This is a genomic window from Streptomyces sp. NPDC050842 (assembly GCF_044456565.1).
Classification (GTDB): Bacteria; Actinomycetota; Actinomycetes; order Streptomycetales; family Streptomycetaceae; genus Streptomyces.
This window is the reverse complement of the sequence record NZ_JBITGA010000004.1, coordinates 705900-761735: the sequence shown is the minus strand read 5'-3', so window position 1 is coordinate 761735 and position 55836 is coordinate 705900. Positions and strand designations below refer to the sequence as shown.

The following is a 55836-nucleotide window of genomic DNA, read 5'->3' as shown; positions in this document are numbered from 1 at the left end:
CGCGACGCACTCGCCGACCGGCTCGGGGTGCCTCCCTACCGCCCGATGGCGGCCGGTCCGACCACGGCCGAGCTGCGCAGAGACGCTCGACGGCTGCCCCGCGACCGCCGGATCGCGGTCCTGGGCGGCAACGGCATCGCGCGTTACGGGCGGGCGGCGCTGGCGGAGGACGCCGCCGGTGTGGAGGACGCTCTCGGACTCGTGCGTGAGGCGTACGAGCTGGCCGACGAAGGCAGCGAGAGCCGGGTGCGCTACGCGGCCTCCCTGGGTACCGGACTCTGCGGACTGGCCCAGACGCGATCCGACGCCGTCTCCCGGGCTCGCGACCTGGCCGAGGGGATCGCCCTGCTGGAGGCGGCGTTCCGGGGCACGGGCGGGCCCACGAGCCGGCTGTACGCCACCATGGGTGCCATCCTCGCGTCGGCCTACCGGCTGCGGGGCGACGCCCTCCGCGGCGACCGGGAGAACAGCCGGCGCACCGGGCTCGACGCCCTGCGCGGGCACGCCTGGGCGGCCCTCCAGCAGTCGGGCACCGATCACGCCATGGTCGCCGCGCTCGACGCGACCTCGACCGCGCTGGAGGTCGGAGCGTGGTGTCTGAGCGACGGCGCGCTGGACGAAGCCGTCCAGGCACTCGACTCCTGCCGTGGCCTCGTCCTGCACGCTGCCGTGACGTCCCGGCAGGTTCCCGAGCGCCTGGCCGCCGCGGGGCACGCGGATCTGGCCGAGGAATGGCGTCACGCCGGCATGGGCGCCGAGCCGGAGACGGACTTGCTGTCGGCCACGGGTTTCACGGCCACGGGCTCCACGGGGACGGGCTCCACGGCCACGGGTTCCACGGGGTCGGTTCCGAGTAGTCTGCGCCGTCGCGTGCTCGCGGCGCTCCGCTCTTCGGGCGACGGCCAGGACCGGCTGCTCGAACCGCCGGTCGTCGACGAGATCGCCGCGGCGCTGCGCTCCCTGCGCAAGGACGCACTCGTCTACCTGGTCCCCGCCTCCGAGGACATCGGGGGCACCGCGCTCGTCGTCACCGACCGCGGTTCCACCCACGTGGTGCCGCTACCGAGGCTGACCGAGGACGCGACCGCGCTGCGGGACTACCTGCCCGCGGCGCACCAGGCGAGGGACCCGGGCGCCGAGGCCGGAGGGGCCGACGGGGGCGGCGACGAGCCGAGGGACCTCGGCCCGGTGACCGGAGGGCCCGTCGGGGGCGGCGACGACGCGACCATGCGGCGTCGGCTCGATCGGCTGTGCGGCTGGGCCTGGTACGCCGCGATCCGGCCGCTCCTCGACGCCTTCGGCGAGCCACCTGTGGCCGGGCGCGTCCCGAGGCTCGTCCTCGTCCCGATGGGAGGGCTCGGCCTCGTCCCCTGGCACGCGGCCTGGGAGCAGAACGCGGACGGCGGCCGCCAGTACGCGGTGGAGAAGGCCGAGATCTCGTACGCGGCCTCCGCGCGGCTGCTGTGCGAGGTGGCCTCGAGGGACGCCACCGCCCACGACGGCGCGGCCCTGCTCGTCGGCGATCCCACGGGAGACCTGCGGTACGCGGGAGAGGAGGCCGACGCGGTGCACCGTGCCTTCTATCCGGCCGGCCGCTACCTCGGCCGTCGGCGGGACGGCGTGGTGGGCAGCGCGGTCGACGGTGCGGGCACCCCGGAGGAGGTGGTGACGTGGCTGGCCGAAGGCGCCGGCGGGGGCAGAGTGCTGCATCTCGCCTGCCACGCCTCGATCGCCCGGGACATCGATCGGACGTCGTATCTCTCACTGTACGGAGGCGAGTTGGCGGCCGAGGAGATCACCGAGGCCGTCGGGTCCCGGGGCGGGATCGGTCTCGTGCTGCTCGCAGCCTGCCGGAGCCATGTCTCGGGGCGCGGGCACAACGAGGCGTACAGCCTCGCCACGGCCTTCCTGGTCGCGGGTGCCCGCTCGGTCGTCGGATCGCTCTGGCCGGTGCCGGACGACTCCACGTCGGTGCTCATGTTCATGACGCACCACTTCCTGCGGGTCGAGGGCGAGCCGCCGGCCAGGGCGCTGCGCCGCGCCCAGCTCTGGATGCTCGACCCGGACCGCCTTGCCCCCGACACCCTGCCGCCTCACCTGTCCGAGCGCGCCCGGCGCCTCGACCCGGCCGACCTCCGCTCCTGGGCGGGCTTCACCCACCTCGGACAGTAGGGACGACGGTGCGGAGAGCCAGGGTGCGCGTGGTCCACCGGGTGGCGGGAGCGGTCACCCGGCCTGCCACGCGCGCCCCGGAGCCACGGGGGTCCCAGGCGTTCAGTTCGTAGGGAACGAGGCTGAACTCGCTCTCGCACACGATCAGTTTCAGCCAGTCCCGGGCGGCCGCGCCCGGAGCCGCGGGGCGTGTCGGCGGCAGCGACAGCTGGACGGGCTCACCGTCGAGGGCGTGACCCACGCGCCCGGGGCCGATGAAGTGCCCGGGGTAGAGCAGCGAGTGGCACGCGTAGCTGTCGGTGAGGTCGAGCAGCACGCACCAGAGCGCCTTGTCGCGGGACCGGTTGTGTAGCCGGATGGACACGAAGGGCGCGACCGGTGCCCCGCTCGGCCCCGTATAGGCGCAGACGATCTCACCGCCGCCGTCCGGGGTGAGAAGGGGGCCGTCCTCCGCGCCCCAGGGCGTGATCTCGACCCGTACCAGGCCGTCCAGCGTGGACGGGCCCGCGGACAGGCCGCGGATGCGGTGCCAGCGGGTCAGGTGCTCCAGACAGTCCCGTACTCGGTGCGCGTCGTCGGGCGCGGACAACCGGAGTGCTTCGGTGAACGGCGTTCCGTCGCGCCGCAGCACCCGGGCGACGTCTTCCTCGACGGAGACCTGGAAGTGGAGATCGGCCGCCTCGTCCATGCCGTCGATCACCCGCAGCTGCGGGGAGGGGCGGAGGGCCGTTCGCAGTACTTCCGTCCAGGCGGCAGCGGGCGGCAGCGCGTCGAGCGTGACCGTGGCCGACGGTACCGGGAGCGAGGAGACGGCGACGGGGTAGACCCGCGTCGGGACCGGCGCCCAGCCGACGGGTTCGACGAGGGTGTGTGTCGCCCGGACCTCGCGGGTGTGCAGCAGCGTGCCGGGGCCGTCCTCCGGCCGGGGCGAGGTCACCCCGAACGTGGGGCCCGGTGCACCGGCCTGCGTTGCGACCCCGTGCACGGCGCCGCAGTCCACCTCCCATCCGTGCGCGCCGAAGCGCAGCAGATGGGGGCTGGGCGCGCGCGTCGCGGTTCCCGCCAGGAACGCCGTGTCGGCGATTCCTCCGGGTGTCGCAGGGTGGAGCACCGGCCGCTGCCGTCCGCCGGACAGCTGCATCCGGGCGTCGGCGGCGGCCAGCAGTTCCCGGTACGTGAGGTCACCACCGGCCTCTTTCGCCGCTCCGAGCAGTGCGTAGGTGAAGGCTCCGTGGCGTCGGCCGCCGAAACTCCCTTCGTACGACGGCTGGTTGATGCGGGAGGCGGCGAGGAGGACGTGCGGGGCGGCGGGGCCGTCGGCGGGGAGAGCGGCGCCGTCTCTGGGCCGCCCCGCGCCGATCGGGGGCTCCGGCAGGAAATCGTCCGGCCGCCACCCGGCCGCCATGGGGGCGAAGCGGGACGTGACCTCACGGTCGAGGGCTGTGCCTCCCGCGGCCTTCCGGTCGCGGGTGGCGCCGCCAGCGAAGCAGCAGTCGAGTACGGCGGCGACGTGCGCGCCGTTCGCGGCCACCTCGTGCAGCAGCCGGCCGAGCCGCTTGTCCGGCAGGAGCGCGTCCACGCAGACCAGGGCCTGGTTGCGGCCCGTCGCCTCGATTCTCGCGTCGGCCCCCGTGGCGAGGGTCTCGGTGCCGTGCCCGGAGAACCAGAACAGCGCGATGTCGCCCTCGCGGGCCCGGCCCAGGTGTTCGCGTACGGCGTCCTCGACCGCCTCCCGGGTCGCCTCGCCGTCCAGCAGCGTCCTGACGGACAGCTCGCCCGTCAGCCGGTCGCGGAGGAAGCGGTGTGCCTCGGTGACGTCGTTGACGCATCCGGTGAGGGATGTCGCCGTGCCGGCCGGATAGTTGTCGATGCCCACGAGGAGGGCCCGGAGCGCTGTCATGCGAGCGATCCTGCCAGCCGCCACCGGGCGCCCTTAGGGCGAACCTGGTCGAAATGAGGGCTTACTCCGGGCGAATTGAGGTAATCGACGTCACAACTGATCGCCCGTGAACCATTATTGACGTGACATCAGTCGCATGGCCTATCGGCGCATCAGCGACGTCCCGTGAGGCAACCGGGGGAGAAGTGGCGAGTACGGAAGGCCCTCGCCGCCTTGTGCGAGGCGGATCGACGGACGGGCAGGAGACGACCCGGGGCGGTCGAACGGACCGGCGACTCGTCATCGGTCCCGACCGGGCAACAGGGTCGGCGGTCGGGGCCGCGACGGGAGGCGCGCTGTCCCGCGACTTCCTCGCACCACGCGCCCCTGATCTTCGAGGGGCGATCGAAAGGCTCGACGCCGAACTGGACGACACCGCCCGCGCCGAACTGGCCGCCTGGATCCGAGAGGCGTACGAGCGGTCGCACGGCGACGTGCCTATGGGCTTCGTGGCCCGTTGCTTCCTCGGGCCGCCGTTTGTCGACCACACCCTCGACCTCATGGGAGTGATCACACGGCACTTCGCCCCCTTCGACCCGATGCCCGAACCCTTCGCCCGCGCCAGGATGCTGGCCCGCTCCGGGGGCTACGCCTACATCGAGGTCTACGCCACCGGCCTGGTCATCCCCGTCCTGCCCGACGGCCGGGCCGTACGCCCCTGAGCCGGCCGTCGAGGGCGGGGCGTCCGGCCGCGCACCTCACCCACCTCTGCCCCGCGACCGGACGTGCTCGGATCGGAGAACCGTCATGAACTACGTGGACTACGGGCTGCACCAGAAGGTGCGGGAGGTCGGCCAACTGGTGGGCCGGCTCGGTGAACAGCTGGGATCGGTGTCCGGCCAGGTGGCCGGCGTCGACGCCCGCCAGCAGCAGACCACGCGCGAACTAGGGGAACTCCTCGCGGAGTTCCGTGCCTTCGCCGGTCGCACTGAGCGCGTCGCCAACGTGCAGCGGGCCGAGACGCGCATCGGCAGGGTCCAGGACGAGATCGATCACGAGTTCGGCCACTACAAAGAGGTCCGCAGAACCGCCGTGGGCATGCTCCAGGCGTTCGACACCGGGCTCGTCGCCGAGGAGACCATCCGCACCGTCGGTGAGCAGCTGATGCTGCGGACCCCCCGCTACTGGCTGGCACCCGCCCTCGTCGCGCTCGCCTCCTGGGCCTCGGACGACCGGGTGCTGTGCGAGCGCGCCGTGGAGGAGGCCTTCCGTCGTTCACCGGCACGGACCTCGCTGTTCTTCGCCCTCGTCCTCCGGAGACAGGAGCGGCTGCAGAGCTCGCACCGCTGGCTCCGTCATTACCTCCTCGCCCAGGACCCGGTGCGCCTGGGCAGGGAATTCGCGGTCATCCTGGAATCGATCGCCCAGGGAGCGTTCGGCCTCGCCGGCCGGGAGATGCTCGCCATGTCACTCCGGGAGTGGCGGGACCGACTGGCGCACGACACCGCGGCACGGGACCGGCAGGTCCGGCGCTGGCGGCACGAGATCGACTCCCTCGCGGCTCCTTCCGCCGCGGCCGACTACCCGCTGCTCGCTGCGCTCTCTCCGGAGTGGCCCGCGCTCGACCGGGCCCTTTCCCTTGCACGCGCGCAGCAGCGGCTCCTCGACAAGTACCAGGCCGTCCTCGACCGTGAGCCCGGGCCGTCCGAGCGGCTGGAGGACGCCGTCGACGACATCCTCGACCGTCTCGTCGGTGCGTACGACGACGAGGAGCTGCCGCTCCGATGGGACCTGGCTCTGAGCAAGAACGTCGTGCGGCACGCCGGCGACATGGACAGGGCACGCAAGGCCACGGAGTCCGAGGCCGCTCTGTACGAGGAGACGCTCGACTATCTGACGGTGCAGAGCGCGGCAGCTCTCACCCCCGCGGCGATCGGTACGTCCGCCGCCACCCAGCGGCTGGCGATCGCCGCGTGCGACGAGTGGTTCGCGGAGGCCCACGCGGGCTACACCCGCGACTGCCGGGCGGCCGTGCCCCAGGATGTGCAGATCCGCCTCGACGAGACACACACGGTCGAATCGCGGATCTTCCGGTTGCCGCCGTGGCGGGGTTCTCTCAATGAGCCGATGGCGACCCTGGAGACCCGCCTCGCCGAGCACTGGAGCAATCACACCGACTCCTTCCTGAACGGGCTCGCCTACCCCCTGGCGGCCAGGGTCGCCCCCCTGGTCGTCGTCCTGCTCGCCATCCTTGCCCTCGTCGGCCAGGCCGGGGTGGTGGCGGCGCTCCTGCTCGCGCTGTGCACCGGAGCCGTCTGGGGCTTCGTCATTCACCGCGCGGCCCGCGATGCGGCGGCCACCCACTCGCGGGTCCGCGAGGCGCTCGACCGGGCGAAGCGGGCTTCGCTGCACCGACTGCGCGGCGCGTCGGCCGAGCGCACCGACTGGGAGGCGCGCTTCAAGGAAGCCGACGCCGTCGAAAGCCGGTGCCGGGACGTGATCTCCGCGTACGGCCTCCTCCACCAGGAGGGATCGCCGTTCGAGGGCCGGACCGTACGCAAGGAGGACGACCGATGACACACGAGCCGCAGGCGGACGGACGACAGGACGACGATCAGCAGCCCGACCCGCCTCCCGGCCCCGTACGGAGGTCAGGGAGCGAGGTGCCGTGGGCGGCCCAGGGCGCCGGCCCGGTCGACCGGTCGACCGGCCGCCACCGGCACGTCGTCGAAGGGCTCCCGGACTGGGAGCCGCTTCCTCCCGGGGAGACGCTCGTCCGCAGACCCGGAACCCCGCGGTGAACGGCCTCTGGGGGCATGGCGGCCTGTACGAGACATGGGTGGCGTTCCTCCGCCGGTGGGCAGCCTTCGAGCCCACCGACCCGTCTCTGCTGCCGCCGCTCACGGACGAGGACTTCGACGGCCCGACCGTGCAGCGCCTCGCCCGGCACCTGACGCAGGCGCTCGGGACGCGGCTGCAGACCTGGGCCGACACGCTGGTGCGCGCGGTGAGCGCCGAACCGGACGAGTTCTCCGTGGGGCGGGAGCTGGCCCAGGCCCGGCACGGTCTCGTGGCGATCCGGGAGATGGCGGGTCACAGGGGTCTGCCACCGGCCCTGCGGGAGCGGCTCACGCGGCTGGTGGACGAACGCGTCCACCAGCTCCAGGAGCAGCTGGAAGAGCAGTTGGAGACGGCAAGGCGCGAGGATCCCCTGGCGGAGTGGATCGAGGAACGCCGCCGCACCTTGCGCGACAACCCTCTGACGGCGGTGTCGACCCGGCCACCGTCCACGGAGCCACCCGGGGACCCCTGGGCCTACGACCCGACCACCGTGCCCCGCCGCAAGGTCGGACGGGACTGACGCGCGGGTGTACGACCCCGCCGGCGGGCGGGACTCCTGCCGCCTCCATGGCGGCCTTCCCACCGACTCCGACCCGAAGGTCCGCATGTCGAACTACGCCGACAGCCTGCACCACCTCGAAAGCTACATCGCCGCCCGCGTACCGGTCATCGGCATGCGCACCGTCGAGCAGCAGCGTGCCCTGCGCCTGCTGCGCGAAGCGGCCGGGCAGCCGCGCCGCAGCAGCATGCCCTTCTGGATCTACACCAGGGCGACCGGCCTGCGCGACCTACGGACCAATTCCACCGTGATCGACGACCGGTCCTTCGTCGGAGCCATGGATTTCGCCGCCGCCCAGTTCACGAGCCGGGCCAACGCCACCGTCGTCTTCGTCGACCCCACGGACCTCGAAGGGGACAACCAGATGTCCCGGCACATGGCGGAGCTGGCACGGCTCGCCGACACCAACATGGGCAGCGTCGTCGTCATCACCGACAGTCCGATCTGGAGCGGGCTCCAGCGGCTCGGGATGAGCATCCAGCTCGACCTTCCGGAGCCGGACGAGATGTACGCGATCCTCGGGCGCTTCCTGGGCGACCACCGTGGCCATATTCCGGTCGAATGGGACGAGAGCGACACACGCCGTGCCGCCGAGTTCCTGCGTGGTGTCACCGAGGCCGAGGCGGTCAACCTGATGGCCACATTCGCCGCCAAGGGCTCCGTCCTGAAGCCGGACGTGCTGGGCCTCGCTCAGGCAAAGGATCGCATCTTCAGCGATCTCGCCGGCCTGGAGCGGATCCCGCTCAAGGCCGGGAGCTACGCCGTCGGAGGACTGACCAATCTCCGGGAGTGGTTGGGGCGCAAGCACCGCCTCATGCACGAGGACCTGAGGGGCACGCACCTGCGTCCGCCGCGAGGAGTCCTGCTGGTGGGAGTGCCGGGCTGCGGCAAGTCGCTGTCCGCCAAGGCGATCGCGCACGAGTGGCAACTGCCGCTCTACCGACTCGACATGGGCAGCATCCACGGCAAGTACCTGGGCGAGTCGGAGAGCCGGTTCCGGGAGGCGCTGGCCATGGCCGACCGGGTGGCCCCGTGCATCCTGTGGATCGACGAGATCGAGAAGGGGCTGTCCGGCCGGCACGACACCACCGGCGTCCCCGCCCGTGTCGTCGGGCACTTCCTCTTCTGGCTGCAGGAGTCCGACTCCCGTGCGTTCGTGGTGGCCACCGCCAACGACGTCCGGAGCCTCCCGCCCGAGTTGATGCGCAAGGGAAGGTTCGACGAGCTGTTCTTCGTGGACCTCCCCGACGCGGAGGACCGCAGGGAGATCATCCAGCTGTACTACCGCCTGTACCTGGGACAGGAGCCGGACCCGGTCCAGATGGACCGCCTGGTCGATCTGTCCGACGGGTTCGCCGGCTCCGACATCGCCGCGGCCCTGCACGACGTGGGCACCGAGGCCCGGCTGAGCGGAGGGACGGGGCACCTGCGTCCGGCGTTCGTCCTGGACACGTTCGCCAACACCGTTCCGCTGAGCAAGGTGCATCCGGAGCAGATCCAGGAGATCCGGGCCTGGGGCCTGCAGCGGGCCGTGCCGGCGGGCCGCTCGCCCATGCCGTCCGGTCCGGTGGGCGGTGGCGGGCCCCGGCGGATCCTGTTCACGGGGGACTGAGACGGAACACGCGAGGGAGGGCGCGGCGCGGTACCTTCGTACCACGAGGCGCCCCCCACCGTTCAGCGGGTTAGGGCAGGTTGTGGACGTGCGGGCCCACCGCGTTCGACCAGGCGTTGCCGGCCGTCGCGTCCCAGTTGGTCGACCAGGTCATCGCGCCGCGCAGCGTCGGCCAGGCCTGGGCCGGCTTGTAGGTGCCGCAGCCGGTCAGCTTGGTCAGGCAGTCGAGCGCGTTCTTCACGATCTGCGGGTCGACGTAGCCGCTGCCCGCGCCCCGCGTGGAGGCGGGGACGCCCAGGCCGACCTGGGACGGGGCGAGGCCGCCCTGGATCTGGATGCAGGCGAGCGCGGTGAGGAAGTCCACCGAGCCCTGGCTGTACACCTTGCCGTCGCAGCCCAGCATCGAACCGCTGTTGTAGTACTGCATGTTGACGACCGTGAGGATGTCCTTCACGGCGAGCGCCGTCTTGAAGTACTCGGTGCCGGTGTTCTGCATGTCGATGGTCTGCGGGGCCATCGTCAGGACCATCGACGAACCGGCCTTGGCGGAGAGCTGGCGCAGCGCCTTGGTCAGGTACGTGGAGTTGATGCCGTGCTCCAGGTCGATGTCGACCCCGTTGAAGCCGTACTCCTGCATCAGGGCGTACGCGCTGTTCGCGAAGGCGGTCGCGCTCGCGTCACTGTTGATCGTGACGTTGCCCTTCTCGCCGCCGACCGAGATGATCACGGACTTGCCGGCCGCCTTCTTGGCCGCGATGTCGGCCTTGAAGTCGGCGGTGGAGGCGTAGCCGACGGCCGGGTCGAGGTTGAAGACGATCTGGCCGGCCGTGGTGGTCGAGTCGGCGAAGGAGACGGCGATGATGTCGTACTGCGACTGGACGTCCCGCAGCTTCTGGACGGTCGCGCCGTTGTTGAAGTTCTGCCAGTAGCCGGTCAGCGCGTGCTTGGGCACGGCCGGGCCGGGGCCCGGGTCGGTGACCTTGGCGGTCCGGGCCGACACGGCCGTTGACTTGGCGGACTCGCCCGCGGAGTTCGTCGCGGCGACCTGGAACTGGTAGGCGGTGTCGGCGGTGAGGCCGGTCACGGTGGTGGCCGTGCCGGTCACCGTCTGGGGGTTGGCGCCGTCGCGGTAGACCTTGTAGCCGGTGGCGCCCGAGACCGCGCCCCAGCTGAGGGCGACGGAGTTCGACGTGACCGTGCCGGCGGCGAGGCCGGCGGGGGTGGCCGGGATGACCGGGTCGGGGTCCTGGCCGCCGCCCCCGTCGGGGCCGAAGACGCTCACGTCGTCGACCAGGTAGGGGGACGTGCCGTACCAGCCGTGGGTGTAGACCTCGACGGAGGTGGTGCTCGCGCCGGTGGTGAAGGTGGTGGTGAGCTGCTTCCAGGCGGCGCTGTCGGGCGTCCAGGTGGAGACGCTGCCCGTGCCGGTCCCGGTGCCGCTCGCGCCGAGGTAGGCGTATCCGCCCTGGACCCAGGCGCTCAGCGTGTACGTGGAGTTGGGCTTGACGGCCACGGTCTGCACGCACTTGGCGTTGTCGAGGCCGGCCGGGGTGGCCTTCAGGGCGCCGGCCCCGGTGCGTACGGGCGAGGAGACGGCGGCGCCGCCCCCGGCGGAACAGGCCCAGTTGGCGAGGCCGTTCTCGAACCCGGCGTTCTTGGCGACGTTGACGTCGGCCGCCTGGGCGGTGCCGGCTCCGCCGACGAGGACGAGCCCGGAGCCGACGGCGATCGCGAGGGCTCCGCCGAGCCATCGACGTGCGTGCGGGCGGGTGGTGGTGCGGTCCACGTGCATCCTCCGGTGGGGGAGTTGGGGATGTGGAGGTGCCGTACGTCGTCGTACGGAGGGGCTCGTACGGGGGTACGAGGCTGATGCGGGGGTGCGGACGGTGGCCACCGTTGTCGCACAAGCTGGTCCAGACCAATCGCGTTGTCAAGACCTCTGGCGGCAAGCGGCGTTCGGTGGAGGCGGGGCCGCGGTGAGAGTCGCGGTGAACGTCGTGGTGAAAAGGGCCGGTGGGCCTGCTGCAAGGCCCAAAGAAAGTGGGGAGAGCTTGGCGGATTGTGTGTTCACCACCCCGGGTGGCGTGGATAAAGTGCAGAGGCGGCGGCGCCCTGCGGTGACGCCCCGAACGCGGTAGGTGATCTGCGGCTCCCGGGACCCCGGAGGCCGGAGGGGACGGGGGTCTGACGTGCCGACAGCGATCGCGGTCACCAGCGCCGACCTGGTGCTGCCGCCGACCGACCCGCAGACGCCGGACGCCGCCGTGCTCCCGGCCCCCGAGACGCGGTCTCTCGACGCCTCCGTCGCCGACATGCAGCAGCTCCTCGCGCGGTACGGAAGCGTGGTCGTCGTCTGCCCCACCTCCGCCCCCGCCGCCGTCGAGCGGCGCCTGCACGCCGTCCGCGGGCTCCTCGAAAGCGACCGGATCGCGCTGGTCAGAACCGACCTGCCGCCCCTCGGCGCGGCCGTGCTCGTCCGGCAGTTACGGCAGCTGGCGGCCTGCGACTTCAGCCCCGGCGTGCTCGCCTCCGCCGCCAGGCTGCTCGCCCATTACATCTACGCGGGGGCCGTACTGGGCTCGGTGTCCCGCCTCGACCGTGTCCCCGTCAGCCTCTCCTCCCACCTCAAGGGCTGGCTGCCCGGGGCGCACTTCGCCGTGCTCGCCGGGCCCACGCCGCAGATCGTCCGGCTCGGCGGTGCGGGCGACCAGCGCCTCGCGGGGCCGGAGTTCGCCACGCAGCTCCTCGTCGCGCGCGGCCAGCTCCAGACCGACTGGCCCGCCACCGCCCTCATCCCCGCGTGGCAGATCCAGAGCCCCGTCCAAGAGGCCGTACTTCCCGAGACCTCGCCCGGCTGGTGGGGTACCGGCAAGCTCGTGGAGTTCGTCGCGTACCTGCCCGACCTGCCCGTTCTCTACCAACTCGTCTCCTCCGTACGGCGCGAGACCTGCCACTGGTGCGGGATGGAGCTCATCGGCGACCGCTGCGGCTTCTGCGCGGCGCCGCTGACGGCGGCGGCCCCGCCGACGGCGGTCGCGGGCGCGGCGTCCGGGGCGGCTCAGGTCCGGGGGACGACCCAGGCGGCGATCGGGGCGCCCCGTGGCGCGACGCAGGCTCTCAGTGCGGCTCCGGTGCGAGGCGGGGCTCCCGCCCTCGACCCGGTGCCGGCCCGGGGCACCACCCGGGCCCTCGGAGCCGTACAGGCACCCGCCCCGGCACCCGCCACCGGCCGGCCCGCCACGTCCGGCGCCGCGCCTGGCTCGGTACCGGGCGCCGCGCCTGGCTCCGTACCGGGCCCCGCGCATGGCTCCGTACCCGGCCCCGCGTCCGGCTCCGTACCCGGCCCCGCGCATGGCCCCGCATCCGGCCCCGCGTCCGGCCCCGCGTCCGGCTCCGTACCCGGCCCCGCGATCGACCCCCGCACGGTCCCGTGAGCGCCGCCGCGTACGACGACCACCCCCGCCCGCCCCGACCCACGTCTCCGATCGAGGAAGTCCGGCCATGAACTCCCGCCAGCGCCGCGGCGTGATCCTGCTGCTGCTCTCCGTCCTGTGCGCCCTCGGCGCCTTCGCCGGCGTCCTCACGGTCATCAGCGACGTGAACGCGAAGGTCGGCCCGGAAGTCACCGCGTACCGGCTCAGCAAGAACGTGGCCCCCTACGCCGCCCTGAACGCGAGCCAGTTCGAGAAGATCTCCATGCCCAAGCGCTGGCTCTCCGCCACCGCCGTCACCGATCTCCGCCAGATCGAGGGCAGGATCGCCGTCACCGAGCTCAGGAAGGGCTCCCTCCTCCAGAGCGACATGATCGTCCAGAAACCCGAGCTCAAGCCCGGCGAGCAGGAGATCGCGATCATGATCGACGCCGCCACCGGCGTCGCGGGGAAGATCAACGCCGGCGCCACCGTCAACATCTACGCCACCTTCGCCGGCGAGAAGAAGGACGACCCGTCCCAGTCACGGATGATCGTCGCCGGCGCCCGCGTCCTCTCCGTCGGCAAGCTCACCCCCATCAGTGACAGCAGCGAGCGCACGAGCCGCGGCGCCACCTCGGCCGTCCCCATCAGCTTCGCGCTCTCCACCCTCGACACCCAGCGCGTCGCGTACGCCGAGTCGTTCGCCGAGCACGTACGCCTCGCCCTCGTCGCCCCGGCCACCGGCGGCGCCCCCGCCGACCAGGGCGACCGCACCTACACGCTCGAAAAAGACAAGTGAGGCCGGTATGACCACCAGGATCCTGCCGGCCGTCGGGGACCCCGACGCCGCCCGCTCCGTCGTCACCCTGCTCAGCCAGCTCCCCGACGCCGAACCCGCCGCGCCCGTCACCGACTCCACCCAGCTCGTCGACACCCTCGCCCGGCTCGCCGCCGAGTCCCTCGACGAACTCCCCGAGGTCGTCCTCGTCCACGAGCGCATCGGGCCCGTCCCCGCGCTCGACGTCGTCCGCGAGGTCGCCCTCCGCTTCCCGGCCGTCGGCGTCGTCCTCATCACCGCCGACGCCAGCCCCGTCCTCTTCTCCGCCGCCATGGACTCCGGAGCGCGCGGGCTCGTCACCCTCCCCCTCGGCTACGAGGAGCTCGCCAGCCGCGTCCAGGCCGCCGCCCAGTGGTCCGCCGGGGTACGCCGCCACCTCGGCGCCGGAGCCGAACTCGCCACCGGCCCCGGCGGCACCGTCGTCACCGTCAGCGGCGCCAAGGGCGGCGTCGGCACCACCGTCACCGCCGTCCACCTCGCCCTCGCCGCCCGCGCCTCCGGCCGGACCGTCGCCCTCCTCGACCTGGACCTCCAGGGCGGCGACATCGCCTCCTACCTCGACGTCCAGTTCCGGCGGTCGGCCGCCGACCTCGCGGCGATCGCCGACATCTCGCCCCGGGTCCTCCAGGACGCCGTCTACGTCCACGAGACCGGCCTCGCGCTGCTCCTCGCCCCGGCGGAGGGGGAGCGCGGCGAGGAGGTCACCGACCGCGCCGCCCGCCAGATCGTCAGCGCCCTGCGCGCCCGGCACGAGGTGGTGGTCGTCGACTGCGGCTCCCAGCTCACCGGCGCCAACGCCGCGGCGATCGAGATGTCCGACACCGCGCTGCTCGTCACCACCCCGGACGTGATCGCGGTACGGGCGGCCAAGCGGACCGTACGGATGTGGGAACGCCTCCAGGTACGGAAGGCCGAGGAGACCGTCACCCTGGTCAACCGGCACCAACGGTCCGCGGAGATCCAGCCACCCCTCGTCCAGAAGATCACCGGCACGCGGACGGCGGGCGTCTCCGTCCCCGCCAACTTCAAGGAACTCCAAGCCGTCGTCGACGCGGGCCGGCTCCACGACCTCGACGCCCGCTCGACGGTCAAGCAGGCCCTGTGGTCCCTCGCGGGGGAACTGGGCCTGGTCCAGGCGACCCCCGCACCCGGCCGACAGGGCAGGCCCGGCAAGGAGCTCGCCCGGGCGGGCGACCGGGGTTCGCTGGGCCTGCGCCGCCGCACCGGAGGCCGCTGAGCCATGCGGAGCTACCGGGACGACGACAGAGGACAGGTGGCGATCGAGTTCCTCGGCATGGTGCCGCTGATCCTGCTCACGCTGGCGTTGCTCTGGCAGGTCGTCCTGGTCGGCTACACGTACACGCTGGCGGCGAATGCGGCGGACGAGGGGGCGCGGGCGGAGGCCGTCGGCGGTGACTGCGCGGGCGCCGCGGTGCGCCACCTGGACGGGGCTTGGGCGGGCAGCGCCGAGCCGCGCTGCTCCACGAACGGCGGCATGGCGACCGCGGTGGTGAGCGTCGAGGTTCCCGTCCTCTTCCCGGGAGTGGGCGGCCTCTTCCGCGTGGACGCCACCGCGGGCGCGGTATCGGAGGTCCCCACACCATGAGCAAGCAACCGACTTCGAGGACCCGTGACCGAGGCCAGGCCGCCATCGAGTACCTCGGCTTCCTCCCCATCCTGCTCATCGTCGGCCTCGCGGGCCTACAGCTCGGCATCGCCGCGTACGCCGCCCAGCAGGCGGGTACGGCGGCCCGGGCTGCCGCCCGGGCGGCGACCACCGACGAAGAGAACGCGCCGGACTGCGCGACGGCGGGTCGCGCGGCCGTGAGCGGCTGGGTCGACCCCGAGATCGGGGGTTGCGGGGAGGGAGACGAGGCGGCCGTGATCACCGTCCGCGTCGAGATCCCCCGCGTCCTCCCCTTCTGGGACTTCGACCCGGTCGAGAAGACCGCCACCATGCCCCGCACCCCGCCCACCGAGGACGACGAATGAGAAGGAGGGACGACAAGTCATGAGTCTGCGTGCCCGGATCAACGCCCCCGAGGACAAAGGCGCCGGAGGAGGCAGGGAGGACAGTCACCTCGTCGCCGCCTTCCGGGCCAAGCTCCTGGAGGAGATCGACCTCACCGAGATGTCCGCGCTCGCGGCCGCCGAGCGGCGCGCCCGCCTGGAGCGCGTCCTCGGCCACATCATCAGCCGCGAGGGACCGGTCCTCTCCACGGCCGAGCGGGCCCAGCTGATCCGCCGTGTCGTCGACGAGGCGCTCGGTCTCGGCGTACTCGAACCGCTCCTCGAAGACGCCTCGATCACCGAGATCATGGTCAACGGCCCCGACCAGATCTTCATCGAGCGCGCCGGCCGCGTCGAGCTGCTGCCGCTCCGCTTCGCGTCGCACGACCAGCTGATGCAGACCATCGAGCGGATCGTCTCGACCGTGAACCGCCGTGTCGACGAGTCGAACCCGATGGTCGACGCCCGCCTGCCCTCCGGCGAGCGCGTCAACGTCATCATCCCGCCGCTGTCGCTCACCGGGGCGACGCTCACCATCCGCCGCTTCCCCCGCGCGTACACGCTCCACGAGATGATCGGCCTCGGCTCGCTCGACGAGCAGATGCTGCTCCTGCTCTCCGGGCTCGTACAGGCCAAGTTCAACCTGATCGTCTCCGGCGCCACCGGCACCGGCAAGACGACCCTCCTCAACGCCCTCTCCGGTCTCGTCCCGGAGGGCGAGCGGATCATCACCATCGAGGACTCGGCGGAGCTCCAGCTCCAGCAGGCCCACGTCATCCGCCTCGAAGCCCGCCCGCCGAACATCGAGGGCCGGGGCCAGATCTCCATCCGCGATCTCGTCCGCAACTCCCTGCGCATGCGCCCCGACCGCATCATCGTGGGCGAGGTCCGCGGCGGCGAGACCCTCGACATGCTCCAGGCGATGTCCACCGGCCACGACGGTTCGCTCGCCACCGTCCACGCCAACTCGGCCGAGGACGCCCTGATGCGGCTCCAGACGCTCGCCTCGATGTCCGAGGTGAAGGTGCCCTTCGAGGCGCTCCGCGACCAGATCAACAGCGCGGTGGACGTCCTCGTCCAGCTGACCCGGCACCCGGACGGCACCCGCCGGATCACCGAGATCGCCGTCCTCGCCTCCCACGGGCGCGAGCGTTTCCTCCTCGCCACGATCTGCCGCTTCCAGGCGCAGCCGGTCGCGGCCGACGGCCGGGTGTACGGACAGTTCACGTACCACCCGCTGCCCCGGCGGGTCGCCGAGCGGCTGTACATGGCCGGTCAGCCCATCCCGCAGGCCTTCGGCGTGGCCGCGACCGACGCCGGACTGGCCACCCGAGAAGCGAACTAGGAGCAGACGTCCATGACCGCGATCGATCCCGTGTGGCTGACGCTCGGCGTGGCGCTGATCTGCTGCGTCCTCGGCGTGACGGGCGTCCAGGTGTACGCGAGCGGGGCCCGCCGCCACGCGGCGCTCGTCGCCCGGCTCGACGAGACGAACGAGCCCGAGACGGCCGGCCGCCGCAGGCGCCGCTTCCGGGGCATCGACCGACGCGTACGCCGGACGTCCCTCGGCCGGAAGCTGGAACTGCGGATCGCGGCGACGGGACTCGACGTCACGCCCGGCGAGTTCACGGTCGGCCTCGCGGTGACGGTCGCCGTCCTCTGGGTGGTCGGACAGTCCGCGCTCTCCCCGTTCTTCGGCCCGATCTGCGGACTCCTCGGCGTGTGGGTGGCGTTGGGCTTCCTCAACTGGCAGCGGCAGAAGCGCATCGAGAAGTTCATCAACCAACTCCCCGAACTCTCCCGCATCCTGGCCAACGCCACTCAGGCGGGCCTCGCCCTGCGCATGGCGCTCAGCCTCGCCGCCGACGAGCTGGAGTCCCCGGCCGGAGACGAACTGGAGAAGGTGGCGCAGCAGTTGGCCGTCGGCACGTCCCTGGACGACGCCCTGGGCGAGCTGGCCGAACGCCTCCCCTCCCGCGAACTCGTCGTCCTGGTCACCACCCTCGTCCTCGCCAACCGGGCGGGCGGCACGGTCGTCTCCTCCCTTCGGAACCTCACGGAGACGCTGGAGGAGCGCAAGGAGACCCGGCGCGAGGTCCGCACCCAGCTGTCCCAGGTGAGCATGACCGCGTACTCCGTCCCCGTCATCGGCGTCGGCTCCCTCCTGCTCATCGACAACATGCAGCCCGGCGCCCTCGACCGCATGACCGGCTCGACCCTCGGACAGTTCGCGGTGGTCGCCGCCTGCGCCCTGTACGTGGTCGGCTTCGCCGCCATCCGCCGCTTCTCCAAGATCGACGTATAGGACGGGCGCGCGCCATGGACCTCCTTCTCGCCCTGCTCGCCGGCCTGGCCGTCGCCGGCATCGCCTACGGCCTGCGCCTCTACCGCGCCGACGCCCGCCTCCCCGACGACCTCAAGCTCGCCCTGGAGGTCGGCGCCACCCGTACCGGCGCGGTGGACTCCGCCGTCGACCGCCTCGGCATGCGCTGGTCACCCGCCGTCCTGCGCCTCATGGGACCGAAGCGGGTCAACGCCGTACGCCGCCGTATCGACCTCGCGGGCAATCCCGGCGGACTCACGATCGACCGGTACGGGGCGAGGCGGGCGGTCTACGGCTTCCTGGGCGTCCTGGGCGGACTGCTCATGCTGGGCAGGGGTTCGGTTCTCGTAGCGCTCCTCCTCTTCGCGTTCGGCGTGTTCTGGACGGAGGTCGGCATCTGGTCGGCGGTCCGCATCCGCAAGGACCAGATCGAGCGCACCCTCCCCGACTTCCTGGACGTCCTCGCCGTAGTCGTCTCGGCCGGCCTCGGCTTCCGTCAGGCCCTGGAACGGGTCGCGGAGCAGTACGCGGGCCCCTGGTCCGACGAACTCCGCATCACCCTGCGCCAGATGGACATGGGCGTCAGCCGCCGCCAGGCCTTCGACGAACTGCGCCGCCGCAACGACTCGGAGCAGGTGGCGCAGTTCGTGACGGCGCTCCAGCAGGGCGAGGAGCTGGGCGCCCCCATCGTGGACACGCTCATACAGATCGCCAACGACATGCGGCGGACGGACGCCCAGAACGCCCGCCGCAAGGCGGCGAAGGCGGTCCCGAAGGCGACGATGGTCATCACGACCCTGATGGTCCCGGCGACGATGATCCTCCTCGGCGCGGGCCTCTTCCTGGGCACGGGGACGGACTTCGGCTCGGTCACGGGCGGCGAGTAAGCCCGCGCGGCAGGCGAACGGGATCAGGTCGTGGGGTGCGCGCTCAGAGTCCGCCACCGCCCCGTCGCCGGTCCCGGTCGTGGAACAGGTCGAGCACGTCCGGCACGGGCGGGTAGTGCGGCGCGCACTCCGGGCAGGCGTAGACGTTGAATCCGGGCCCGGAGCTCTGGTGCACCTCGGAGACGACGACCGGGTCTGCCGTGATCACGCAGCAGCGCACGCACATCCGTACGGGCTGCCGAACCGCCCGGTGCGCGCCCTCGTGCCCGGCGGGGAGCGCGCACGGCGATCGGTGACGGCCGGGACGGTCCCCACCGGGCCACAGAGCGCCGCAGGCCTCGGGGTCCGGGACGGCCGAGGTCGCCATCACGCCACCCCCAGCCCGTGCAGGTCTCGGGTATCGAGATCAATACCGAAGTCCGCCGCGAGGACGAGGGCGAGCCGCCGCTGGCGCTGCCGAGCCCGTTCCTGCCGTTGGTCGTACGCGAGCAGGTAGGGACGGACGAGGGCTGACTCGTCCCCGTTCAGCGGCCCGTCGAGCCCGTACGGGGAACGCGGTCCGGGGAGCCGCACGGCCCCTGTTGCGGTGGGCACCGGGCACGGCGACGGGTCGGCTGTCCACAGCGCGGTACGGGCACGGTGTCGGCCGCTTCTCCTGGACCCGAACACCAGCCTCGCCCACAGAACGAGGGCGCGGATAAGGTCTGTCATGTTGACCTGCTTTCCACAGGTTGGCCACGCCCCGGGAGTGTTCGCGCACTCGCCGGGGTCTTCCGTTTTGAACGCTAGCTGCACTTGTATGGCTTGTCTACCTCGTCTAGGACGTTGCCCATATGCCCAGCGTGTAGCACGTAGCTAACGTCCCGAACATGGATATCGACCGTTTTGACCCGACGCCCATCTATAAGCAGGTGGCCCGAGTCATCCGCGAGCGGATCAAGTCTGGCGAGCTCCAGCCGAGGGACCCGATCCCGTCCGAGTCGAAGCTGGTGGCGGACCATGGCGTGGCGAGGGACACGGCACGGCAGGCCGTCGCCCTCCTGCGCTCGGAGGGATGGGTGATAACTCTCCCGCAGCGGGGCAGCTTCGTCGCAGAACGGCTACCCGAGGACGGTGCCTGATCTACGGTCACGACGTCGGCGGGAACTGTCTCAATCTCACCGCAGGTTGACGAACCTGCTTCGCGCGCACAACCGCATGTGACAGAGTGCGGACCGAGTGTGAGAGAGGTGGGGGTGACGGGACTTGATTGCCACGGGCCTGAACGACCGGCGAGTCGTTGCTACTTGCTCCATCCCCTTCGCTGAACTCCACACCGCCACGCGCGCCGAGGCCCTAGCCTTTTGGCTGGGCACCAGGCCGACCCGATGACCGGCACCCACAGAGGGGCCCACGGGCCCTGTGCGCCGACACGACCACCGGCGTCTGAACGCGGAGGGGACCACGATGTACGACGCGATGCTGAAGGCCGCGACCAGGGCCAAGGTGCGGGCATGGAGCTGGACGGAAAGGTCCACGAGGGACCGCGGGCAGACGGCGGTGGAGTACCTCGGGATCATTGTGGTGGTGGTGGCGATCGTAGTGGCCATCACCGGTACGGACATCGGAACGACGATCATGACGGCGATCAAGAACAAGATCGCCGAGCTGACCGGCTAGCTTTGCCAGGCCGCGCGCGTAGGGACTCGGGGCAAGCCTTTCCTGTCTACATCGCCGTGGTGGCAGGTCTCCTGTTCCTCGCTTTCGCCTACTTCGCGGTGGGGCAGGCGGCGTTTACTCGGAACAGCGCGCAGACAGCGGCCGACGCAGCGGCCCTCGCTGCTGCGCAGGATGCCCGGGAACAGCTACGGGAGGGCTGGATCGAGGTGATCCTCGACCCTGGGCAGTGGGGCGGGTTCCTCGGTGGACTGGAATACGACCCTGATGCCGCGTGTGACCAGGCGGCGGAGTTCGCGGCCCGGAACGGCGCCGCACTGTCGGGAGACACCTGCGTGCCCCTCGACTCGGGGGGTTTCCGCGTGACGGTGCGTACGAATGGCCCAGAGTCGAATCCTGCAACGGCGTCTGCTTCAGCAGTTATCGAACCGCTCTGCGAGTACAAGGAGCAGGAGCCCCCCTCGGAGCCGCCCCCCTCCACGCCGACGCCACCCGATGAGGGCGACGAGGAGGAAGAGGGCCCGATTATGGGGCTCATGTGCGACGGGGTTGCCTGGGAGATCGATCCGGAGAAGCCGACCCTGCCCGGCGCCGTCGATCTCTTCACGGTCCGGCTGTCCGAATGACCTGCGACGACGAGTAAGGAAGCGCGGTTTATGAACGTACGGTATGTACGCGGGGGATTGGCTTCCCTCGCAGTCGCGTCGGTGGCCTTCCTCGCGGTCGGCTGTGGCGCTGAGGAGAAGCCGAAGACGGACAAGCCTGCTACGACGACGTCTGCACCTCAGGCGAGCACCTCGACGCAGGGCTCGCAGCAGGCGGAGGAGCCGACAGCGACGCTGGCTGTCCTGAAGGGGCAGGACGGGTTCGAGTTGACCGTCAGCTCGGCGGCGCGTGACGCCGGAGGGTTCATGACAATCAAAGGGTCTCTCAAGAACACCTCCAGCAAAGGGCGCTCTGTTCCTGACCTCCTGAGGGGGGACGAAACGGAAGTGCTGAAGCACGGCACATCGCTTGGCGGCGCTACTCTCGTGGACGCGGTAGGGAAGAAGCGCTACTACGTTCTGCGGGACACGGACGGTCGGCCGTTGACCACCACAGGCCTGGGCATCGTCTCTGGTGGAGATTCGATCCCCGTCTTCATGCAATTCCCCGCACCCCCCGCCTCCACCACCGAAGTCTCGTTCCAGCTCCCCACGTTCGAACCCGCCACCCTCAAACTCTCCTGAGGCGACGCCATGACGACGACGAACCGCCGCCTGGCCGCCCTGGCCCTCGTCTCCGTGGGCATCTGGCCGCTCACCGTGCCCACCGCGTACGCCGACGATCCCCCCGGCTCCGCCGGCATCGCCGCCGCGCCGCCCGCCATCGATGCCAACGCGCCCGCGCTCATGCTTCCCGACGGCGCCACCCTCGCGCCCGCCAAGGTGCTCGACATCAAGCAGATCGTCGAGGAGCAGGGCGGCGAGCAGCGGCGACAGGACACCAACGTGGACGTGACCTTCGCGCTTCAGGCCGAGGTGCTGTTCCCGAAGAACAGCGCCAAGCTGAGCCCCGCCGCCGCCTCCCGTATCGCCGCCATCGCCGCTGAGGTCAACAACCTCGGTTCCGGCCGCGTCAGGGTCTTCGGGTTCACCGACAACCTCGGGACCTACGAGCACGGGCTCAAGCTCTCGAAGCAGCGTGCCGTCGCCGTGCAGCAGGTCCTCGCCCGGAGTCTCGACCCCGGGACGACGTTCGACGTCCGGGGCTACAGCGAGGACTATCCGATTGCGGACAACTCCTCTGAGGAGGGCCGCAAGAAGAACCGGCGCGTCGAGGTCTCCTTCCCCCGGACGACGGCCCCTTAGCGGGAGAGGGAGGTCAAGGCCGTCCGGATCGTCCCGACGACGTGATCCGGACGGGAGAAGACCCCCCTCGCCGTGAAGCGCAGCACCCGGCGGACCTCCGGGCACGACTGGAGCGCGTTGAAGCGGGCCACGTCCCGTTCGTGGGCCCGGCGTGTGCCGTGGAAGGCGTAGCCCTCCACCTCCACCGCCAGGCCCGCCTCGCGGAAGAGGAAGTCCGGGCGCAGAGCCTGCCCCTCCGCCGTGCGGAGCAGCGGTTGCGACTCCGGGAAGAGCGCCGCGTCCCGTAGGCGGAGACGGGCCACCGACTCCGCCGGGGAGCCCGAGGCCGGCTCGGTCAGGCGCAGCCAGGCGCGGGCCCGGGGGCCGCCGGGTCTCGGTGCGGCGAGTTCGGCGGCCAGGTCCTCGTACCGGACGAGGGGCTCGCGTCGTACGCCGCCGACCGCCCTCCGCGCCAGCGCTGAGTCCGCCGCGACGACCGCCTCCTCTCGGCTGCCGCAGCCCCGTATCAGGTCGCCGACCGTTCGCGCCGGGGTCGTCACCCGCAGCCCCCGCCGTGTCCCGCAGTCCCCGTCCGTGAGGGAGGACGTGGAGCGGACCCGTATCAGGGCGTCGTGCGTCGAGCGGGACGTCGCCGGTGCCGTGAAGTCCAGGAAGGCGGGGGCAACGGTCTCGCCCAGCAGTTCGATGCGGTGCAGTCGCGCCGCCGTCCCGTGGCTGCACACCAGTTCCGGGCGCAGGAGCTGGAGCGCCGTCGCGCGGACGCGCCAGTCCACGTCCTTCCCCGGTGCCGCCCACGCGCCCCGGCAGATCCCCTGCCACCCGTCCCGGCGCAGGCGGCCCGCCAGCCGGCCCCGGGGCCAGCCCGCCGCGAGCGCCCAGACCGTGAGGAGTACCCCGCCCCTCGCGAGGATCGCCAACTCGTACATACGCTCAACGATCCACGGAAGAGCGACACTTCGCACCCCCTGTGGAAAACCTGGAGAAACTCGTCGTCAGGAAAGTGCAAAAGTGACGGGACGTATGAGTGACGGAGGAGCATGCTGGATCCGAGTACCCGACACCGCAGGGACCGTTCCGAAGTGGGCTGCCGATGACCTCGACGCCGAGTGTCCAGCTGGTCAGTGATCTCGTCACCCGGATTCCCGAGTTCCGGGGCGCCTACGAGACCCATGTCTTCACGCAGGGCGACGTCCTGCCGCACGTCTTCTTCTGGGACGTCGTCCAGGGCACCGTCCGCTCCTTCCTCGGCGAGGACCCGACCGCCGCCGACTGGCGCCGCACGCTCGACTTCCTGGAGGAGCAGTGCTGTCGCGGCGTCATCGGCATCGACGAGGTCATCGTCACCTCGTTCCTCGGCGACCTGCCCTCCCCGCAGGAGCCCGGCCACGCCATCGTCCACCAGCTCGGACCCGTCCTGTCCTCGAAGTTCGTCCGCATAAGGCCCCTCGGGTGAGAGCGGCTACCTGCCCGGGATAATCGACGGATGCCCTCGTCCCGTCGTCCCCGTCGTCCCCGTCGTCCCCGTCGTCCCATACGTCCCCGCCGTCCCCTCAGCCCCACCCTCACCGCCCTCGGCGGCTACACCGGCACCCGGCTCATCGGCCTCGCCGTCCTCGCGATCGCCGCCGCCGCGACCGGCAAGGACGGGCTGCACCGGCTCAAGGGCCGCTGGGACTCCGTCTGGTACGTCCGTGTCGCCGAGAACGGATACGGGTACGAGGTCACCCTGCCGAACGGCGACGTCCACTCCGACCTCGCCTTCTTCCCCCTCCTCCCCGCTCTGGAGCGGGGCCTGGCAGCCGTCCTCCCCTTCGACGCTGCCACCGCCGGGCTCCTCGTCTCCTGGACCGCCGCCCTCGCCGCCGCCTGGGGCATCTACAAGTGCGGCGCCCATGTGGCCGGGGAGCGCGTGGGGGTGCTGCTCGCGATCCTCTGGGGTGTGTATCCGACCGCGTTCGTGCAGTCGATGGCGTATACGGAGACCCTGTTCACCGCCTTCGCCGCCTGGTCGCTGTACGCCGTCCTGCGCGGGCGGTGGATCCTGGCCGGCGTCCTGTGCGCCGCAGCCGGGCTCACCCGGCCGACGGCCGCCGCGCTGATCGCCGCCCTCGGGATCACGGCCCTCGTCACCCTCGTACAGGAGCGGAGGCTGCCCCTCCGGACGGCGGTCGGGGTGTTGATCGCCCCGCTGGGGTGGCTCGGGTACGTCGTGTACGTGGGCGTACGGGAGGGGAGCCCCTCCGCCTACTTCGACGTCCAGGCCGCCTGGGGCAACTCCATCGACGGCGGCGTCGCCCTCGCCCGCTTCATCGCCGGCCTGCCCTGGCCCGCCGCCCTCGGCCTGTGCGCGGCGCTCGCACTGCTCGGCTGGCTCATCGCCCTCTGCGTACGGCAGAAGCAGCCGCTGCCCCTGCTCGTCTACACGATCGGCGTCGTCCTCGTCTCCCTCGTCGGCGCCGCCTACTTCGGCTCCCGGCCGCGCCTGATGATGCCCGCGTTCGGGCTGTTGCTCCCGCCCGCCGTCGTCCTCGCGCGCCTGCGCCCGCGTGCCGCCGTGCCCGTCCTCGCCGGGCTCGCGCTCGCCTCCGCCGCCTACGGGGCGTTCACCCTGCTCGGCTCGGGCCCGCCGTGATGCCGACCCTGACTCCCGGCCGCAGCCCCCACCCCTCCATCGCACCCGCCTCCGCCTCGAGCACGTGCCGGCCGCGCGGCCTGACCATGCCCAGACGTCCCGGCCGCATCGTCACCACGGACAGGACCCGGAGCGAGCGGTCCAGATAGGCCACGTCGATCGCGAACCGCATGCCGAAGGTGTGCACGCTGTTCGTCCGTGTGATCAGCAGCGCCCCCGCGACCCCGTCCCGGCCGAGCAGCCCCCGCCGCCGCGCCCGGTACGACGCCGCCACCTCCAGAGCCACCTCCCGCTCCAGAACCGTCAGCGTCCCCGGCCCGTCTCCCCATTTCGCCATGCGCCAGACCGTAGCCGCACGCGCCTCTAGGGTCAGTCCGTGTACGTCACGCTGATCACCGTCGCCGCCCTGTGGGGGGCCGCCGTCGGGCTGCTCGTCCCGCGCGCCGCGTACCGGCTGGCCGTGCCCGCCGAGGAGCCGTGGCGGGACCGGTGTCCCGCCGGGCACCCGCTCGTGGGGCCCGCGCGCGGCTGGCTCGGCGGGCCCGGGCGGCAGCACTGCGCGACCACCCCCAGCCCGCTCGCCGCGCCGCTGCTCACCGCCCTCGCCTGCGCCGCGCTCGCCGCGGCCACCGGCGGGCCCCGGCCCGAGCTGGCGGTCTGGCTGCTCGGCGCGCCTTTCGCCGTCCTCCTCGCCTGCGTCGACGCCCGCGTCCACCGGCTCCCCGACGGGCTCACTCTGCCGCTCGCCGCCAGCGTCCCGCTGCTCCTCGGCGCCGCCGAGCTCCTGCCGTACGACGCGGGCTCCTGGCTCCACGCGCTGCTCGGCGCGCTCGCCCTCGGCGGGTCCTATCTGGTGCTTTTCGTGATCAATCCGGCGGGACTCGGCTTCGGTGACGTGAAGCTCGCGCTCCCGCTGGGCGCCGCCCTCGGCTGGTACGGCTGGGGCGTCCTGTTCGCCGGGGCCTTCGCGGGCTTTCTCCTCGGAGCCGTATACGGCCTCGGGCTCGTCCTGCTGCGCCGTGCGGGCCGCTCCTCGGCGATCCCCTTCGGCCCGTTCATGCTGGTCGGAGCGCTGCTCGGGCTGCTCCTCGGGGCGTTCACCGCGATCCCCTGAAGCGTGCGCGCGTCAACGCCGCGCCTCGACGGAACTCCGCCGCCACGCCGGGGCGCAAACCCGCCACACGGCCTCACAGCCCTTGTCCCGACTGGGATCCGGAAAATCCAGGGCGGTGAGTTCCGCGCACGTGGCGCGCAGCACGACTATCGAAGGGTTATGGTGGAAACCCCCCCTCGGGCCGGTCCGTATCCCCCCCACGGACCGGCCCGTTTTTTCTTTCCCGCCCCATAGGGCGCCCCATCGGGCGCCCTATGGGGCGGGAAGGGGTCAGCCCCGGCCGGCCCAGATGTTCGTGCCGTCGGTGTCGACCGCGAACGAGTCGATCTCCTTGAGCTCCTCGTCCGTCAGCGGCGCTGCCGCGAGCGCGGCCACGTTCTCCTCCAGCTGGGCGACGCTGGACGCGCCGATCAGCGCCGAGGTCATCCGCTCGTCGCGCAGCACCCACGACAGCGCCAGCTGCGCGAGTGACTGCCCGCGGCGCTCCGCGATGTCCGCGAGGCCGCGCAGGCGCCGCAGCACCTCGTCGGAGAGCAGGTTCGGGTCGAGGGACTTGCCCTGGGTGGCCCGCGAGCCCTCCGGGATGCCCTTCAGGTACTTGTTGGTGAGCAGTCCCTGGGCCAGCGGCACGAAGGAGATGCAGCCCATGCCGGCCGCCTCCAGCGTGTCGAGGAGGCCGTCGTCCTCGGTCCAGCGGTTGATCATCGAGTACGAGGGCTGGTGGATCAGGGCCGGGACGCCCATCTCGCGCAGGATCCGGGCCGCCTCGGCGGTCTGCTCGCTGTTGTACGAGGAGACGCCGACGTACAGCGCCTTGCCCTGCTGCACGGCGGAGGCCAGGGCCCCCATCGTCTCCTCCAGCGGGGTGTGCGGGTCGAAGCGGTGCGAGTAGAAGATGTCGACGTAGTCGAGGCCCATCCGCTTCAGGGAGGCGTCGAGCGACGACAGCAGGTACTTGCGGGAGCCCCACTCGCCGTACGGGCCGGGGTGCATCTCGTAGCCGGCCTTGGTCGAGACGATCAGCTCGTCGCGGTAGGGCGCGAAGTCCTGGGCGAAGAGCTTGCCGAAGTTCAGCTCGGCCGAGCCGGGGGGCGGCCCGTAGTTGTTCGCCAGGTCGAAGTGGGTCACGCCGAGGTCGAAGGCGCGGCGCAGGATCGCGCGCTGGTTGTCGAGCGCGCGGTCGTCGCCGAAGTTGTGCCAGAGGCCGAGCGAGATCGCCGGGAGCTTGAGGCCGCTGCGGCCCGTGCGGCGGTACTCCATGGCGTCGTAGCGGTCCGCGGAGGCGCGGTACAGGGGGGAATCAGTCACGTATCTCTGCTTATCACGGACCTGTGACAGTCCCGGGCTGGGAGCCTGTCGCCCGTGCGCAGTAGTGTGGCGGCTTGCGGACCGCCGCTGCCGGGCGGACCGCCGCTGCATGGAGAGGTAAAGAACAGTGAACCTGCGCGACCTGGTGTACGGGCTCTACGCACGCCGGGTGGAAGGCCGCCTCGACCACGCCCAGGTGCCCAAGCACATCGGGGTCATCCTCGACGGGAACCGGCGCTGGGCCAAGGCGTCCGGCGGGACCCCCGAGCAGGGACACAAGGCGGGCGCGGACAAGATCCAGGAGCTGCTCGGCTGGTGCGCCGAGACGGACGTCGAGGTCGTCACGCTCTGGATGCTGTCCACGGACAACCTGAACCGGCCCGAGGAACAGCTCGTCCCGCTGCTCGGCATCATCGAGAACGCCGTGCGCGCGCTCGCCGCCGACGGCCGCTGGCGCGTCAACCACGTCGGCACGATGGACCTGCTGCCCGCCCGCACCCAGTCCGTGCTGAAGGAGGCCGAGCAGGCCACCCACGCCAACACGGGAATACTGGTGAACGTGGCGGTGGGCTACGGCGGCCGCCAGGAGATCGCGGACGCGGTCCGCTCGCTGCTCCTGGAGCACGCCGAGCGGGGGACGAGCTTCGAGGAGCTCGCCGAGATCGTCGACGTCGAGCACATCTCGGAGCACCTGTACACACGCGGTCAGCCCGACCCCGACCTTGTGATCCGTACGAGCGGCGAGCAGCGCCTCTCCGGATTCATGCTGTGGCAGAGCGCCCATTCCGAGTACTACTTCTGCGAGGTCCACTGGCCGGCCTTCCGCAAGGTCGACTTCCTGCGTGCCCTCCGCGACTACGCGGCCCGGCACCGGCGCTACGGCACCTGAGCCCCGCCGGTCGAACGGAGGACACACCCTCTCGGAATCGATCACCTCGTGTTCACGAACACGTCGTCATATGCCATGGCATGGCATGGCTGGTTCGAGGGCATATCCCTGGTGAAGTGAGCGGCACGGAGACCGCCACCCGGGAGGCCCCTTGCACCAGGACGACCGTGCGGGACACGCACGGGAGAAGCGGAGGGCCGTGGTTCGGCCCGCGCATCGCGGCCTGAACCCGGTCCCATTCCGTAGCGACACCGGTTCCGTCGCGCCCCGACCTCACAGGGGTCTTCAGAGGGGGTCTGTCCTTCCGTGGTGACCAGCACGAAGCGCCGACTTAACGACCGGCGCACCTATGTTCTCGACACCAGCGTCCTGCTGGCCGACCCCAACGCGATGTCCCGGTTCGACGAGCACGAAGTGGTGCTCCCGATCGTCGTGGTCACCGAGTTGGAGGCCAAGCGGCACCACCCCGAGCTCGGCTACTTCGCCCGGCAGGCCCTGCGCCTGCTGGACGACTTCCGGGTGAAGTACGGACGCCTCGACGCCCCGCTCCCCATCGGGGAGCTCGGCGGCACGCTGCGTGTCGAACTCAACCATTCCGACCCCGGCGTACTGCCCGCCGGCTACAGGTTGGGGGACAACGACTCACGGATCCTCGCGGTCGCGCGCAACCTCCAGGCGGAGGGGTACGACGTCACGGTCGTCTCCAAGGACCTGCCGCTGCGCATCAAGGCCTCCTCGGTCGGTCTCCTCGCGGAGGAGTACCGCGCCGAGCTGGCCATCACGGACGCCAACGGCTGGACCGGGATGTCCGAGCTCGCGCTCTCCGGGGAGCAGGTCGACCTGCTCTTCGACCAGGACACGCTGTACGTGCCGGAGGCCGCCGAGCTTCCCGTCCACACGGGCCTGGTGCTCCAGTCCGAGCGCGGCAAGGCGCTCGGCCGGATCACCTCCGAGGGGAACGTCAAGCTGGTCCGCGGCGACCGGGAGGCCTTCGGGCTCCGCGGCCGCAGCGCCGAGCAGCGGATCGCGCTCGATCTGCTCCTCGACCCGGACGTCGGCATCATCTCGATGGGCGGCCGGGCCGGCACCGGCAAGTCCGCGCTCGCGCTCTGCGCGGGCCTGGAGGCGGTCCTGGAGCGCCGGCAGCACCAGAAGGTGATGGTCTTCCGCCCGCTGTACGCGGTCGGCGGCCAGGAGCTCGGCTACCTGCCGGGCAGCGAGGCGGAGAAGATGAGCCCCTGGGCTCAGGCGGTCTTCGACACGCTGTCCTCGGTCGCGAGTCGCGAGGTCATCGAGGAGGTCCTCGGGCGCGGGATGCTGGAGGTCCTGCCGCTCACCCACATCCGGGGCCGCTCCCTCCACGACGCGTTCGTCATCGTGGACGAGGCCCAGTCCCTGGAGCGGAACGTCCTGTTGACCGTTCTGTCCCGGATCGGGGCGAATTCACGGGTCGTGCTGACCCATGACGTCGCCCAGCGCGACAATCTCCGGGTCGGCCGGTACGACGGAGTCGTCGCCGTGGTCGAGAAGCTGAAGGGGCATCCGCTCTTCGCCCATGTCACCCTCACCCGCTCCGAGCGCTCCCCGATCGCCGCGCTCGTGACGGAGATGCTGGAGGACGTTCAGATCTGACCCGTTTCGTACGCATCCGTACGCGTACGGCAGTTGGCGCCGCCCGGCAAAGCGCAGGAGCTTAGCCGGGCGGCGCACTCCTGTCCGCTGCATCGTCAAAAACACCTGCGCCCGCCGAGGTGTGAGCTTTCACACGCAACGCAGAATTGCCTTGCGGTGTCGCCGTCCGGCAAAGTCTTGCTTCCGTCAGGCCCCGCATACGGCACACATGCACCTCCAGAGGCGCACACCCCATGAACAACTCAACAGCCGTCAGCCGTATGCCGCCCACAGCACCACGGGCCCGTGTCTTCAGTGACCCAGTACGTCGGAGACCAGCGCCAGGGGCACGATTTCGCCCGCGTGGTCACCTATGCGGGCGATGCTGGAAGGAAACCGTGTGAGCCGGATCTCGGTCCGGGGATTCGCGGTGGCTTCGGCCACTGCGGTCACCACCGTCGGCGCCGTCGTCGGCGTTGCCTCGGGCAACGCCGTGCAGGCTTCGGATGACAACTTCGAGGCCACCGCGGCCGATACCACGCTGCTCGCGGACATCCCCGCGGGCGAGCAGGCCCAGGTTCAGGTCTCCTCGCTCTCGGAGCAGGCCGACGTCCAGGCCGCTGCCGCCGACGCCGCCGTGAAGAAGACCGCGGAGGAGAACGCCCGGCTCCGTGCCGCCAAGGACGCCGAGGCCAAGAAGGAGGCCGCCGACAAGGCCGCCGCCGAGGCCAAGGCCGAGGAGGAGCGCAAGGAGCGGGAGAAGGAAGAGGCAGCCGAGCGCGCCAGCCGTTCCTCCGTCCGCGACGCCTCCAGCTTCTCCGCGAAGGGGTCGTACTCCGTCGCCGAGGTCAAGGCGATGGCCCGCCAGATGGTCCCGGCCTCGCAGTTCCAGTGCTTCAGCAACATCGTGAACCACGAGTCCACCTGGAACTACCTCGCGGTCAACCCGTCTTCGGGCGCCTACGGCCTCGTGCAGGCCCTGCCGGGCAGCAAGATGTCCTCGGCCGGCGCCGACTGGCAGACCAACCCCGCCACCCAGATCAAGTGGGGCCTCAGCTACATGGACAGCCGCTACGGCGGCCCTTGTGGCGCCTGGTCCTTCTGGCAGGCCAACCGCTGGTACTAGTACCGGCGTGCTCAACCTCCGGGAGCCCCTCACCGTCCTACGGTGGGGGGCTCTCGCGTGCAGGCGTGTAGGTTGCGAAAGCCCACCAGCTTCCGGGGGAGCGGGGTGGGCCGAAGAACGAGCGGGGGGAAGAGGAAGCGATGTCGAGACTGCCGGGATGGCTGGGACGGCTTGGCGCGGGCCTGAGCCGTATGGGCGAACGCCTGGACGAGCGCAGGGTCGAGGCGGAACGAGAAGATCCGGACAGCGTTCCGTACGAGGACGTGGCCGGCCCCGTGCCCGCCCCCGCTCCGGAGCGGCCCGCCCCGTCGGGCATCGACACCGCCCCGCGCCTTCCGGCGGACGCACCGACCGCCACGGACGCCTTGCACGCCACGGTCGCCACGGCCGAGGAGGCCCCTGACGGAGCCGGCCGCTCCGTCCCCGCCCCTCCCTCGTACGCCCCCGCCGTCGCCGCCCGCCCCGACCCCGCCGCCGCGATCCCCTGGGGCATGCGCGTGGCGGCGGAGGCGAGTTGGCGGCTCCTCGTCTTCGCGGGCACGCTCTGGGTGCTGATGAAGGTGATCAGCTCCGTCCAGCTCGTCGTCCTCGCCTTCGTCGCCGCGCTGCTCGTCACCGCCCTGCTCCAGCCCACCGTCGCCCGGCTCCGCGCCATGGGCATGCCGCGCGGTGTCGCCACCGCCGTCACCGCCGTCTCCGGCTTCGTCGTGATGGGCCTGGTCGGCTGGTTCGTGGTCTGGCAGGTCATGGACAACATCGACAACCTGTCCGACCAGGTCAAGGACGGCATCGAGGAGCTCAAGCTCGCGCTGCTCAACAGCCCCTTCCATGTGACCGAGCAGCAGATCAACGGCATCGCGAAGAACCTCAGCGACTCCGTCGGCGCCAACGCCGAACAGATCACCCAGGTCGGACTCCAGGGCGTCACGGTCGTCGTCGAGGCGCTCACCGGCATCCTGCTCGCCATGTTCTCGACGCTCTTCCTGCTCTACGACGGGAAGAAGGTCTGGGAGTGGACGCTCAAGCTCGTCCCCGCCCAAGCCCGGCCCGGCGTCGCCGGCGCGGGGCCGCGCGCCTGGCGCACCCTCACCGCCTACGTGCGCGGCACGGTGCTCGTCGCCCTTATCGACGCGGTCTTCATCGGGCTCGGGCTCTACTTCCTCGACGTGCCGATGGCCGTGCCGCTCGCCGTCTTCATCTTCCTGTTCGCCTTCATCCCGCTGGTCGGCGCGGTGATCTCAGGCGCCCTCGCGGTCGTCGTCGCCCTCGTCACCAACGGCCTGTTCACCGCGCTCATGGTGCTCGTCGTCGTCCTCGCCGTGCAGCAGATCGAGGGCCATGTGCTCCAGCCCTTCATCCTCGGCCGCGCGGTACGGGTCCACCCGCTGGCCGTCGTCCTCGCGGTCGCGGCCGGCGGTCTGACCGCCGGCATCGGCGGCGCCGTGGTCGCCGTCCCGCTGGTGGCCGTGTCGAACACGGTGGTCGGCTACCTGCGCGCGTACAGCACCGAACAGGCCCTGCGCAGCACACCGGAACCGCGCGGCGCGACCGCGTTCGAAGTGGCCCCGACCCCGGCACCGGGTGCGGTGGCCGTCAAGGGGGAGAGCAGCACGTGATATCCGAGCCGGAACTGGACGGTGGCGACGCCTTCGTCACCTCCGAGGTCCTCACCGAGACCCCGCCGCCCGGCCCGCCCCGCCCGCCCCGCACCCGCCGCCCCTGGCTGTGGGCGCTCGGCGGCGCGGTGCTGGCGTCGGCGGTGTGGGGCGGGGGGCTCTACACGTACGAGAAGCGCCAGGACGGGGGGCCGGACATGCGCGGGTACAAGAGCGTGGAGAGCCTCTGCGAGACGGCGGAGCTGAAGGCGCTCGTCGGAGTCCTCGGGAAGCGTTCGACGGACAGCACGGCCGACAGCGGATCGAACAGCGGAGAGGACGGAGCCAAGGATCCGGTTCTGGACATCGCGAGCTGCTCGCTGACCTTCGGGCCGCCCGAGACCGGCTACAGCGGGGACGTCACGTACACCCGGCATCTGGTGACCGATCCCGGGCCCGAGTTCGACGCCGTGGCGAAGCGCTTCGGCGCGGGGGAGCCGTACGAGGGGCTGGGGGAGAAGGCGTACCTCCAGGTCTACGAGGACCAGGGGGCGGAACTGCGGGTGCTCGACGGTCAGGTGGAGATCGCGATCAGCTTCAGCACGATGTCCAGCTGGAACGAGGACACCGGCGAGGTGATCCGGGACACCAAACCGATCGACCTCTCCGGGATCGAGGTCCCGCTGGCCCAGGACATGCTCGCCCTCATGGCCGCGCTGAAGAAGTAGCCGGACCGGCATGACGGAAAGGCCCCGGGGCGTGAAGCCCCGGGGCCCTTCTCGTGCGACGGTCATGCCGTGTCAGGCGAGGACCGCTTCCGCGTCCAGCGTGACGCCGACGGCCTGGATCACCGCGGCGATCTTCACGGCCTCCTGGATCGTCTCGCGGTCGACACCGGCCTCGCGCAGGACCTGCTCGTGCGAGTCGAGGCACTGGCCGCAGCCGTTGATCGCGGAGACGGCCAGCGACCACAGCTCGAAGTCGACCTTCTCGACGCCCGGCTTGCCGATGACGTTCATCCGCAGTCCGGCGCGCATCGTCCCGTACTCGGGGTCCGACAGCAGGTGCCGGGTCCGGTAGAAGACGTTGTTCATCGCCATGATCGCGGCGGCGGACTTGGCAGCCTGGTACGCCTCGGGCTTCAGGTTGGCCTGGGCCTCGGGCTCCAGCTCCTTGAGGACGATCGGCGAGCGCGAGGCGATCGCGCAGGCCAGGACCGTGCCCCAGAGCTGCTGCTGCGGGAGCTCGCTGTTGCCGATGACCGAACCGAGGTTCAGCTTCAGGTCCTTGGCGAAGTCCGGTATGGCGGACTTGAGTGCGTCGAGAGCCATCTCAGATCACTCGCCCGAGAGCAGCGCGGCCGCGTCGAGGGTGCCCTCGCCCTTGTTCCAGTTGCACGGGCACAGCTCGTCGGTCTGCAGGGCGTCGAGCACCCGCAGGACCTCCTTGGGGTTACGGCCGACGGAGCCGGCGGTCACCATGGTGAACTGGATCTCGTTGTTCGGGTCCACGATGAAGACGGCGCGCTGGGCGAAGCCGTCCTCGCCGCGGACGCCGCAGTCGCTCATGAGCTCGTGCTTCGAGTCGGCGAGCATCGGGAAGGGCAGGTCACGCAGGTCGGCGTGGTCCTTGCGCCAGGCGTGGTGCACGAACTCGGAGTCGCCGGAGACGCCGAGGATCTGGGCGTCGCGGTCCGCGAACTCGTCGTTCAGCTTGCCGAACGCGGCGATCTCGGTGGGGCAGACGAAGGTGAAGTCCTTCGGCCAGAAGAACACCACGCGCCACTTGCCCTCGTAGGCCTTGTGGTCGATCTGCTCGAACTCCTTGCCGCTCTCCAGCGACACGCAGGCGGTCAGGTCGTAGGTGGGGAACTTGTCACCGACAGTGAGCACGCGCTCTCCTTGCGAAGCGGGAAGGGTCCCTTTTGGGGTCTTCCGGTGGGGGTTGGACGTGTTCACAGCATGGCACGGAGTGCATTGATCAGTGAAATAGCTAGAGTGGGTCGTGTTGATCGAAGGTGGTTATCAGTGGCGTCCCCGTACACCCCGCCCTACAGCCCGCACCGAGGCAAGCAGCCGAGCCTTTCGCAGCTCAGAGCCTTCGCCGCGGTCGCCGAGCATCTGCACTTCCGCGATGCGGCGGCGGCCATCGGCATGAGCCAGCCCGCGCTCTCGGGCGCGGTTTCGGCTCTCGAAGAGGCACTCGGTGTCCAGCTCCTCGAGCGTACGACGCGGAAGGTGCTGCTCTCGCCCGCGGGGGAGCGGCTCGCGGTGCGCGCGCGGGCCGTCCTCGACGCGGTCGCCGAGCTGATGGAGGAGGCGGAGGCGGCCCAGGCGCCGTTCACCGGCGTGCTGCGGCTCGGGGTGATCCCGACCGTCGCGCCGTACCTGCTGCCCACCGTCCTGCGGCTCGTCCACCGGCGCTACCCGGACCTCGACCTCCAGGTCCACGAGGAGCAGACCTCCTCGCTCCTGGAGGGCCTCGCGGCCGGGCGGCTCGACCTGCTCCTGCTCGCCGTGCCGCTGGGCGTGCCCGGCGTCACCGAACTGCCGCTCTTCGACGAGGACTTCGTGCTCGTCACCCCGCAGGGGCATCCGCTGGCCGGGCGGGACGACATCCCGCGCGACGCCCTCAAGGAGCTGCGGCTGCTGCTCCTGGACGAGGGGCACTGCCTGCGGGACCAGGCCCTCGACATCTGCCGCGAGGCCGGCCGCACCGGCGGCGCCGAGGTCACCACCACCGCCGCCGGGCTCTCCACCCTGGTCCAGCTGGTGGCCGGCGGCCTCGGGGTGACCCTGCTGCCGCGCACCGCCGTGACCGTCGAGACCGCCCGTAACAGCGCCCTGTGGACGGGGCTGTTCACGGAACCGGCGCCCTCGCGGCGGATCGCCCTCGCGATGCGGACGGGCGCGGCCCGGCACGCCGAGTTCGAGGAGCTGGCGGAGGAGCTGCGGGGCGCGATGAAGGGGCTGCCGGTACGGGTCGTCGGCGCGGGTTCCTGACGTACCCCGGTACTCCGATACCCCCGTACGCGTGACGGGCGCGGGTTCCCGAAGCCCCCCGGCTCCGGGTACCCGCGCCCACCTGCGTACATCCGCTCGACGGGTTACTCGGTGCGCAGCCCGTCCGCCCGCATCAGCCGCCACAGGACCGGCATGCTCAGGAGCGTCACGGCCGCGATCAGGCCCAGCCCGATGCCGGCGACCGGCAGGAAGACCCACCAGTCCTGGACCCGCTGCCCGCCCATCTTCAGCAGGACCATCCCGAGGCCGAGCCCGCCCGCCACGGCGAGGACGAGACCGAGGGCGATCGGGATCGCCGTCTGCCACAGCACCGACCAGCTCAGGGTCGAGCGGCGGGTGCCGAAGGCGACGAGCGAGGAGAGCAGCCGCTTGCGGTCCCTGAGCTGCTCCAGCGTCGCGACCAGGAGCGAGGCCGCCACCAGGAGCATCGTCAGGGTGGAGCCGACGAGGATGCCCGTGCGGACGCTGGAGAACGCGGCGTCCCGCTCGATGTCCTGCAGGGTGCGGACCCACGACGTCGGGTCGATGTCCGCCGCCGTGTTCCGTACGTGCTCGGCGGCGTCCGGCACGGCCGGGTCGAGCCGGACCATGGCCTGCGCGTAGGGCTCGTCGAGCAGCCCGGCGTCGATCGCCGACGGGGTGGCGAGGACGCCGTACTCGTACATGCCGGTCGGGTCGGGGCGGGAGTCGACGATCCGGGCGCCGGCCGGGATGCGCCACTGCGGCACCTTGGTGCCCGCGGGGGGCTTCGGTGCGCTCGGGTGCGGATGCGGGTCGCGCAGGGCGACCACGGCGCCCGGGCGTGCGGCGCTGGTGACCCTGCTGTCGTCCGGGCTGCCCTGCGCGCCGTGCGCGAGGAAGACGAAGACGTCGCCGTCCGTGCAGGAGGGCAGCGTCGCGTACTCCCTCAGGGAGGCGCAGTCGCCGACCCTGAGCGAGGCCATCGGGGCGAACTCCTCGCCCTCCTTGAGGGGCCCGGACCGCCACACGTTCGACCGGACGATGCCGATCGCCCCGGTGACGCCCTCGGTCCGCTCGACGCGGGAGATGATCCCGCGGGCCTCGTCGGCGGTCCGCGCGTGGGCGCCGACCGCGATCTGGGCGCGGGACGTGTCCTGGCCCGTGAACTCCGTGAAGTCGCTCTCCATCGCCTGGAAGAGCATCTGGAGGGCGATCGCCCCGGTCGCCGCGACGACGATGCCGCTGACCGCGCGAGCCGCCGTCCCGCTGCTCAGCTGGAGCCTGCGGACCGCCAGCTGCCAGGCGACCGGACCGGCGTGCAGACGCTTCACGCAGGCCTCGACGAGCCACGGAAGGAGCGTGGTGAGACCGATCAGGGCGAGCGTGGTGCCGGCCGCGATGCCCACGGTGTCGACGCTCGTCTGGGTCACCGAGATCTTGCCCATGAGCGGGACGAGCAGGGCCGCGCCGGCCGCCAGGAGCAGCAGCCGCCACCACACCCGGCGGCGCCGGGGCGTGGAGACGCGGACGACCCCGAGCGGCTCGATCACCACGCCGCGCAGCGCGAAGAGCGTGACCACCACCGAGGAGACCGGGACCGCGACGAGGACGAGCGCGGCGAGCGCGGGCATCGGCACGACGTCGGAGGGGTAGGCGTTGACGTCCCAGATGGTGAAGGACCCGGCGAACTGTCGCGCCGCCGCGAAGAGTCCGAGGCCCACCAGGAGGCCGAGCAGCGCGCCCGCGAGGGACTCGCCGGCCGCGATCCGGCGGGTCATCGCCGTGTCCGCGCCGACCAGCCGCAGCGCCGCGAGCCGCCGGTCGCGCTGTTCGCCGCCGAAGCGGACGGCGGTCGCGATGAAGACGAGCACCGGGAGGAGCAGGACGACACAGGCGACGACGACGAGCAGGATCAGGAACGCGTTCAGCGGTTCCTCGGGCACCGACCAGCCGTAGCGCGTGCCGCGCCCGTCGAAGTTGTCGGTGGTGAGGAAGTCGACCTGGGCGACGTACCGCAGCTCGGCCGGGCCGATGAGTCCGGCCTGGCCGATCGTCCCGGTGACCTTGTAGGGGAGCCGCTCCTTGAGGAGGGCGCCTTCGGGGGAGTCGAGCAGCTCGCGGAGCGCGGGGGAGACGGCCATCTCGCCGAGGGCGGGGAGTTCCGCGGTGCCCGGCGGGGCCGGGGGCGCGTCGCCCTCGGGGCGCACCAGCAGACCGGTGACGACGTCGTCCCGGTAGACCGTGGACCGGCCGAGGTGGAGGAAGGAGTCGGGCCGGGGCGCCTCGATCAGTTCGCTGCCGTCGACGGCGCGCTGGGACTCCCGTACCTCCCGCTGGAACGTCATGCTGGGCAGCGAGACGGCGGTGAGCAGCAGGGCCACGCCGAAGCCGACGCCGGTCGCGGTCAGCAGGGTACGGAGGAGGCCGGGGCGGCCGCCGGTGACCGCGAACCGGGCGCCGAGCGCCAGGTCGCGGGCCCAGGTGGCAAGGCTCATGCCGCCCACTCCGCGTCCCGGACCGAACCGTCCCGAACGACGATCTCCCGGTCGGAGTAGGCGGCCACGCGGGCCTCGTGGGTGACGAGGACGACGGCGGCACCGGTGTCCCGGGAGGCGTCGGTGAGCAGCCGCATGACCCGCTCGCCGTTGAGGGAGTCGAGCGCGCCGGTCGGCTCGTCGGCGAAGATCACCCGCGGGGCGGAGACGAGGGCGCGGGCGACGGCGACGCGCTGTCCCTGGCCGCCGGATATCTCGCCGGGGCGCTTGCCCGCCACGCTGTCGACCTCCAGGCGGGCCAGCCACTCGGCGGCCCTGGCCTCGGCGGCCTTCCGGCGCTCGCCGTTCAGGCGGAGCGGGAGGGCGACGTTCTCGACGCAGGTCAGCTCGGGGACGAGCTGGCCGAACTGGAAGACGAAGCCGAAGTCGGTCCGGCGCAGGGAGCTGCGCGCGGCGTCGGAGAGCGCGGTGAGCTCCCGCCCGTCGTAGGTGATCGTGCCCGCGTCGGGGCGCACGATTCCGGCCAGACAGTGCAGCAGCGTGGACTTGCCGGAGCCGGACGGGCCCATCACGGCGACGACCTCGCCGGCCCGGAGGGAGAAGTCGGCGCCCGCGAGCGCCGGGGTGGGGCCGTAGGCCTTGTCGAGGCCGGTGGCCCGCAGGAGCGGGGCGGTGTTCATCGGCGGACCTCCTCGGCGAGCCGGTCGAGACGGGCGGCGGTCAGTTCCAGCCAGCGCAGGTCCGCTTCCAGATGGAAGAGGGCGTGGTCGCAGATGAGCTGGTCGGCGAGGTCGCCGTCCTTCTTGCGCCGGGTGAGCTCGCGCATCAGCCGCAGGTGCTCGGAGCGCTGGGTGTCGAGGAGGTCGGCGGCGGCGCGGCCGGTGAGCAGCGCCAGGACGACCTTGGTGTAGAGCGTGGACTGGAGGTACGGCTCGGGCTTCTCGGGGGTGGCGAGCCATGCGGCGACATCGGTGATGCCGGCCTCGGTGATCGCGTACCGCTTCCGCTCGGGCCCGCCGCCCGCCTCGATGCCGTCGACGACGACCAGGCCGTTCTTCAGGAGTCTGGACATGGTCGAGTAGACCTGGCCGTAGTGCAGGGGCCGGTCGTGACCGAACCGCTCGTCGAAGGCGCGCTTGAGGTCGTAACCGTGGCGCGGTCCGGATTCCAGGAGCCCTAGAAGGGTGTGACCGATGGACATGCCGGTCACTGTACACGGGGTGTATACGCGCGATGCATAGTGGCCGGGAGCGGTGCGGAGGGTTTCTCGCGGCTTGATCTCGATTGCTGCGGGCGCGCAACCATCGGGCCCGTTCGAGCGTCGGTTCCTCTGGGAGTGGGTGCTGATTCTCACGTCCGGAAAAGGCGTGATCGGTTGCCAATTGTCTGCATCGTCGGTGTTAGCTTGCTGAGCTGATCCGGCGCGGACGCGCGACAGCCGAGGCGCCGAGACACACGACGAGTGGAGCGACAGGACCCATGGGCCGACCCGACAAGAGCAAGGCGAAGAAGCGCGGCATACGCCGCTTCTTCTCCTGGAAGAAGCTCCTGGGCACCTTCTTCGTGTTCTGCCTGCTCGCCATGGGCGCCCTGTACGTCGTCTACATCATGGTCCCCGTGCCGACGGCCAACGCCGAGGCGACCATGCAGAGCAACATCTACAAGTACGCCAACGGCAAGATCCTCGCCCGCACCGGCGAGATAAACCGCGAGATCGTCGGCCTGGAGAAGATCCCCGAGCCGGTCCAGAAGGCCTTCGTCGCCGCCGAGAACAAGAGCTTCTACCGGGACAACGGCGTCGACATCAAGGGCACCACGCGCGCCGCCTGGTCGACGCTCACCGGCCAGGGCAAGCAGGGTGGTTCGACCATCACCCAGCAGTACGTCAAGAACTTCTACCTGAGCCAGGACCAGACGGCGACGCGCAAGCTCAAGGAAATGGTCATCGCCATCAAGGTGGACCAGGAGACGAGCAAGAGCGACATCCTCGCCGGGTACATGAACACGAGCTACTACGGCCGCTCCTCCTACGGCATCCAGGCCGCCGCCCGCTCGTACTACGGCGTCGACGCCACCGAGCTCACCACCGCCCAGGGCGCCTACCTCGCCTCGCTGCTCCAGGCGCCCAACCAGTACGACTGGACCTCCGCGAGCGCCACCGGCCGCAAGCTCGTCGAAGAGCGCTGGAACTACGTCCTCGACAACATGGTCGGCGAGGGCTGGCTCTCGTCGACCGAGCGCGCCGGCATGAAGTTCCCCGTGCCGCAGAAGGCCAAGCCCGCCCCCGGCATGGAGGGCCAGACCGGATACATCGTCGAGGCCGCCAACCAGGAGCTGATGCGCCAGGGCGTCAGCGAGGAGGACATCAAGGCCGGCGGCTGGACGATCACCCTCAACATCGACGAGAAGAAGCAGAAGGACCTCGTCAAGGCCGTCGACCGGCAGCTGGAGGCCAAGCTCGACCGCAAGGGCGACAAGAAGGACGCCACCGTCCAGGCCGGCGCCACCTCCATCGACCCGAAGACCGGCGCGGTCGTCGCCATGTACGGCGGCATCGGTGCCACCGAGCACTGGACGTCCAACGCGACCCGCCGCGACTACCAGCCCGCCTCGACCTTCAAGCCGATCGTCCTCGCCTCCGCCATCGAGAACGGCTCGGAGACCCAGGACGGGCGGAAAATAGGTCTCGGCACGATCTACGACGGCACCAGCGGGCGCGAGGTCGTCGGCAGCACCATCCCCTTCTCGCCGGAGAACGAGGACGACAAGAGGTACGGCCCCGTCACCGTCCAGAAGGCCACCAACAGCTCCATCAACTCGGTCTACGCCCAGATGATCGTCGACGTCGGCGAGGCCGAGACCAAGAAGACCGCCCTCGCCCTCGGCATGAAGGACGGCCAGGACTTCGGCCTCAGCCCCGCCATGTCCCTCGGCACCATGGGCGCCTCGACCATGGACATGGCCGGTGTGTACGCCACGCTCGACAACCACGGCAAGCAGGTCACCCCGACCCTGGTGAAGGCCGCCTCGCACCGGGACCGCAAGGTCGAGCCCGTGGACGCGATCGGCAGCCAGGTCATCACCCGCGAGGCCGCCGACACCACCACCAAGGCCATGCAGGGCGTCGTGCAGAGCGGTTCCGGCTTCCGCGCCGCCGGCGACTACGACGCCGCCGGCAAGACCGGCACCTCCGAGAACAATCGTTCCGCCTGGTTCGTGGGCTACACCCCCGAACTCGTCACCGCCGTCGGTCTCTTCGGCGAGGACACCAAGGGCAACCAGGTCACCCTCACCAACACCATCAACGAGGGCCGCGCCAACGGTGGCCGCACCCCCGCCCAGATCTGGGGCGACTACACCACCAGCGCCCTCGACGGCGGCTCCGACGCCCAGTTCGACCTGGAGACCGAGAGCGGGACCGGGACCGGGGACGAGGACACGGGCTCGTACGAGCCGGACCCGGACCCCACCCGGACCACCGAGGCACCGGAGGAGCCGACCGAGGAGCCGACCACCACGTCCCCGGACCCGACGCCCCCGCCGACCTCGACGGCCACCACGCCGCCGGAGCCGACCCGGGACCCCGTCACCACGCCGCCGGAGCCCACCCGCGACCCGGCGCCTCCGACCCAGGACCCGACCACGCCGCCGCCCACGACCGAGCCGCCGACGACCGACCCGACGACGATCCAGCCGCCGGACCCGGAGCAGGGACAGACCGGTGACACCGACACCGGGGGCCCTGACCGGGGGCAGTAAGGCAGTAGGGCAGTAGGGCAGTAAGGCCGTAAGGCAGTGAGGCTGTGAGCAGTGATGGCCGGACCCCGACGGGGGTCCGGCCATCACTCGTGTACCGCCGTCTCGCTCAGCTCCGCGTGGCCAGCTCGAACCAGACCACCTTGCCGCCCGAGAGCCGGGTGGCCCCCCATCGACGGGCCAGCCGGTTCACCAGGAACAGGCCGCGCCCGCCCTCGTCCGTGTCCCGCGCCCGCCGCTGCCGGGGCAGCTGCGGCGAGTCGTCACCGACCTCGCAGCGCAGCACGTCCGTCCTGAGCAGCCGCAGCGTCACCGGTCGCTCCGCGTACCGCACGGCGTTCGTCACGACCTCGCTGATCAGCAGCTCGACCGAGTCCGTCAGCTCCTCCAGGTCCCAGCGGGCGAGCGCCCGCCGGGCGAGCCGCCGAGCCCGCCCGGGAGCGGCGTCCTCCGGCTCCAGGAACCAGTACGCCACGTCGCTCGGCGCGATCCCCTCGAACCGGGCCGCGAGCAGCGCGATGTCGTCGTCCCGGTCGCCAGGACCCAGCATGTCCAGGACGTCGTCGCAGAGCGCCTCAAGAGGCGGCGAGTGGTCCGGGCCCGTCAGCTGCGCGGTCGCCGCGAGGCGCTCCCGCAGCTGCTCGATCCCGGTCCACACGTCCCGCAGCCGCGACTCCACCAGACCGTCCGTGTAGAGCAGCAGCGTCGCGCCCGCCGGGGCGTCCAGCTCGACCGCCTCGAAGTCGACGCCGCCGACCCCGATCGGGGCGCCGGGCGGCACCCGCAGCACCTCGGCACGACCGCCGAGGTGGAGCAGTATCGGCGGCGGATGACCGGCGTTGGCCACGGTGATCCGGTGCGAGACCGGGTCGTACACCGCGTACATGCAGGTGGCCATCCGGTTCTCGCCGAGCCGCTGCGCCTGCTCGTCCAGGTGGTGCAGGACCTCCTGCGGGGGCAGGTCGAGCCCGGCCAGGGTCTGCGCGGTGGTGCGCAGCTGGCCCATGATCGCCGCCGAGGTCATGGAGTGGCCCATGACGTCGCCGACGACCAGGGCGACCCTGCTGCCGGGCAGCGGGATCGCGTCGTACCAGTCGCCGCCGACCCGGGCCGTCTCGGCCGCCGGGAGGTAGCGCGAGGCGAGCCGTACACCGGTCGGCTGCGGGAGGGAGTCCGGCAGCATCGTCCGCTGGAGCTCGTCCGCGATGTACGCCTCGCGGCCGTACAGGACGGCCTTGTCGATGCCGAGCGCGGTGTGCGTCGCCAACTGTGCGGCGACGAGCAGGTCGTTCGGCTCGAAACCGGCCCGCTCGGGACGGCGCAGGAAGACGGCGGCGCCGATCACCCGGCGCCGGCCGCGCAGCGGGGCGAGTATCGCCCGCAGCCCGCCGGGCAGCGGATGCTCGGATCCGAGGAGCTCGGTCAGCGCGGTCTTGGCGGCGGCGGAGTCGCCGAACACCGGCCGCACGCCGCGCAATACCTCGGCGAGCGCCCCGCCGGACCGCACCTCGCAGAGTTCGGCCGCGGGGGTCGGGTCCGGATCGGGTACGAGGACGAGCTCCTCGCCCTCCACTTCGCTTAACCGGAGGCGGTCCGTGCGGCGCAGCCGTAGGACGAACGGCGACACCGGGCGCTCGTCGCCGACCGGCAGCGGATCGCGCAGGTAGACGAGGATCTCGTCGGAGAAGGTGGGCACGGTCGCCCGGCACAGGCCGAGCACGATCTCGTCGAGGTCGAGCCCGCGGGCGATCCGGCGGGTCGCGGCGCCGACGAACCGCAGCCGCTCGCCCTCGCGCCGCGCGGCGCCGTCGGGGCCCCGGCCTCCGCCGGGGCTCTGCGCCGCCACGGCGACGGCCACGGCCCCGGGGGCACCGCCCCCGCCGCCCGGGCCGCCGGCCGCGTCACCGGGCGAGCCGGGCGAGCCAGGGGCGCCGGACGGGCCCGACGTGCCGGAGGCACCCGGCGTTCCCGCCGTCGCGGGGGAGGGGGAGTTGGGGGTGCCTTGGGCGTCATGGGTGCCTGGGGTGCCGGTCGCCGCCGGGGTGCCCGTGCCGGGGGCCGTCGCCGTCCGGTCCGCCGGGCCGCCCGGCTGGGCGGGCACGTCGGAGGGCAGGCCGGCGGCCGCCGCCTCCTGGCGAGGGCGCGCGCGTTCCTGCGGCCGGGCAGCCAGCGGCTGTCGGCCTTCGTGGGAGGTGGGATGCTCCGTCACGCGTGGGGTTCCGTCCGTCCGGGCCGGTGGTGCGATGCACTCGCTCTTCTCGCCGATGCCGCGCCTTCGGCAGGGATAAACCCCTCGTATGCAGCGGATGTGGACGTTCCGCGAGAGGCGGCAACGGCAGGGGTCGGAACACCCGGGCGCACGTCCGGCACTGCTCTCCCCCTCGTGGATGACTTGCGGTCAGGTCCTGTGCTGCGATCGGTCGTTGACGTGGAGTTCGGTCGGTCTGACGTGCTGTTCGATCCGCTTCTGCCGTGCGGAGGACGATCCTACGTTTGACCCCCGGGGGCGCATCAAGGGTCTCACGGGGCCGTATGGGCCGGAGTGCGGTCCCAGTCGCCGGGGAGGTGCGGCACCGGCCACCCCGGATCGGGCCGCCAGTCCTCCCAGCCGTCCGCGAACGGCGTCCCCCAGGAGTGGATCAGATCCACCGCCCGCCGCCCGGCGGCCCGTACCCGCTCGGCCTGTTCCGGGTCCATCAGGCCGGACCGCTGGGCCTGTGCGAACTCGTCCTCGTCCCGCCAGAGCCAACTGTGGTCGGGGTAGACGGAGATGTCGAGGAAGTGGTCCTCGGAGTCGACGCCGCCGGACCAGCGGGTGCGCGGCTCCTCCAGGTTCACGTACCAGCTGCGGAAGCGCCAGCCCCGCTCCCAGAACAGCCACACCGACCACGGGTCCCCGGGCCGGGCCAGCTTGAGGACGCCGCTGCCGAACCAGCGGGACCGCTCCGTGGTGCGCGGGGCCGTGTACCGGGTGGCGAGCGGCTCCTCGTGGACGGGCGTGCCGTCGCTCAGCACGGGCCGTACGCATTCGGTGCCCGGCGCCATCCAGACCGCGAGCAGCTCGGACGTGTCCTGGACGACGGTCACCGGCCGGCAGATGTGCACGGCGCCGGTGCCGTTGCCGCGGTAGCGCCAGAGGATCTGCTCCCCCGGCGCCCAGTGCTGAGGGCCGCCCGACTCTGTCATGCGCAGATCTTAGGGGCGCGCTCCCACGAGCGCTGCGGTACAGGTCACGGATGAGTCAGCCCATGCCTACGGGTGCGTCATCCGCAGCACGTCGAGCGCCTCGTCCAGCTGCTCGACCGTGAGGTCGCCCCGCTCGACGTACCCGGAGGCCAGGACCACCTCGCGGATGGTCTTCCGCTCGGCGAGGGACTTCTTGGCGACCTTGGCGGCCTCCTCGTAGCCGATGTACTTGTTCAGCGGGGTGACCACGGACGGCGAGGACTCGGCGTACTCGCGGGCGCGCTCGACGTTGGCGGTGATGCCGTCGACCGTGCGGTCCGCGAGCAGCCGGGAGGCGTTGGCGAGCAGCCGTACCGACTCCAGGAGGTTCTTGGCCATCACCGGCAGCATCACGTTGAGCTCGAAGTTCCCCGCGGCGCCCGCCACCGCCACCGTGGTGTCGTTTCCGGTCACCTGTGCGGCGACCATCAGCACCGCCTCCGGGACCACCGGGTTCACCTTGCCCGGCATGATCGACGAGCCGGGCTGGAGGTCGGGGAGGTTGATCTCCGCCAGGCCCGTGCGCGGGCCGCTGGCCATCCAGCGCAGATCGTTGGCGATCTTGGTGAGGGAGACGGCGACGGTCCTGAGCTGCCCGGACGTCTCCACGAGCGCGTCGCGGGCGCCCTGCGCCTCGAAGTGGTCGCGGGCCTCCGTCAGCGGCAGTCCGGTCGCCCGCGCGACCTCCCCGATGACGGCCGCGGAGAAGCCGGCCGGGGTGTTGATGCCGGTGCCCACCGCCGTACCGCCGAGGGGGAGTTCGGCGAGCCGGGGGAGCGCGGCGCGCAGCCGCTCCACGCCGTACCTGACCTGGGCCGCGTAGCCGCCGAACTCCTGGCCGAGGGTGACCGGGGTGGCGTCCATCAGGTGCGTACGGCCGGACTTCACCACCGTCGAGAATTCGGCCGATTTTCGCTCCAGGGAGGCGGCCAGATGGTCGAGGGCGGGGATCAGGTCGCGGGTGACGGCGCCGGTGGCCGCGATGTGGATGGAGGACGGGAAGACGTCGTTCGACGACTGCGAGGCGTTCACATGGTCGTTGGGGTGGACGTCCCGGCCCTCGGGGAGCCGCTCGGAGGCGAGGGTGGCGATCACCTCATTGGCGTTCATGTTGGACGAGGTGCCGGAGCCGGTCTGGAAGACGTCCACGGGGAAGTGGTCGTCCCACCGCCCTTCGGCGACCTCCGCCGCCGCCGAGGCGATCGCCCCGGCCCGGTCCGCGTCGATCACCCCGAGCTCGGCGTTGACCGTGGCCGCGGCGGCCTTGATCCGGGCCAGGGCCTCGATGTGGGCGCGCTCCAGGCGCTGGCCCGACACGGGGAAGTTCTCCACGGCCCGCTGGGTCTGGGCACGCCACTTGGCGTGCGCGGGGACCCGCACCTCGCCCATGGAGTCGTGCTCGACGCGGTACTCGCCGGCTGCGCTGTTCGTCGTCATCTTCCTCGCCATCTCTCTCAACCTCCTGCAAAAGCTGAGCACTTGTCTTGTTCGATGTATTCCCAACACGCGTACCGACCAGTAAAAACCGTGGGTAACCCCACTTCCAGGAGGCGCAATGACGCGCACCAGGTACAGACTCCGCTGGCCCATCGCGGCCGTCGCCGCGGCCGCCGCCGCGCTCGGCACGATGACCGCCGCCGCGCCCGCCGGAGCCGCCGGCACCCTCACAGCATCGGTCACCGCTTCCGTACCGCTCCCGCCCGAGCTGGAGGCGATCCGGGCCGCCGAGGCCACCAAGATCTACGGCGACCCGGCCGAGCGCCCGCTCGCGCAGCGCAAGACCGGCCTGATCTCCCTCGGCGACAGCGAGATCTCCGGCGAGGGCGTCGGCACGTACGAACCCCCCACCAACGGCCCGACCAACTGGTGCCACCGCTCGCCGGACGCCGCCATCCACCGCACCGGCATCCCCGCGGACCTCACCTTCAACGTCTCCTGCTCCGGCGCCTACACCGGCAATATCCGGATCGGCGGCTCGAAGCAGTACGCCGACGAGCTCGTCCAGAGCGACAACCTCGCCGTGAAGGCCCGCAACACCCGGATCAAGATGGTCCTGCTCGTCGCCGGAGCCAACGACGACCTGCAGTTCGGCCCCGTCATGACCGACTGCGTCCAGCGCTACCTGCTGCTCCAGGGCGCCTGCGAGCCCAAGTACGCCCCCGGCTGGCAGGCCCGCGTCGACGCGCTCGTCCCCAAGGTCGAGCAGACCGTGCGCGACCTCAAGACCGTCATGCGCGACGCCGGATACGCCGACGGCGACTACAAGCTCGTCGTCATGGGCTACCCCAGCCCCATCGGCCCCGACTTCCACGACAACCCCTCCTTCCCCGGCAAGCTGAGCTGCGGCGGCCTCGGCTACGACTCCGACACCGTCTGGGGCCGCAACACCGCCGTCCCCGCCTTCGAACGCGGCATGCGCAAGGCCGCCGCCTCGACCGGGGCCGTGTACCTCGACAACTCGCGGCTCTTCCACGGCCACGAGGTCTGCATGGAGGACGCTTGGGCCCGCGGGCTCTACATCGACCTCTCCAAGCCCGGCACGCCGGACGAGAACTCGGTCCGGCAGTCCTTCCACCCCAACGGCCGAGGGCACGCCGCCTTCGCCTCCTGCCTCACGCAGGTCTACGACTCGGGTCTCCGTGAGGCCGGCTGCGCCGACGTCGCCTCCTCGGGCAGGCCGACGCTCTTCCCGGTCGCCTGGGACGACGCGTACAAGCCGCTGAGGAACCAGGCCACCGGCCAGTGCGTCGACGTCGAGGCGGCCTCCTCGGCCAACGACACCGGCGTGGTCGGCTGGGACTGCCACGGCGGCCGCAACCAGGGCTGGTGGTACGACTCCGCCCGTCAGAGCGTCCACACCCAGCTCACCCAGGACCGCTGCGTCGACGTGCCCGCGTCGGGCTTCCAGGCGGGCAAGGCGCTGATCATCTGGAACTGCCACGGCGGTGCCAACCAGAAGTTCGTCCGTGACGGCGCCACGATCCGGCCCGCCGGCGCGACGGGCCTCTGTCTCACCCAGGGTGCGGCGAAGGAGCCGATCCGGCTCCAGAACTGCGACGGCTCCGCGAACCAGAAGTTCGCGTAGTCGTCCGCACCCTCACGGAACGCCGTGGCCCCCGTCCGGTGCGGGACGGGGGCCACGGTTGCGTCCGGGACGGAGCCGCCGGGCTCAGCCGAGCTCGGTTCAGCCGAGCTTCAGCGTCGTCCTGGCCAGTTCGTACGCCGGGAGCATCGCCCGGTGCTCCTCCGTGTCGAGTCCGCCGAGGTGGACGATCACTGTCCCCTTCGGCGTCGCGACGGCGAAGGCCCGCTCCTCCTTGGACTCCTCCGTCACCTCGTTGTGGACCGTGTACGTCACCTCGGTGGCGGGCAGCGCGCCCGCCTTCGTCTCCCGGTAGGTGACGGCGGAGGTCTTCTCCTCGGCCTTCACGAAGCCTTCGAGGGCGGCCCGGGCGGAGCCCTTCCCCGCCGAGCCCTTCTCCGCCGTGCCCTTCCCCGCCGTCCACACCCGCAGGTAGCCGACGTTCCCCGCCGGCTTGGCGTCCACCTCGCAGCGGACCGTGGCAGGCCCCTGACGGGTGAGCGCGGCGAACTCCGGGTCCTCGGGGCTCTCGATCGCCTCGGGCTTCCACTTCTCCGCCAGACCGAAGGAGACGGGCAGCGCGCAGGCCGTGCCCGGCCCCCCGAGGGTCGCGTGCGCGGCGGCCGCGACCGCCGTGGCCGGCGCCGCCGGGGTCGTGCTCGGCGCCGTGGCCGGCCGGGCGCCCTGGGTGACCTCGGGCAGGGGCGCGGGGGCGGCGCAACCGGCCGTCAGCACCCCGCTGACCAGGAGAGCGGCGGCCGGGACCATGATCCGTATCGGGTGTTCCATGCGCGTCAGGGTAGCGGCGCGCGCGGGCGGGCCCGGGGCGGGCGACGGACAATGGAGCGAGCCGAGAGGGAGATCCACCACCCGCGAGGAGGAAGGTCATGTCCCGAAGCTTCAGGAGGATCGGCGCGCTCGGCGCGGCGACCGTCGCGTTCGTCGCCTTCGGCGCCGCAGCCCCGGTCTTCGCCGCCCCGGTCGCCGCCGGCACCCAGGCCGTGGCCGTCGAGTTCACCCTCTACGCCAAGGACGTCTCCGGCGACGAGGGCGAGGAGAGCGCTCCCGCGCCCGAGGCCGGCGACTCCTTCGTCTTCGCCGAGGACCTGTTCAGGTCCAAGGGCGGCGAGCAGCTCGGCCGGGACGGCGTGACCTGCACCGTGGTGCGCGCCGACGACCCCGGCGACCTGCTGTGCGTGGGCACCTTCGTCCTGACCGGCGGCCCCGCCGGCCAGCGCGGGCAGATCGCCGGCCAGACGCTCCTCCCGGTCGACTCGGGCGAGCAGCAGCCCGCCCCGTTCGACATCGCCGTCACCGGCGGGACCGGCGACTTCAAGGACGTGAGCGGCCACATCCGCTCGACCCCGGACGGGGCCTACTCACGACTGGAGTTCCACCTCACGCGCTAGAGGGCGTCTCGGCGCTTCGTCAGGAGAGCTTGCCGTCGTAGTCGGGCAGCTTGAAGGCGCGCTCGGCGTGCCCGCCGACGATGTCGGTGGTGTTGTTGCCGATGTTCGCGATGATCGTGTAGCCCTTGGCCTCGATCTCCGCGCGCTTCTCCGTCTTGTACGCGCTGACCTCGGCGAACAGGTCGGGCAGCGAGCGCACGTACAGACCGTCGACGGGGTATCCGGCCCGCTTCAGGTTCCAGTCGGTGAGGGAGTGGATGATCCCGGGGCGGGCGGTGACGAAGAAGACCGCCACGCCCTTGTCGTGGGCGTCCTGGACCAGGTCGCGGACGTCCGCGATGGCCGGGGTCGGCAGCTCCCAGAAGGGGTGGAAATCGGTCTCCAGGGAGGAGTTGTCGATGTCGAGGACGATCGCCTGCTTCTCGCTGCCGGCGTCCTTCGCGCGCTCCTCGATGTACGGGCGGGCCTCGGCGACGACGGCGGCCACGTCCTTGCGCCAGGTCGCGTAGTCCACGTCCGCGAGGGCGGCGGTCGACACCAGGTGGGTGTCCGGGTCGGCCGCGGAGGCGGCGGGCGCGGGGCCGACGACGAGGAAGGCCGTCAGGGCCAGCGCGCCCGTGGCACTGGCGGCGACGCGCCTGCGGGCGGACGAAGGTGCGGTGGCGGCGCTGGGGGTGACGTGGGTGGTGGGGGGTGCGGAGGGCATGGGGGCTCCCGAGGGGTCTACCGGCTCAGTGGTTGACATGCTCGCGGCCAATACTGACCGGTAGGTAACGAGAGGTCTACCGGTCGGTAGCGAGTTTCTGAGCAGAGATCGACGACACCCTCCGTCCGGGTACGCGACGACGCCCCCGTTCCGTACGTACGGAACGGGGGCGTCGTCGGGACGTCGCGCGGAACGGATCAGCCGAGGCCGGGACCCCGCACCGGGATGTGCGTGAAGGTCGGCTCGGGCGCCGGGTTCTGGAAGAAGTCGTTGCCCTTGTCGTCCACGACGATGAACGCCGGGAAGTCCTCGACCTCGATCTTCCAGACCGCCTCCATGCCGAGCTCCTCGTACTCGACGACCTCGACCTTCTTGATGCAGTCCTGCGCGAGACGGGCCGCCGGGCCGCCGATCGAGCCGAGGTAGAAGCCGCCGTGGCTGCCGCACGCGGTCGTGACCTGCTGCGAGCGGTTGCCCTTGGCCAGCATGACCTTCGAGCCGCCCGCCGCCTGGAACTGCTCCACGTACGAGTCCATGCGGCCGGCCGTCGTCGGGCCGAAGGAACCGGAGGCGTACCCCTCGGGGGTCTTCGCCGGGCCCGCGTAGTAGACCGGGTGGTCCTTCAGGTACTGCGGCATCTCCTCGCCCGCGTCCAGGCGCTCCTTGATCTTGGCGTGCGCGATGTCGCGCGCCACGACGAGCGGGCCGTTGAGGGAGAGGCGGGTCTTGACCGGGTACTTGGTCAGCTCGGCGAGGATGTCGTCCATCGGCTGGTTCAGGTCGATGGTGACGACGTCGCTGTCCTCGGAGAGGTGCTCGTCGGTCGTCTCCGGCAGGAAGCGCGCCGGGTCGGTCTCCAGCTGCTCCAGGAAGACGCCCTCGGCGGTGATCTTCGCGACGGCCTGGCGGTCGGCCGAGCAGGAGACGGCGATCGCGACGGGCAGCGAGGCGCCGTGGCGGGGGAGGCGGACGACGCGGACGTCGTGGCAGAAGTACTTGCCGCCGAACTGCGCGCCGATGCCGATCTTCTGCGTCAGCTCGAAGACCTTCTCCTCCAGCTCCTTGTCCCGGAAGCCGTGGCCGGTCACGGCCGAGCCCTCGGTGGGCAGCTCGTCCAGGTAGTGCGCGGAGGCGTACTTCGCGGTCTTGAGCGCGAACTCGGCGCTCGTGCCGCCGACGACGATCGCCAGGTGGTACGGCGGGCAGGCCGCCGTCCCGAGCGAGCGGATCTTCTCCTCCAGGAACTTCATCATGCTCGCCTCGTTGAGGACGGCCTTCGTCTCCTGGTAGAGGAAGGACTTGTTGGCGGAGCCGCCGCCCTTGGCCATGAAGAGGAACTTGTACGCGCCGCCGTCGGTCGCGTACAGCTCGATCTGCGCGGGCAGGTTCGAGCCGGTGTTCTTCTCCTCCCACATGGTGACGGGGGCCATCTGCGAGTACCGCAGGTTGAGCTTGGTGTACGCGTCGTAGATGCCCTTCGACAGGGCCTCCTCGTCGCGGCCGGGGGTCAGCACGTTCTGGCCGCGCTTGCCCATGACGATCGCGGTGCCGGTGTCCTGGCACATGGGGAGGACGCCCGCGGCCGCGATGTTCGCGTTCTTGAGGAGGTCGAGCGCGACGAACTTGTCGTTGCCCGAGGCCTCCGGGTCGTCGATGATCCGGCGCAGCTGGGCCAGGTGGGCCGGGCGCAGGAAGTGCTGGATGTCGTGGATCGCCTCGGCGGCGAGCGTGCGCAGCGCCTCGGGCTCGACCTTGAGGAACGTACGGCCGTCGGCCTCGAAGGTGGAGACACCTTCGGAGGTCACCAGGCGGTAGGGCGTGGTGTCCTCTCCCAGGGGCAGCAGATCGGAGTACGCAAACTCTGGCATGACGGCAGCCATTCCTCACTCGGCAGACGGCGGCGCCGCCTCCATTGGCGGCGCCTCCTCCAGCGTAGAGCGCGGCCGCGGCCCCGATCCTGTGAGGTAAGGCTCACTAGCGACCGGGACCGCGCCGATGTGGCGTGTTCCTCGGGTGCGGCGCAGGGCGACGGAAGGTCCGGTGGCGGGTCGGCGGAAGGTCCGGCGGCGGTCGGAGGAAGGTCCGGCGGCGGGTCGACGGAAGGTCGGCAGCGGTCGGAGGAAGGTCCGGCAGCGGTCCGGCAGCGGCGGGTCGGCAGCGGTCCGGCGGCAGGTCTGCGGCGGTCCGGCGGCGGGTCTGCGGGTCCGGCGGCGGGTCGGCCGGCTGGTCCGGCGCGCCGGGCGTCCGGCGGGAGGCGGTCTCCCGACGTGGCTTCAAACCGCCTTTTCCGGCTGCCCGTTCGTCTCGTCCTCCACAGGTCCGGCCCCGCCCCCTGGTCGCGATCTATCGCGTTTCGCTACGCTGACTCCGTGGACCTCGAAAAGAAGCCCGAACCCGAAAAGCAGCCGCAGCCGCAGCGGTCGGCCGCGCCCGCCGAACCCGCCCCGGCCGAGACCGCTTTCGCCGACCCGCGAGGCTCGCTGCGGGCATCCGACGCGGACCGGGACCGGATCGCGGACATCCTCCGGGACGCCCTGGCCGAGGGCCGGATCGATCCCGAGGAGCACTCGGACCGGATCGACGCCGTCTACCGGGCCAAGACCGTCGGAGAGCTGGAGCCGATCGTCAGCGACCTGCCGGGCCCCCGGACCCGCCGGGAGCCGGAACCGGCGTACGACGACGACCCGGGCGACCCCGCCGCCGCGGCGGACAGCCTCGTCGCGATCTTCTCCAGCACGACCCGCAAGGGCCGGTGGCGGGTGGGCCGCAGGACGAACGCCTTCGCGCTCTTCGGGAACATCGAGATCGATCTGACCGAGGCGATCTTCGCGCAGCGCCTGACCACCATCAACGCCACGTCGATCTTCGGGAACGTCGAGGTGCGCGTCCCGGAGAACATCAGCCTGCGCGGCAACGGCAGCGGAGTCTTCGGCAACTTCGAGGTGGTGACCCTGGAGGGCGTCGATCCGCAGGCCCCGGTCGTCGTCGTCAACGGCTACTCGGTCTTCGGGAACGTCGAGGCGAGGCCCAAGCGCGGCAAGTGGATCACCGACCTCCAGGGCAAGCTGCGCAAACACCTCGGCCACTGACCCCGGGCGCCGTTCGTGTGTCGGGGCGATCTTCGTGGCCGGCCGGTGACCGGATTTCGTCCTGAGGTATCCGCAGTGCGGAACGGCGCGGCACGCAGTGCATAGGCGCGCGCACAGCGGGTAGGGCTGCTGCATCGCCGCTCGCTCGCGAAGCCGTCGTCAGGAGTAGATCGTGCTGCCACTGCCGCATCAGCCCCTCCAGGTCGCCGCCGTTCCCCCTCAGCGCACACCTGCCCGGGAGGACGAGGCCGGCCCCTGGCACGCGGAGGCGGCGTGCCGCCGGGACGAGGCGGGGCTCTTCTTCGCCCCTTCCAAGGAGCCGACCGCAGCGCGGCTCGCGCGGGAGGAGGCGGCCAAGCGGGTCTGCGCCCGCTGTCCCGTGATGATCGAGTGCCGGGAGCACGCGCTGCTCCAGCCCGAGCCGTACGGCGTGTGGGGCGGGCTCACCGCCGCGGAGCGCCGTGTGGTCCTGGCCAGACGCCGGCGGCGCGAGGTGGAGCTGAGGAAGGCGTCCGCGACCGACGGACGGATCGCCCAGGCGGGCTGACAGGGGAGCGGACGCCGACGCGGCCCGTACGGGAAGGGGCGCCCCCACCGCACATGGGGGCGCCCCTCTTCGTTCCGTTCCGCTGGGCCGTGGGCCGAGGCGACCGCTCAGCGGCGCGACCGATGTCGGCCGTACACCGATTCGGCCATTCCGCCGCACAATCGCTCGGCCGCTCGCCGCTCAGCCCCCTCGGCCGGCTCGGCCGGCCGTTCGGCTTACTTGGCGCGATCGAAGTCGATCTTGCTGTACGCGCGCAGCTTCGAGAGCCGGTGCGTCGAGTCGATCTGGCGGATCGTGCCGGACTTCGAGCGCATGACCAGCGACTGCGTCGTCGCCGTCTCGGCGCGGTAGCGCACGCCGCGCAGCAGCTCGCCGTCGGTGATGCCGGTCGCGACGAAGAACACGTTGTCGCCGCTGACCAGGTCGTTCGTGGAGAGCACCCGGTCCAGGTCGTGGCCCGCGTCGAGCGCCTTCTGCCGCTCGGCCTCGTCCTTCGGCCACAGCTTGCCCTGGATCACGCCGCCGAGGCACTTGATGGCGCAGGCGGAGATGATGCCCTCGGGGGTGCCGCCGACGCCCATGAGCATGTCGACGCCCGTGCCCTCGCGGACGGCCATGATCGAACCGGCGACGTCGCCGTCCGAGATGAACTTGATCCGGGCCCCGGTCTCGCGGATCTCCTTGACGATGCCCTCGTGACGGGGGCGGTCCAGGATCATGACCGTGATGTCCTCGGGAGAGGAGTTCTTCGCCTTGGCGACCCGGCGGATGTTGACCGAGACGGGGGCGTTGATGTCGACGAAGTCGGCGGCCTCGGGGCCGGTGACCAGCTTGTCCATGTAGAAGACCGCGGACGGGTCGAACATGGTGCCGCGGTCGGCGGCGGCCAGGACGGCGATCGCGTTCGGCATGCCCTTGGCGTTGAGCGTGGTGCCGTCGATCGGGTCGACGGCGATGTCGACCTCGGCGCCGGTGCCGTCGCCGACCCGCTCGCCGTTGAAGAGCATCGGGGCTTCGTCCTTCTCGCCCTCGCCGATGACGACGACGCCGTTCATCGAGACGGTGGAGATCAGGGTCCGCATGGCGTTGACCGCCGCGCCGTCCGCGCCGATCTTGTCGCCGCGGCCGACCCAGCGGCCTGCGGCCATGGCGGCGGCCTCGGTGACGCGGACCAGCTCGAGGGCGAGGTTCCGGTCGGGGGCCTCAGGGGAGACGACGAGCTCGGGCGGCAGGTGATGGTGCTCGGTCATCGAAGCGCACCTTTCTGTACGGCGACGGCCGGGAACGGCGACGGCCGGAAAAAACGAGGGTGATGCGACTCTATCGGTACGTCGACAAAATGAGCAGAGGGGCCCACGTTTGAGCACGACACCCTAATGCGACCATGTGGGGCGTGGCAGGTATGCGAGGTAGGCAGACGGTACGAGGGATGTTCCAGTCCCTCGGGGTGATCATGGTCGCTGCGGGAGTGATGTATCTCTTCATCCCGCATGACGAGAGCGCGGCGCCGGTCAAGGCGAAGGACTACCGCGTCGAGCTCCTGACGGCCCAGCGGGCGGCGCCCTATCCGGTGCTGGCACCCGAGGGCCTCGGGGCGGACTGGAAGGCGACGGTCGTCTCGTACAAGCGCGAGAAGGGCGACGCCTGGCAGCTCGGTTTCCTCTCCCCGGACACGCAGTACGTGGCGATCCACCAGTCGACGGCGGCGGCGGGCAAGTACGTGCCCGAGGTCACGCACGAGGCGAAGAACACGGGGAAGACCCGGACGGTGGACGGTCGGGTCTGGCAGCGCTGGGAGGGGCCGAAGTACGACGCGCTCGTCCGTACGGAGGGCGGCGCGACGACCGTCGTGACCGGTACGGCCTCCTTCGACCGGCTGGCCGAGATGGCGGGCTCGCTCAAGCCGCACAAGGCCTGACGGGCACCCGAGGCGTACGAGGGACGCACGAGACGCACGAGGGACGCACGAGATGTACGAGAAGGGCCCCGCACTCCGTGAGTGCGGGGCCCTTCTCGTGTGCCGTCAGGCTGGGTGCGATCAGGCTCAGACGGTGGTGACGACGTCGTCGTAGGCCAGGCGCGGGGAGCGCGGGAACCAGGCGTCCTCGCCCGGCTTGCCGATGTTGACGACCATCAGCGGGGTGTGGTCGCCGTCCAGGAACTCCTTCTGGAGGCCGGCGAAGTCCAGGCCGGTCATCGGGCCGGCGGCGAGGCCGGCGGCGCGGACG

General features: G+C 71.5%; 54 protein-coding genes (2 of these 54 running past the window's edge). 35 read left to right on the top strand and 19 right to left on the bottom strand.

What is annotated here, in order from left to right; translation table 11 throughout:
- Positions 1 to 2172: the 3' portion of a CHAT domain-containing protein gene (locus ACIBG6_RS16545; RefSeq protein WP_399223278.1), read on the top strand. It extends 2121 nt beyond the left edge of the window; 2172 of the gene's 4293 nt are visible here — the last part of the coding sequence; the start codon falls outside the window, past its left edge; its stop codon occupies positions 2170 to 2172.
- Here the strand turns inward: ACIBG6_RS16545 and ACIBG6_RS16540 are convergent.
- Positions 2153 to 4072, bottom strand: coding sequence for a caspase domain-containing protein (locus tag ACIBG6_RS16540; RefSeq protein ID WP_399223277.1), 1920 nt, complete (start codon positions 4070 to 4072; stop codon positions 2153 to 2155). The two genes, ACIBG6_RS16545 and ACIBG6_RS16540, sit on opposite strands and share 20 nt — an antisense overlap.
- 215 nt (positions 4073 to 4287) lie before the next feature.
- On the opposite strand from ACIBG6_RS16540, the gene ACIBG6_RS16535 reads away from it, so the two are divergent.
- From ACIBG6_RS16535 to ACIBG6_RS16515, 5 genes are all read left to right on the top strand, one after another.
- Complete coding sequence (locus tag ACIBG6_RS16535; RefSeq protein ID WP_399223276.1) at positions 4288 to 4773, top strand: hypothetical protein; 486 nt, start codon at positions 4288 to 4290, stop codon at positions 4771 to 4773.
- An 85-nt stretch (positions 4774 to 4858) separates the two neighbouring features.
- Positions 4859 to 6628, top strand: a complete 1770-nt coding sequence (locus ACIBG6_RS16530; protein WP_399223275.1) for a hypothetical protein — start codon at positions 4859 to 4861, stop codon at positions 6626 to 6628.
- Positions 6625 to 6852, top strand: a complete 228-nt coding sequence (locus ACIBG6_RS16525; RefSeq protein ID WP_399223274.1) for a hypothetical protein — start codon at positions 6625 to 6627, stop codon at positions 6850 to 6852. The genes ACIBG6_RS16530 and ACIBG6_RS16525 overlap by 4 nt, the downstream gene beginning before the upstream one ends.
- 38 nt (positions 6853 to 6890) lie before the next feature.
- A complete protein-coding gene (locus ACIBG6_RS16520) occupies positions 6891 to 7412 on the top strand; it encodes a hypothetical protein (protein WP_399223273.1) in 522 nt (173 codons plus the stop codon).
- A gap of 85 nt (positions 7413 to 7497) precedes the next feature.
- Positions 7498 to 9063, top strand: a complete 1566-nt coding sequence (locus tag ACIBG6_RS16515) for an AAA family ATPase (RefSeq protein WP_399223375.1) — start codon at positions 7498 to 7500, stop codon at positions 9061 to 9063.
- Between the two features lie 70 nt (positions 9064 to 9133).
- On the opposite strand, the gene ACIBG6_RS16510 is transcribed toward ACIBG6_RS16515, so the two are convergent.
- Positions 9134 to 10855, bottom strand: a complete 1722-nt coding sequence (locus ACIBG6_RS16510; RefSeq protein WP_399223271.1) for a chitinase — start codon at positions 10853 to 10855, stop codon at positions 9134 to 9136.
- A gap of 397 nt (positions 10856 to 11252) precedes the next feature.
- On the opposite strand from ACIBG6_RS16510, the gene ACIBG6_RS16505 reads away from it, so the two are divergent.
- The 8 genes from ACIBG6_RS16505 to ACIBG6_RS16470 all read left to right on the top strand — a co-directional run bounded on the left by ACIBG6_RS16505 (position 11253) and on the right by ACIBG6_RS16470 (position 18534).
- A complete protein-coding gene (locus tag ACIBG6_RS16505; protein ID WP_399223270.1) occupies positions 11253 to 12497 on the top strand; it encodes a hypothetical protein in 1245 nt (414 codons plus the stop codon).
- A gap of 67 nt (positions 12498 to 12564) precedes the next feature.
- The gene (cpaB, locus tag ACIBG6_RS16500; RefSeq protein ID WP_399223269.1) at positions 12565 to 13275 is read left to right on the top strand and encodes a Flp pilus assembly protein CpaB; all 711 of its coding nucleotides are present in this window, start codon (positions 12565 to 12567) and stop codon (positions 13273 to 13275) included.
- 7 nt (positions 13276 to 13282) lie between these two features.
- Complete coding sequence (locus tag ACIBG6_RS16495) at positions 13283 to 14551, top strand: CpaE family protein (protein WP_399223268.1); 1269 nt, start codon at positions 13283 to 13285, stop codon at positions 14549 to 14551.
- A 3-nt stretch (positions 14552 to 14554) separates the two neighbouring features.
- Entirely contained in the window at positions 14555 to 14920 is a 366-nt protein-coding gene (locus tag ACIBG6_RS16490) for a TadE/TadG family type IV pilus assembly protein (RefSeq protein ID WP_399223267.1), read from the top strand.
- Positions 14917 to 15306, top strand: coding sequence for a TadE/TadG family type IV pilus assembly protein (locus ACIBG6_RS16485; protein WP_399223266.1), 390 nt, complete (start codon positions 14917 to 14919; stop codon positions 15304 to 15306). Before ACIBG6_RS16490 ends, ACIBG6_RS16485 begins: the two co-directional genes overlap by 4 nt.
- 19 nt (positions 15307 to 15325) lie before the next feature.
- On the top strand, positions 15326 to 16669 hold the full coding sequence (locus ACIBG6_RS16480; RefSeq protein ID WP_399223265.1) for a CpaF family protein: 1344 nt from the start codon (positions 15326 to 15328) through the stop codon (positions 16667 to 16669).
- Between the two features lie 12 nt (positions 16670 to 16681).
- Complete coding sequence (locus ACIBG6_RS16475; protein WP_399223264.1) at positions 16682 to 17629, top strand: type II secretion system F family protein; 948 nt, start codon at positions 16682 to 16684, stop codon at positions 17627 to 17629.
- Positions 17630 to 17643: 14 nt separating this feature from the next.
- Positions 17644 to 18534, top strand: a complete 891-nt coding sequence (locus ACIBG6_RS16470) for a DUF5936 domain-containing protein (protein ID WP_399223263.1) — start codon at positions 17644 to 17646, stop codon at positions 18532 to 18534.
- Between the two features lie 43 nt (positions 18535 to 18577).
- Here ACIBG6_RS16470 and ACIBG6_RS16465 read toward each other — a convergent pair whose 3' ends face one another.
- Positions 18578 to 18901, bottom strand: a complete 324-nt coding sequence (locus ACIBG6_RS16465; RefSeq protein ID WP_399223262.1) for a hypothetical protein — start codon at positions 18899 to 18901, stop codon at positions 18578 to 18580.
- Positions 18902 to 18918: 17 nt separating this feature from the next.
- Between ACIBG6_RS16465 and ACIBG6_RS16460 the strand changes: the two genes are divergently transcribed.
- The 6 genes from ACIBG6_RS16460 (at position 18919) to ACIBG6_RS16435 (ending at position 22040) form a co-directional block, all read left to right on the top strand.
- A complete protein-coding gene (locus ACIBG6_RS16460; RefSeq protein WP_399223261.1) occupies positions 18919 to 19047 on the top strand; it encodes a hypothetical protein in 129 nt (42 codons plus the stop codon).
- A gap of 356 nt (positions 19048 to 19403) precedes the next feature.
- Entirely contained in the window at positions 19404 to 19655 is a 252-nt protein-coding gene (locus ACIBG6_RS16455; RefSeq protein WP_399223260.1) for a GntR family transcriptional regulator, read from the top strand.
- Between the two features lie 325 nt (positions 19656 to 19980).
- On the top strand, positions 19981 to 20193 hold the full coding sequence (locus tag ACIBG6_RS16450; protein WP_399223259.1) for a Flp family type IVb pilin: 213 nt from the start codon (positions 19981 to 19983) through the stop codon (positions 20191 to 20193).
- 2 nt (positions 20194 to 20195) lie between these two features.
- Positions 20196 to 20816 (top strand): pilus assembly protein TadG-related protein, encoded by a 621-nt coding sequence (locus ACIBG6_RS16445; protein WP_399223258.1) that lies wholly within the window; start codon positions 20196 to 20198, stop codon positions 20814 to 20816.
- Between the two features lie 30 nt (positions 20817 to 20846).
- Positions 20847 to 21419, top strand: a complete 573-nt coding sequence (locus ACIBG6_RS16440) for a hypothetical protein (protein WP_399223257.1) — start codon at positions 20847 to 20849, stop codon at positions 21417 to 21419.
- A 9-nt stretch (positions 21420 to 21428) separates the two neighbouring features.
- Complete coding sequence (locus ACIBG6_RS16435; protein ID WP_399223256.1) at positions 21429 to 22040, top strand: OmpA family protein; 612 nt, start codon at positions 21429 to 21431, stop codon at positions 22038 to 22040.
- Here ACIBG6_RS16435 and ACIBG6_RS16430 read toward each other — a convergent pair.
- The gene (locus ACIBG6_RS16430) at positions 22037 to 22966 is read right to left on the bottom strand and encodes a hypothetical protein (RefSeq protein WP_399223255.1); all 930 of its coding nucleotides are present in this window, start codon (positions 22964 to 22966) and stop codon (positions 22037 to 22039) included. The two genes, ACIBG6_RS16435 and ACIBG6_RS16430, sit on opposite strands and share 4 nt — an antisense overlap.
- Before the next feature lie 164 nt (positions 22967 to 23130).
- Here ACIBG6_RS16430 and ACIBG6_RS16425 point away from each other — a divergent pair, with 164 nt between their 5' ends.
- Positions 23131 to 23493 carry a hypothetical protein gene (locus tag ACIBG6_RS16425; protein WP_329621411.1) on the top strand — a complete coding sequence of 121 codons (363 nt, stop codon included), beginning with the start codon at positions 23131 to 23133 and terminating at the stop codon, positions 23491 to 23493.
- Positions 23494 to 23523: 30 nt separating this feature from the next.
- Entirely contained in the window at positions 23524 to 24672 is a 1149-nt protein-coding gene (locus ACIBG6_RS16420; RefSeq protein WP_399223254.1) for a hypothetical protein, read from the top strand.
- On the opposite strand, the gene ACIBG6_RS16415 is transcribed toward ACIBG6_RS16420, so the two are convergent.
- Complete coding sequence (locus ACIBG6_RS16415) at positions 24644 to 25009, bottom strand: DUF192 domain-containing protein (RefSeq protein WP_399223253.1); 366 nt, start codon at positions 25007 to 25009, stop codon at positions 24644 to 24646. The genes ACIBG6_RS16420 and ACIBG6_RS16415 overlap by 29 nt on opposite strands.
- A 39-nt stretch (positions 25010 to 25048) precedes the next feature.
- Here ACIBG6_RS16415 and ACIBG6_RS16410 point away from each other — a divergent pair, with 39 nt between their 5' ends.
- On the top strand, positions 25049 to 25786 hold the full coding sequence (locus ACIBG6_RS16410) for a prepilin peptidase (protein WP_399223252.1): 738 nt from the start codon (positions 25049 to 25051) through the stop codon (positions 25784 to 25786).
- A gap of 270 nt (positions 25787 to 26056) precedes the next feature.
- Here ACIBG6_RS16410 and mgrA read toward each other — a convergent pair whose 3' ends face one another.
- Complete coding sequence (gene mgrA, locus ACIBG6_RS16405; protein WP_399223251.1) at positions 26057 to 27094, bottom strand: L-glyceraldehyde 3-phosphate reductase; 1038 nt, start codon at positions 27092 to 27094, stop codon at positions 26057 to 26059.
- Between the two features lie 127 nt (positions 27095 to 27221).
- Between mgrA and ACIBG6_RS16400 the strand changes: the two genes are divergently transcribed.
- The 5 genes from ACIBG6_RS16400 (at position 27222) to ACIBG6_RS16380 (ending at position 33043) form a co-directional block, all read left to right on the top strand.
- Entirely contained in the window at positions 27222 to 27983 is a 762-nt protein-coding gene (locus ACIBG6_RS16400; RefSeq protein ID WP_329621406.1) for an isoprenyl transferase, read from the top strand.
- A 306-nt stretch (positions 27984 to 28289) separates the two neighbouring features.
- Positions 28290 to 29615 carry a PhoH family protein gene (locus ACIBG6_RS16395; RefSeq protein WP_329621405.1) on the top strand — a complete coding sequence of 442 codons (1326 nt, stop codon included), beginning with the start codon at positions 28290 to 28292 and terminating at the stop codon, positions 29613 to 29615.
- 361 nt (positions 29616 to 29976) lie between these two features.
- On the top strand, positions 29977 to 30720 hold the full coding sequence (locus ACIBG6_RS16390) for a transglycosylase SLT domain-containing protein (RefSeq protein WP_399223250.1): 744 nt from the start codon (positions 29977 to 29979) through the stop codon (positions 30718 to 30720).
- A gap of 140 nt (positions 30721 to 30860) precedes the next feature.
- Positions 30861 to 32336: an AI-2E family transporter gene (locus ACIBG6_RS16385; RefSeq protein ID WP_399223248.1), complete on the top strand. Its 1476-nt coding sequence runs from the start codon at positions 30861 to 30863 to the stop codon at positions 32334 to 32336.
- Complete coding sequence (locus ACIBG6_RS16380) at positions 32333 to 33043, top strand: hypothetical protein (protein WP_399223247.1); 711 nt, start codon at positions 32333 to 32335, stop codon at positions 33041 to 33043. Before ACIBG6_RS16385 ends, ACIBG6_RS16380 begins: the two co-directional genes overlap by 4 nt.
- 72 nt (positions 33044 to 33115) lie before the next feature.
- On the opposite strand, the gene ACIBG6_RS16375 is transcribed toward ACIBG6_RS16380, so the two are convergent.
- Both ACIBG6_RS16375 and ACIBG6_RS16370 read right to left on the bottom strand, forming a co-directional pair.
- Positions 33116 to 33646, bottom strand: a complete 531-nt coding sequence (locus ACIBG6_RS16375) for an alkyl hydroperoxide reductase (protein ID WP_399223246.1) — start codon at positions 33644 to 33646, stop codon at positions 33116 to 33118.
- A 6-nt stretch (positions 33647 to 33652) separates the two neighbouring features.
- Positions 33653 to 34207, bottom strand: a complete 555-nt coding sequence (locus ACIBG6_RS16370; protein ID WP_024758658.1) for a peroxiredoxin — start codon at positions 34205 to 34207, stop codon at positions 33653 to 33655.
- A gap of 135 nt (positions 34208 to 34342) precedes the next feature.
- Between ACIBG6_RS16370 and ACIBG6_RS16365 the strand changes: the two genes are divergently transcribed.
- Entirely contained in the window at positions 34343 to 35317 is a 975-nt protein-coding gene (locus ACIBG6_RS16365) for a hydrogen peroxide-inducible genes activator (protein ID WP_399223245.1), read from the top strand.
- A 104-nt stretch (positions 35318 to 35421) separates the two neighbouring features.
- Here the strand turns inward: ACIBG6_RS16365 and ACIBG6_RS16360 are convergent, their stop codons facing one another.
- Genes ACIBG6_RS16360 through ACIBG6_RS16350 form a run of 3 tightly spaced genes read right to left on the bottom strand, consistent with a single transcriptional unit; the run spans position 35422 to position 38995 of the window.
- Positions 35422 to 37794 carry an FtsX-like permease family protein gene (locus ACIBG6_RS16360; protein ID WP_399223244.1) on the bottom strand — a complete coding sequence of 791 codons (2373 nt, stop codon included), beginning with the start codon at positions 37792 to 37794 and terminating at the stop codon, positions 35422 to 35424.
- Positions 37791 to 38474: an ABC transporter ATP-binding protein gene (locus ACIBG6_RS16355; protein WP_399223242.1), complete on the bottom strand. Its 684-nt coding sequence runs from the start codon at positions 38472 to 38474 to the stop codon at positions 37791 to 37793. The genes ACIBG6_RS16360 and ACIBG6_RS16355 overlap by 4 nt, the downstream gene beginning before the upstream one ends.
- Positions 38471 to 38995, bottom strand: a complete 525-nt coding sequence (locus ACIBG6_RS16350; protein WP_399223241.1) for a PadR family transcriptional regulator — start codon at positions 38993 to 38995, stop codon at positions 38471 to 38473. Before ACIBG6_RS16350 ends, ACIBG6_RS16355 begins: the two co-directional genes overlap by 4 nt.
- Positions 38996 to 39273: 278 nt before the next feature.
- Between ACIBG6_RS16350 and ACIBG6_RS16345 the strand changes: the two genes are divergently transcribed.
- Positions 39274 to 41553 (top strand): transglycosylase domain-containing protein, encoded by a 2280-nt coding sequence (locus ACIBG6_RS16345; protein WP_399223240.1) that lies wholly within the window; start codon positions 39274 to 39276, stop codon positions 41551 to 41553.
- Between the two features lie 106 nt (positions 41554 to 41659).
- On the opposite strand, the gene ACIBG6_RS16340 is transcribed toward ACIBG6_RS16345, so the two are convergent.
- The 3 genes from ACIBG6_RS16340 to ACIBG6_RS16330 form a co-directional block, all read right to left on the bottom strand.
- Positions 41660 to 43759 carry a SpoIIE family protein phosphatase gene (locus ACIBG6_RS16340; protein WP_399223239.1) on the bottom strand — a complete coding sequence of 700 codons (2100 nt, stop codon included), beginning with the start codon at positions 43757 to 43759 and terminating at the stop codon, positions 41660 to 41662.
- Positions 43760 to 44070: 311 nt separating this feature from the next.
- Positions 44071 to 44736, bottom strand: coding sequence for a DUF402 domain-containing protein (locus ACIBG6_RS16335; protein WP_399223238.1), 666 nt, complete (start codon positions 44734 to 44736; stop codon positions 44071 to 44073).
- A gap of 66 nt (positions 44737 to 44802) precedes the next feature.
- Positions 44803 to 46212, bottom strand: a complete 1410-nt coding sequence (locus ACIBG6_RS16330) for a class II fumarate hydratase (protein ID WP_399223237.1) — start codon at positions 46210 to 46212, stop codon at positions 44803 to 44805.
- A 118-nt stretch (positions 46213 to 46330) separates the two neighbouring features.
- On the opposite strand from ACIBG6_RS16330, the gene ACIBG6_RS16325 reads away from it, so the two are divergent.
- Positions 46331 to 47860 carry a ricin-type beta-trefoil lectin domain protein gene (locus tag ACIBG6_RS16325; RefSeq protein WP_399223236.1) on the top strand — a complete coding sequence of 510 codons (1530 nt, stop codon included), beginning with the start codon at positions 46331 to 46333 and terminating at the stop codon, positions 47858 to 47860.
- A 99-nt stretch (positions 47861 to 47959) separates the two neighbouring features.
- Here ACIBG6_RS16325 and ACIBG6_RS16320 read toward each other — a convergent pair whose 3' ends face one another.
- Positions 47960 to 48646 (bottom strand): lipoprotein, encoded by a 687-nt coding sequence (locus ACIBG6_RS16320; RefSeq protein WP_399223235.1) that lies wholly within the window; start codon positions 48644 to 48646, stop codon positions 47960 to 47962.
- Positions 48647 to 48744: 98 nt separating this feature from the next.
- Between ACIBG6_RS16320 and ACIBG6_RS16315 the strand changes: the two genes are divergently transcribed.
- Positions 48745 to 49266 (top strand): hypothetical protein, encoded by a 522-nt coding sequence (locus tag ACIBG6_RS16315; protein ID WP_399223234.1) that lies wholly within the window; start codon positions 48745 to 48747, stop codon positions 49264 to 49266.
- A gap of 19 nt (positions 49267 to 49285) precedes the next feature.
- Here the strand turns inward: ACIBG6_RS16315 and ACIBG6_RS16310 are convergent, their stop codons facing one another.
- Complete coding sequence (locus ACIBG6_RS16310; RefSeq protein WP_399223233.1) at positions 49286 to 49972, bottom strand: HAD family acid phosphatase; 687 nt, start codon at positions 49970 to 49972, stop codon at positions 49286 to 49288.
- Between the two features lie 197 nt (positions 49973 to 50169).
- On the bottom strand, positions 50170 to 51840 hold the full coding sequence (locus ACIBG6_RS16305) for a fumarate hydratase (protein WP_399223232.1): 1671 nt from the start codon (positions 51838 to 51840) through the stop codon (positions 50170 to 50172).
- 501 nt (positions 51841 to 52341) lie between these two features.
- Between ACIBG6_RS16305 and ACIBG6_RS16300 the strand changes: the two genes are divergently transcribed.
- Together ACIBG6_RS16300 and ACIBG6_RS16295 are read left to right on the top strand one after the other, a co-directional pair.
- Positions 52342 to 53061, top strand: a complete 720-nt coding sequence (locus tag ACIBG6_RS16300; protein ID WP_399223231.1) for a DUF1707 domain-containing protein — start codon at positions 52342 to 52344, stop codon at positions 53059 to 53061.
- A 172-nt stretch (positions 53062 to 53233) separates the two neighbouring features.
- Complete coding sequence (locus ACIBG6_RS16295; RefSeq protein ID WP_317598754.1) at positions 53234 to 53608, top strand: WhiB family transcriptional regulator; 375 nt, start codon at positions 53234 to 53236, stop codon at positions 53606 to 53608.
- Positions 53609 to 53823: 215 nt separating this feature from the next.
- On the opposite strand, the gene glpX is transcribed toward ACIBG6_RS16295, so the two are convergent.
- On the bottom strand, positions 53824 to 54858 hold the full coding sequence (gene glpX, locus ACIBG6_RS16290; protein WP_399223230.1) for a class II fructose-bisphosphatase: 1035 nt from the start codon (positions 54856 to 54858) through the stop codon (positions 53824 to 53826).
- A gap of 134 nt (positions 54859 to 54992) precedes the next feature.
- Here glpX and ACIBG6_RS16285 point away from each other — a divergent pair, with 134 nt between their 5' ends.
- Positions 54993 to 55526: a DUF4245 domain-containing protein gene (locus tag ACIBG6_RS16285; protein ID WP_399223229.1), complete on the top strand. Its 534-nt coding sequence runs from the start codon at positions 54993 to 54995 to the stop codon at positions 55524 to 55526.
- Between the two features lie 126 nt (positions 55527 to 55652).
- Here ACIBG6_RS16285 and ACIBG6_RS16280 read toward each other — a convergent pair whose 3' ends face one another.
- Positions 55653 to 55836: the end of a malonic semialdehyde reductase gene (locus ACIBG6_RS16280; RefSeq protein ID WP_329621386.1), read on the bottom strand. The gene runs 407 nt beyond the window's last position; the window shows 184 of its 591 coding nt (coding positions 408-591); its start codon lies off the right edge, out of view; its stop codon occupies positions 55653 to 55655.

Bases quoted from the DNA above. Each gene is read 5' to 3' on its own strand.
- ACIBG6_RS16320 (WP_399223235.1), bottom strand. From the start codon at position 48,646: ATGGAACACCCGATACGGATCATGGTCCCGGCCGCCGCTCTCCTGGTC.
- ACIBG6_RS16350 (WP_399223241.1), bottom strand. From the start codon at position 38,995: ATGTCCATCGGTCACACCCTTCTAGGGCTCCTGGAATCCGGACCGCGC.
- ACIBG6_RS16540 (WP_399223277.1), bottom strand. From the start codon at position 4,072: ATGACAGCGCTCCGGGCCCTCCTCGTGGGCATCGACAACTATCCGGCC.
- ACIBG6_RS16490 (WP_399223267.1), top strand. From the start codon at position 14,555: ATGCGGAGCTACCGGGACGACGACAGAGGACAGGTGGCGATCGAGTTC.
- ACIBG6_RS16335 (WP_399223238.1), bottom strand. From the start codon at position 44,736: ATGACAGAGTCGGGCGGCCCTCAGCACTGGGCGCCGGGGGAGCAGATC.
- ACIBG6_RS16355 (WP_399223242.1), bottom strand. From the start codon at position 38,474: ATGAACACCGCCCCGCTCCTGCGGGCCACCGGCCTCGACAAGGCCTAC.
- ACIBG6_RS16425 (WP_329621411.1), top strand. From the start codon at position 23,131: ATGACCTCGACGCCGAGTGTCCAGCTGGTCAGTGATCTCGTCACCCGG.
- ACIBG6_RS16385 (WP_399223248.1), top strand. From the start codon at position 30,861: ATGTCGAGACTGCCGGGATGGCTGGGACGGCTTGGCGCGGGCCTGAGC.
- ACIBG6_RS16465 (WP_399223262.1), bottom strand. From the start codon at position 18,901: ATGGCGACCTCGGCCGTCCCGGACCCCGAGGCCTGCGGCGCTCTGTGG.
- ACIBG6_RS16345 (WP_399223240.1), top strand. From the start codon at position 39,274: ATGGGCCGACCCGACAAGAGCAAGGCGAAGAAGCGCGGCATACGCCGC.
- ACIBG6_RS16420 (WP_399223254.1), top strand. From the start codon at position 23,524: ATGCCCTCGTCCCGTCGTCCCCGTCGTCCCCGTCGTCCCCGTCGTCCC.
- ACIBG6_RS16440 (WP_399223257.1), top strand. From the start codon at position 20,847: ATGAACGTACGGTATGTACGCGGGGGATTGGCTTCCCTCGCAGTCGCG.
- ACIBG6_RS16435 (WP_399223256.1), top strand. From the start codon at position 21,429: ATGACGACGACGAACCGCCGCCTGGCCGCCCTGGCCCTCGTCTCCGTG.
- ACIBG6_RS16475 (WP_399223264.1), top strand. From the start codon at position 16,682: ATGACCGCGATCGATCCCGTGTGGCTGACGCTCGGCGTGGCGCTGATC.
- ACIBG6_RS16510 (WP_399223271.1), bottom strand. From the start codon at position 10,855: ATGCACGTGGACCGCACCACCACCCGCCCGCACGCACGTCGATGGCTC.
- ACIBG6_RS16450 (WP_399223259.1), top strand. From the start codon at position 19,981: ATGTACGACGCGATGCTGAAGGCCGCGACCAGGGCCAAGGTGCGGGCA.
- ACIBG6_RS16310 (WP_399223233.1), bottom strand. From the start codon at position 49,972: ATGCCCTCCGCACCCCCCACCACCCACGTCACCCCCAGCGCCGCCACC.
- ACIBG6_RS16325 (WP_399223236.1), top strand. From the start codon at position 46,331: ATGACGCGCACCAGGTACAGACTCCGCTGGCCCATCGCGGCCGTCGCC.
- ACIBG6_RS16315 (WP_399223234.1), top strand. From the start codon at position 48,745: ATGTCCCGAAGCTTCAGGAGGATCGGCGCGCTCGGCGCGGCGACCGTC.
- ACIBG6_RS16415 (WP_399223253.1), bottom strand. From the start codon at position 25,009: ATGGCGAAATGGGGAGACGGGCCGGGGACGCTGACGGTTCTGGAGCGG.
- ACIBG6_RS16430 (WP_399223255.1), bottom strand. From the start codon at position 22,966: ATGTACGAGTTGGCGATCCTCGCGAGGGGCGGGGTACTCCTCACGGTC.
- ACIBG6_RS16515 (WP_399223375.1), top strand. From the start codon at position 7,498: ATGTCGAACTACGCCGACAGCCTGCACCACCTCGAAAGCTACATCGCC.
- ACIBG6_RS16375 (WP_399223246.1), bottom strand. From the start codon at position 33,646: ATGGCTCTCGACGCACTCAAGTCCGCCATACCGGACTTCGCCAAGGAC.
- ACIBG6_RS16305 (WP_399223232.1), bottom strand. From the start codon at position 51,840: ATGCCAGAGTTTGCGTACTCCGATCTGCTGCCCCTGGGAGAGGACACC.
- glpX (WP_399223230.1), bottom strand. From the start codon at position 54,858: ATGACCGAGCACCATCACCTGCCGCCCGAGCTCGTCGTCTCCCCTGAG.
- cpaB (WP_399223269.1), top strand. From the start codon at position 12,565: ATGAACTCCCGCCAGCGCCGCGGCGTGATCCTGCTGCTGCTCTCCGTC.
- ACIBG6_RS16525 (WP_399223274.1), top strand. From the start codon at position 6,625: ATGACACACGAGCCGCAGGCGGACGGACGACAGGACGACGATCAGCAG.
- ACIBG6_RS16330 (WP_399223237.1), bottom strand. From the start codon at position 46,212: ATGACGACGAACAGCGCAGCCGGCGAGTACCGCGTCGAGCACGACTCC.
- ACIBG6_RS16285 (WP_399223229.1), top strand. From the start codon at position 54,993: ATGTGGGGCGTGGCAGGTATGCGAGGTAGGCAGACGGTACGAGGGATG.
- ACIBG6_RS16530 (WP_399223275.1), top strand. From the start codon at position 4,859: ATGAACTACGTGGACTACGGGCTGCACCAGAAGGTGCGGGAGGTCGGC.
- ACIBG6_RS16480 (WP_399223265.1), top strand. From the start codon at position 15,326: ATGAGTCTGCGTGCCCGGATCAACGCCCCCGAGGACAAAGGCGCCGGA.
- ACIBG6_RS16470 (WP_399223263.1), top strand. From the start codon at position 17,644: ATGGACCTCCTTCTCGCCCTGCTCGCCGGCCTGGCCGTCGCCGGCATC.
- ACIBG6_RS16495 (WP_399223268.1), top strand. From the start codon at position 13,283: ATGACCACCAGGATCCTGCCGGCCGTCGGGGACCCCGACGCCGCCCGC.
- ACIBG6_RS16455 (WP_399223260.1), top strand. From the start codon at position 19,404: ATGGATATCGACCGTTTTGACCCGACGCCCATCTATAAGCAGGTGGCC.
- ACIBG6_RS16485 (WP_399223266.1), top strand. From the start codon at position 14,917: ATGAGCAAGCAACCGACTTCGAGGACCCGTGACCGAGGCCAGGCCGCC.
- ACIBG6_RS16360 (WP_399223244.1), bottom strand. From the start codon at position 37,794: ATGAGCCTTGCCACCTGGGCCCGCGACCTGGCGCTCGGCGCCCGGTTC.
- ACIBG6_RS16390 (WP_399223250.1), top strand. From the start codon at position 29,977: ATGCTGGAAGGAAACCGTGTGAGCCGGATCTCGGTCCGGGGATTCGCG.